The organism is Mesorhizobium kamtschaticum (assembly GCF_056174585.1).
This window is the reverse complement of the sequence record NZ_CM149691.1, coordinates 6322481-6378252: the sequence shown is the minus strand read 5'-3', so window position 1 is coordinate 6378252 and position 55772 is coordinate 6322481. Positions and strand designations below refer to the sequence as shown.

General features: G+C 64.5%; 54 protein-coding genes (1 of these 54 cut by a window edge). 27 read left to right on the top strand and 27 right to left on the bottom strand.

Features of this window, described 5'->3' with window-relative positions; genetic code table 11:
• The 5 genes from AC0V7N_RS31680 to AC0V7N_RS31660 form a co-directional block, all read right to left on the bottom strand.
• On the bottom strand, window positions 1-53 hold the 5' end (the start) of the coding sequence (locus tag AC0V7N_RS31680; RefSeq protein ID WP_475452135.1) for a branched-chain amino acid ABC transporter permease. 934 nt of this gene lie to the left of the window's left edge; 53 of the gene's 987 nt are visible here — the first part of the coding sequence; it begins with the start codon at window positions 51-53; its stop codon lies off the left edge, out of view.
• On the bottom strand, window positions 50-907 hold the full coding sequence (urtB, locus tag AC0V7N_RS31675) for an urea ABC transporter permease subunit UrtB (RefSeq protein ID WP_475452133.1): 858 nt from the start codon (window positions 905-907) through the stop codon (window positions 50-52). Before urtB ends, AC0V7N_RS31680 begins: the two co-directional genes overlap by 4 nt.
• A 4-nt stretch (window positions 908-911) precedes the next feature.
• A complete protein-coding gene (locus AC0V7N_RS31670) occupies window positions 912-2033 on the bottom strand; it encodes a histone deacetylase-like amidohydrolase (RefSeq protein WP_496627499.1) in 1122 nt (373 codons plus the stop codon).
• Between the two features lie 83 nt (window positions 2034-2116).
• The gene (locus tag AC0V7N_RS31665) at window positions 2117-4828 is read right to left on the bottom strand and encodes a winged helix-turn-helix domain-containing protein (RefSeq protein WP_475452129.1); all 2712 of its coding nucleotides are present in this window, start codon (window positions 4826-4828) and stop codon (window positions 2117-2119) included.
• The gene (locus tag AC0V7N_RS31660; RefSeq protein ID WP_475452128.1) at window positions 4825-5508 is read right to left on the bottom strand and encodes a GNAT family N-acetyltransferase; all 684 of its coding nucleotides are present in this window, start codon (window positions 5506-5508) and stop codon (window positions 4825-4827) included. The genes AC0V7N_RS31665 and AC0V7N_RS31660 overlap by 4 nt, the downstream gene beginning before the upstream one ends.
• A 140-nt stretch (window positions 5509-5648) precedes the next feature.
• On the opposite strand from AC0V7N_RS31660, the gene AC0V7N_RS31655 reads away from it, so the two are divergent.
• The 4 genes from AC0V7N_RS31655 to AC0V7N_RS31640 are packed head-to-tail and all read left to right on the top strand — an operon-like array spanning window position 5649 to window position 9986.
• Window positions 5649-6950, top strand: coding sequence for an ArgE/DapE family deacylase (locus AC0V7N_RS31655; RefSeq protein ID WP_475452126.1), 1302 nt, complete (start codon window positions 5649-5651; stop codon window positions 6948-6950).
• The gene (locus AC0V7N_RS31650; protein WP_475452124.1) at window positions 6947-8005 is read left to right on the top strand and encodes a phosphotransferase; all 1059 of its coding nucleotides are present in this window, start codon (window positions 6947-6949) and stop codon (window positions 8003-8005) included. The genes AC0V7N_RS31655 and AC0V7N_RS31650 overlap by 4 nt, the downstream gene beginning before the upstream one ends.
• Window positions 8006-9316 carry an aspartate aminotransferase family protein gene (locus tag AC0V7N_RS31645; RefSeq protein ID WP_475452123.1) on the top strand — a complete coding sequence of 437 codons (1311 nt, stop codon included), beginning with the start codon at window positions 8006-8008 and terminating at the stop codon, window positions 9314-9316. It abuts the gene before it with no gap.
• Window positions 9317-9329: 13 nt separating this feature from the next.
• Window positions 9330-9986 carry a GntR family transcriptional regulator gene (locus tag AC0V7N_RS31640; protein WP_475452121.1) on the top strand — a complete coding sequence of 219 codons (657 nt, stop codon included), beginning with the start codon at window positions 9330-9332 and terminating at the stop codon, window positions 9984-9986.
• Window positions 9987-10007: 21 nt separating this feature from the next.
• Here AC0V7N_RS31640 and AC0V7N_RS31635 read toward each other — a convergent pair whose 3' ends face one another.
• Genes AC0V7N_RS31635 through AC0V7N_RS31615 form a run of 5 tightly spaced genes read right to left on the bottom strand, consistent with a single transcriptional unit; the run spans window position 10008 to window position 14740 of the window.
• Window positions 10008-11312: an NAD(P)/FAD-dependent oxidoreductase gene (locus AC0V7N_RS31635; RefSeq protein WP_475452120.1), complete on the bottom strand. Its 1305-nt coding sequence runs from the start codon at window positions 11310-11312 to the stop codon at window positions 10008-10010.
• Window positions 11309-12292 (bottom strand): branched-chain amino acid ABC transporter permease, encoded by a 984-nt coding sequence (locus tag AC0V7N_RS31630; protein ID WP_475460581.1) that lies wholly within the window; start codon window positions 12290-12292, stop codon window positions 11309-11311. The genes AC0V7N_RS31635 and AC0V7N_RS31630 overlap by 4 nt, the downstream gene beginning before the upstream one ends.
• A complete protein-coding gene (locus AC0V7N_RS31625; protein WP_475452118.1) occupies window positions 12289-13197 on the bottom strand; it encodes a branched-chain amino acid ABC transporter permease in 909 nt (302 codons plus the stop codon). The genes AC0V7N_RS31630 and AC0V7N_RS31625 overlap by 4 nt, the downstream gene beginning before the upstream one ends.
• Complete coding sequence (locus AC0V7N_RS31620; RefSeq protein ID WP_475452116.1) at window positions 13194-13943, bottom strand: branched-chain amino acid ABC transporter ATP-binding protein; 750 nt, start codon at window positions 13941-13943, stop codon at window positions 13194-13196. Before AC0V7N_RS31620 ends, AC0V7N_RS31625 begins: the two co-directional genes overlap by 4 nt.
• Window positions 13940-14740, bottom strand: a complete 801-nt coding sequence (locus AC0V7N_RS31615) for an ABC transporter ATP-binding protein (RefSeq protein ID WP_475452114.1) — start codon at window positions 14738-14740, stop codon at window positions 13940-13942. The genes AC0V7N_RS31620 and AC0V7N_RS31615 overlap by 4 nt, the downstream gene beginning before the upstream one ends.
• A 128-nt stretch (window positions 14741-14868) precedes the next feature.
• Between AC0V7N_RS31615 and AC0V7N_RS31610 the strand changes: the two genes are divergently transcribed.
• From AC0V7N_RS31610 to AC0V7N_RS31580, 7 genes are all read left to right on the top strand, one after another.
• Window positions 14869-15600, top strand: coding sequence for an FCD domain-containing protein (locus AC0V7N_RS31610; protein WP_496627498.1), 732 nt, complete (start codon window positions 14869-14871; stop codon window positions 15598-15600).
• On the top strand, window positions 15597-16085 hold the full coding sequence (locus tag AC0V7N_RS31605) for a DUF3830 family protein (protein ID WP_475452111.1): 489 nt from the start codon (window positions 15597-15599) through the stop codon (window positions 16083-16085). Before AC0V7N_RS31610 ends, AC0V7N_RS31605 begins: the two co-directional genes overlap by 4 nt.
• 1 nt (window position 16086) lies before the next feature.
• The gene (locus AC0V7N_RS31600; RefSeq protein ID WP_475435440.1) at window positions 16087-16440 is read left to right on the top strand and encodes a TIGR04076 family protein; all 354 of its coding nucleotides are present in this window, start codon (window positions 16087-16089) and stop codon (window positions 16438-16440) included.
• Entirely contained in the window at window positions 16437-17492 is a 1056-nt protein-coding gene (locus tag AC0V7N_RS31595; protein ID WP_475452109.1) for an aldo/keto reductase, read from the top strand. The genes AC0V7N_RS31600 and AC0V7N_RS31595 overlap by 4 nt, the downstream gene beginning before the upstream one ends.
• On the top strand, window positions 17489-17917 hold the full coding sequence (locus AC0V7N_RS31590; RefSeq protein ID WP_475452107.1) for a nuclear transport factor 2 family protein: 429 nt from the start codon (window positions 17489-17491) through the stop codon (window positions 17915-17917). The genes AC0V7N_RS31595 and AC0V7N_RS31590 overlap by 4 nt, the downstream gene beginning before the upstream one ends.
• 49 nt (window positions 17918-17966) lie before the next feature.
• On the top strand, window positions 17967-19226 hold the full coding sequence (locus AC0V7N_RS31585; RefSeq protein WP_027034008.1) for an ABC transporter substrate-binding protein: 1260 nt from the start codon (window positions 17967-17969) through the stop codon (window positions 19224-19226).
• Between the two features lie 214 nt (window positions 19227-19440).
• Complete coding sequence (locus AC0V7N_RS31580; RefSeq protein ID WP_475452106.1) at window positions 19441-20844, top strand: FAD-binding oxidoreductase; 1404 nt, start codon at window positions 19441-19443, stop codon at window positions 20842-20844.
• Window positions 20845-20859: 15 nt separating this feature from the next.
• On the opposite strand, the gene AC0V7N_RS31575 is transcribed toward AC0V7N_RS31580, so the two are convergent.
• The 8 genes from AC0V7N_RS31575 to AC0V7N_RS31540 form a co-directional block, all read right to left on the bottom strand.
• Window positions 20860-21660 carry an ABC transporter permease gene (locus tag AC0V7N_RS31575; RefSeq protein ID WP_475452105.1) on the bottom strand — a complete coding sequence of 267 codons (801 nt, stop codon included), beginning with the start codon at window positions 21658-21660 and terminating at the stop codon, window positions 20860-20862.
• Window positions 21657-22490: an ABC transporter permease gene (locus AC0V7N_RS31570; RefSeq protein ID WP_475452103.1), complete on the bottom strand. Its 834-nt coding sequence runs from the start codon at window positions 22488-22490 to the stop codon at window positions 21657-21659. Before AC0V7N_RS31570 ends, AC0V7N_RS31575 begins: the two co-directional genes overlap by 4 nt.
• A gap of 32 nt (window positions 22491-22522) precedes the next feature.
• Window positions 22523-23623 carry an ABC transporter ATP-binding protein gene (locus tag AC0V7N_RS31565; RefSeq protein WP_475452101.1) on the bottom strand — a complete coding sequence of 367 codons (1101 nt, stop codon included), beginning with the start codon at window positions 23621-23623 and terminating at the stop codon, window positions 22523-22525.
• Between the two features lie 77 nt (window positions 23624-23700).
• Complete coding sequence (locus AC0V7N_RS31560) at window positions 23701-24726, bottom strand: ABC transporter substrate-binding protein (RefSeq protein WP_475452099.1); 1026 nt, start codon at window positions 24724-24726, stop codon at window positions 23701-23703.
• 52 nt (window positions 24727-24778) lie between these two features.
• Window positions 24779-25777: an AraD1 family protein gene (araD1, locus tag AC0V7N_RS31555; protein ID WP_475452097.1), complete on the bottom strand. Its 999-nt coding sequence runs from the start codon at window positions 25775-25777 to the stop codon at window positions 24779-24781.
• Window positions 25778-25811: 34 nt separating this feature from the next.
• Window positions 25812-26591 carry an SDR family NAD(P)-dependent oxidoreductase gene (locus AC0V7N_RS31550; protein ID WP_475452095.1) on the bottom strand — a complete coding sequence of 260 codons (780 nt, stop codon included), beginning with the start codon at window positions 26589-26591 and terminating at the stop codon, window positions 25812-25814.
• Window positions 26592-26603: 12 nt separating this feature from the next.
• Window positions 26604-28331, bottom strand: coding sequence for an IlvD/Edd family dehydratase (locus AC0V7N_RS31545; RefSeq protein ID WP_475460579.1), 1728 nt, complete (start codon window positions 28329-28331; stop codon window positions 26604-26606).
• Window positions 28328-29119, bottom strand: a complete 792-nt coding sequence (locus tag AC0V7N_RS31540; RefSeq protein WP_496627497.1) for an FCD domain-containing protein — start codon at window positions 29117-29119, stop codon at window positions 28328-28330. The genes AC0V7N_RS31545 and AC0V7N_RS31540 overlap by 4 nt, the downstream gene beginning before the upstream one ends.
• A gap of 61 nt (window positions 29120-29180) precedes the next feature.
• Between AC0V7N_RS31540 and AC0V7N_RS31535 the strand changes: the two genes are divergently transcribed.
• The gene (locus AC0V7N_RS31535; RefSeq protein ID WP_475452094.1) at window positions 29181-30107 is read left to right on the top strand and encodes an aldose 1-epimerase; all 927 of its coding nucleotides are present in this window, start codon (window positions 29181-29183) and stop codon (window positions 30105-30107) included.
• 22 nt (window positions 30108-30129) lie between these two features.
• Here the strand turns inward: AC0V7N_RS31535 and AC0V7N_RS31530 are convergent, their stop codons facing one another.
• The 8 genes from AC0V7N_RS31530 to pcaQ form a co-directional block, all read right to left on the bottom strand.
• Window positions 30130-31575 (bottom strand): aldehyde dehydrogenase, encoded by a 1446-nt coding sequence (locus AC0V7N_RS31530; RefSeq protein WP_475452092.1) that lies wholly within the window; start codon window positions 31573-31575, stop codon window positions 30130-30132.
• 39 nt (window positions 31576-31614) lie between these two features.
• Entirely contained in the window at window positions 31615-32400 is a 786-nt protein-coding gene (locus AC0V7N_RS31525) for a coniferyl-alcohol dehydrogenase (RefSeq protein WP_496628040.1), read from the bottom strand.
• Window positions 32401-32402: 2 nt separating this feature from the next.
• On the bottom strand, window positions 32403-33470 hold the full coding sequence (locus AC0V7N_RS31520) for an ABC transporter permease subunit (protein ID WP_496627496.1): 1068 nt from the start codon (window positions 33468-33470) through the stop codon (window positions 32403-32405).
• Window positions 33467-34363 (bottom strand): branched-chain amino acid ABC transporter permease, encoded by an 897-nt coding sequence (locus tag AC0V7N_RS31515; RefSeq protein WP_475452089.1) that lies wholly within the window; start codon window positions 34361-34363, stop codon window positions 33467-33469. The genes AC0V7N_RS31520 and AC0V7N_RS31515 overlap by 4 nt, the downstream gene beginning before the upstream one ends.
• A complete protein-coding gene (locus tag AC0V7N_RS31510; RefSeq protein WP_475452087.1) occupies window positions 34360-35088 on the bottom strand; it encodes an ABC transporter ATP-binding protein in 729 nt (242 codons plus the stop codon). The genes AC0V7N_RS31515 and AC0V7N_RS31510 overlap by 4 nt, the downstream gene beginning before the upstream one ends.
• Window positions 35085-35732: an ABC transporter ATP-binding protein gene (locus AC0V7N_RS31505; protein ID WP_475460577.1), complete on the bottom strand. Its 648-nt coding sequence runs from the start codon at window positions 35730-35732 to the stop codon at window positions 35085-35087. The genes AC0V7N_RS31510 and AC0V7N_RS31505 overlap by 4 nt, the downstream gene beginning before the upstream one ends.
• Before the next feature lie 117 nt (window positions 35733-35849).
• Window positions 35850-37166 carry an ABC transporter substrate-binding protein gene (locus tag AC0V7N_RS31500; RefSeq protein ID WP_475452085.1) on the bottom strand — a complete coding sequence of 439 codons (1317 nt, stop codon included), beginning with the start codon at window positions 37164-37166 and terminating at the stop codon, window positions 35850-35852.
• Window positions 37167-37307: 141 nt separating this feature from the next.
• Complete coding sequence (pcaQ, locus tag AC0V7N_RS31495; protein ID WP_475452083.1) at window positions 37308-38225, bottom strand: pca operon transcription factor PcaQ; 918 nt, start codon at window positions 38223-38225, stop codon at window positions 37308-37310.
• Between the two features lie 93 nt (window positions 38226-38318).
• Between pcaQ and pcaD the strand changes: the two genes are divergently transcribed.
• Genes pcaD through pobA form a run of 6 tightly spaced genes read left to right on the top strand, consistent with a single transcriptional unit; the run spans window position 38319 to window position 43131 of the window.
• Entirely contained in the window at window positions 38319-39128 is an 810-nt protein-coding gene (pcaD, locus tag AC0V7N_RS31490; protein ID WP_475452081.1) for a 3-oxoadipate enol-lactonase, read from the top strand.
• A complete protein-coding gene (gene pcaC / locus AC0V7N_RS31485) occupies window positions 39121-39528 on the top strand; it encodes a 4-carboxymuconolactone decarboxylase (protein WP_475452079.1) in 408 nt (135 codons plus the stop codon). The genes pcaD and pcaC overlap by 8 nt, the downstream gene beginning before the upstream one ends.
• Complete coding sequence (gene pcaH / locus AC0V7N_RS31480) at window positions 39518-40273, top strand: protocatechuate 3,4-dioxygenase subunit beta (protein WP_475452077.1); 756 nt, start codon at window positions 39518-39520, stop codon at window positions 40271-40273. The genes pcaC and pcaH overlap by 11 nt, the downstream gene beginning before the upstream one ends.
• Window positions 40273-40887 carry a protocatechuate 3,4-dioxygenase subunit alpha gene (pcaG, locus tag AC0V7N_RS31475; RefSeq protein ID WP_475452076.1) on the top strand — a complete coding sequence of 205 codons (615 nt, stop codon included), beginning with the start codon at window positions 40273-40275 and terminating at the stop codon, window positions 40885-40887. The genes pcaH and pcaG overlap by 1 nt, the downstream gene beginning before the upstream one ends.
• Before the next feature lie 19 nt (window positions 40888-40906).
• Entirely contained in the window at window positions 40907-41959 is a 1053-nt protein-coding gene (locus AC0V7N_RS31470; protein ID WP_475452075.1) for a 3-carboxy-cis,cis-muconate cycloisomerase, read from the top strand.
• Window positions 41959-43131 (top strand): 4-hydroxybenzoate 3-monooxygenase, encoded by a 1173-nt coding sequence (gene pobA, locus AC0V7N_RS31465; RefSeq protein WP_475452074.1) that lies wholly within the window; start codon window positions 41959-41961, stop codon window positions 43129-43131. The genes AC0V7N_RS31470 and pobA overlap by 1 nt, the downstream gene beginning before the upstream one ends.
• 22 nt (window positions 43132-43153) lie before the next feature.
• Here pobA and AC0V7N_RS31460 read toward each other — a convergent pair whose 3' ends face one another.
• Entirely contained in the window at window positions 43154-43825 is a 672-nt protein-coding gene (locus AC0V7N_RS31460; RefSeq protein WP_027041222.1) for a FadR/GntR family transcriptional regulator, read from the bottom strand.
• A gap of 224 nt (window positions 43826-44049) precedes the next feature.
• Between AC0V7N_RS31460 and AC0V7N_RS31455 the strand changes: the two genes are divergently transcribed.
• From AC0V7N_RS31455 to AC0V7N_RS31415, 9 genes are all read left to right on the top strand, one after another.
• Window positions 44050-44928, top strand: coding sequence for a fumarylacetoacetate hydrolase family protein (locus AC0V7N_RS31455; RefSeq protein ID WP_475452073.1), 879 nt, complete (start codon window positions 44050-44052; stop codon window positions 44926-44928).
• Window positions 44925-45704: an alpha/beta fold hydrolase gene (locus AC0V7N_RS31450; protein WP_475452072.1), complete on the top strand. Its 780-nt coding sequence runs from the start codon at window positions 44925-44927 to the stop codon at window positions 45702-45704. Before AC0V7N_RS31455 ends, AC0V7N_RS31450 begins: the two co-directional genes overlap by 4 nt.
• A gap of 52 nt (window positions 45705-45756) precedes the next feature.
• Entirely contained in the window at window positions 45757-47085 is a 1329-nt protein-coding gene (locus AC0V7N_RS31445; RefSeq protein ID WP_475452071.1) for a metal-dependent hydrolase family protein, read from the top strand.
• A complete protein-coding gene (locus AC0V7N_RS31440; protein ID WP_475452070.1) occupies window positions 47082-48131 on the top strand; it encodes a branched-chain amino acid ABC transporter permease in 1050 nt (349 codons plus the stop codon). The genes AC0V7N_RS31445 and AC0V7N_RS31440 overlap by 4 nt, the downstream gene beginning before the upstream one ends.
• Complete coding sequence (locus tag AC0V7N_RS31435; RefSeq protein WP_475452069.1) at window positions 48128-49153, top strand: branched-chain amino acid ABC transporter permease; 1026 nt, start codon at window positions 48128-48130, stop codon at window positions 49151-49153. Before AC0V7N_RS31440 ends, AC0V7N_RS31435 begins: the two co-directional genes overlap by 4 nt.
• 51 nt (window positions 49154-49204) lie before the next feature.
• Window positions 49205-50452, top strand: coding sequence for an ABC transporter substrate-binding protein (locus AC0V7N_RS31430; protein WP_475452068.1), 1248 nt, complete (start codon window positions 49205-49207; stop codon window positions 50450-50452).
• A 25-nt stretch (window positions 50453-50477) separates the two neighbouring features.
• Window positions 50478-51263, top strand: coding sequence for an ABC transporter ATP-binding protein (locus AC0V7N_RS31425; RefSeq protein ID WP_475452067.1), 786 nt, complete (start codon window positions 50478-50480; stop codon window positions 51261-51263).
• The gene (locus tag AC0V7N_RS31420; protein WP_475452066.1) at window positions 51256-53472 is read left to right on the top strand and encodes an ABC transporter permease; all 2217 of its coding nucleotides are present in this window, start codon (window positions 51256-51258) and stop codon (window positions 53470-53472) included. The genes AC0V7N_RS31425 and AC0V7N_RS31420 overlap by 8 nt, the downstream gene beginning before the upstream one ends.
• An 83-nt stretch (window positions 53473-53555) precedes the next feature.
• Entirely contained in the window at window positions 53556-55742 is a 2187-nt protein-coding gene (locus AC0V7N_RS31415; RefSeq protein WP_496627495.1) for a flotillin domain-containing protein, read from the top strand.
• Window positions 55743-55772: the final 30 nt, after the last annotated feature.

Sequence of the window (55772 nt, the reverse complement as noted above, 5' to 3'; positions counted from 1 at the left end):
AGTGCCGCGCAGACGGCGAAGATCAGCAGCCAGTTGCGGTCGCGGGCGATCATCGCGACGCTCCGTTGAACAGGCCGTTGGGCCGAAGCCGGACAGCGACGATGGCCGCGAGCAGCACGATCGCCTGCGCCAGCGAAGGCGAGATCTGGTAGTTGAGCACACTGGTCAGCCCGCCGACGAAGACGCTGCCGGCGACGAGGCCGCCGATCGAGCCGACGCCGCCGACAATGACGACGAAGAAGGCATTGGCGAGGTAGTTCACCCCCATCTGCGGCAGCACGATCGCCAGCGGTGCGACCAGTCCGCCGGCGAGCCCGGCGATGGCCGCGCCGAAGGTGAAGGCGATGGCGTAGGTGCGCCGCGTGTTGATGCCGACGCCTTCGGCCATCTCGCGGTTCTGGATGACGGTGCGGATGTCGAGCCCGAACGATGTCCGGCTGATCAGCAGGATGACGCCGAGCAAGGCAAGCATGGCAATGGCGATCAGGATCAGCCGGTAAGCCGGATAGACGGTGAAGAACAGGTCGAGCGTGCCTTCGATCGGTGGCGTCACCGGCTTGGCGCCGAGACCGAAGGTCAGTTCCAGCCCTTGCTGCAGGATCAGGCTGACACCCCAGGTGGCAAGCACCGTCGACACCGGTCGCGAATAGAGGTGGCGGATGATGGCGAATTCCAGGATGCAGCCGACCACCGCGCCGGCGATGGGCGCGGCGGCGAGCCCCAGCCAGAACGAGCCGCCGATGCTCTGGACGAAATAGACCGCGAAGGCGCCGACGGTGACGAACTCGCCATGCGCCAAATTGGTGACGTTCATCAGGCCGAAGCTGATCGCCAGCCCGAGCCCAACCAGCATCAGGATGCTGATCAGCGTCAGCGCATTGAGGAGCGTGGTGATCAGAAAATCCATCGCGTCAGGCAGCACTTGCGAGGCGTTGGCGCAGGCCGGCGAGCAGGCCTTCGGCGGCGTCGATCACCGCAGCCTGGTGCGGCTGCAAGTCCTGCCCGGCCCATTCGTCGATATGGTCCGACAACGGGTCGACCACTTCGGTGCGATGGTTGGCCAAGGTCTCGATCACGGCATGGCCGCAGAACGGCACGTACCCCTCGGAGTAGCCGCCTTCATGGCTCATCATCAGGCGCCCGTTCGATGTCTCGGCGGCGAGCGCCACCATGCGCGCGGCAAGGCGCCGGAAGCATTCGCTGTTGAGCATCATGCGGCCGAGCGGATCGAAGCCCGACGCATCGAAGCCGGAGGCGACAATGACGAGGTCGGGCTTGAAGGCGCGCAGCGCCGGGGCGACGACGCGGTCGAAGGTCGCTTCATAAGCGCCGGTGCCACTGCCCGCCGGCAGCGGGATATTGATGTTGTAGCCTTCGCCTTCGCCCTTGCCTTTGTCGGCCAGCGCGCCGCGACCGGTCGGATAGAGATTGTCCTGGTGCAGGGAAATCGTCAGCACCGACGGGTCGGAATAAAACACCGTCTCGCTGCCGTTGCCGTGATGCACGTCCCAGTCGACCACCGCCGCGCGGCCGAGCAGGCCTTCATACTGCAGCCGGCGCACGGCGACGCCGATGTTGGAGAACAGGCAATTGCCCATTGCTTGGTCGGGCTCGGCATGGTGCCCCGGCGGGCGCGCCAGCGCATAGGCGTTGTCGACGCGGCCGGTCAGCACGGCGCGCATCGCCGCATAGGTGGTGCCGGCTGACAACAGCGCGATGTCGAAACTGTTGAGGCCGATCGGCGCCTGCGGCCCGGCAAAACCGGAACCGCGTTCGCTCAGCATCTTGATGTCGTCGACATGGCGTTGTGTGTGCACGCGCAGCAAGTCTTCGACAGTCACCGGCTCGGCGACGATCGGCACCAGATGGCGCGCCAGGCCGCTAACCTGGATAAGGTTGTTCAGCCGGCGCTTCGATCCCGGCGATTCCAGGTGCCGTCCGGGTTCCACGAAACGGCCGGGAGGCATCATGTCGGCGCTGGAGCCGGTGTCATGCCACATCAGCTGTTCGTGAAAAACGTAACCTGTCGCCATCCGCAACGTCCTCTACAATCCGGAGGAGGCTAGCAGGCTAACGATACGATGGCCCGACCCGAAAGAGGGGTCGCGCCAGATGTCTATGCCCCTCCTTTCGGAGGGGGACGGAGGTTTGCGGCGGCCTGCGCGGCGCGCACGGCCTGGACGCGGTTCGATACCGAGAGCTTGCCGTAAATGTTCTTCAAATGCCACTTCACCGTGGTCTCGCTCACCGACAGCGCAACCGCGATATCCCTATTGGATAGGCCTTCCGACAGGCAGCGCAGCAGTTCGGTTTCGCGCTGGGTGAGCTGTTCCTTCTCGGTTGGTGCGGCGGGCTTGCGTGTCGCTGGGGGCATTGTCTGCGCCGCATCGATGATGCGCGTTGCATAGGCCGACAGGGCGGGGTCGGTCTTTGCCTGAGCGGCGCGCAGCCGCATCAACGCTTCGATCACAAGCCTGCCCTCGTCGACGAAGGAGCGGATGAAGCCGGAAGGCTGGGCAAGACGCAGCGCCTCGAGGAGATAGCGATCGGCTTCGCGCTGGTCATGGCCGGCATTCTTGGCGCGCAGGATCAGCGCCAGTATGTGGCGGCGCATGCGCCCGCTACTTTTGGTTCGCTCCAGCAACGCGTCGAAAAGTGCTGCGGCGGCGGCGTAGGATTTCTCCGCCGTCAGCAGCCTGCCCTCGGCAAAGAACTCGAATTCGTTGGCGACAGTCGGGGCGGTTTCAGCGCTTTCGCGGCGATGCTCGCTCAGCAGGGCGCGTGCCTCGGCGACGCGGTTCTGGTCGATGAGCAGCCGGATGCGGTCATGCACCAGCACTGAGGCGAGGCGGCGGTAGACGGAGCCGCGCACGCGCTGGTAGACGCGCTCCAGCATGTCGAGTGCCGCGTCGCCGCGACCGGTCAGCTGCAACACGCGGGCATAGGTCGGAACGCTGGCCAGGGGATAGACGATGACCGCGGCGCCCTCGATCAGTGGCCCGAGATTCTCGACCAGCGTCAGCGCCTCGCCGGATGCGTTGGTCTCGTAGGCCAGTTCGGCAAGCAGCGTTCCGGCCAGCGCCTCGGCATAGGAGTTCGCCCCGATCCGCGTCCTGGCCTCGATGATCGTGTTGCGCAGCAGCCTTTCGGCGGCGGGCAGGCGGCCGGCCGAGCGTTCGATGACCGCCATGTAGCAATTGGCGATGGTGACGCCGAGCAGGCTGCCGCTTCGCTCATGCGCCTTGCGTGCTGCGTCCGCCGCCGCGCGTGCGCCCTCGAGGTCGCCCAGCGCATAGAGATTGTAACCGATGACATTGGCGGTCGCGCCTTCCATGAACCAGGCATCGGGGGCGATGATGCGCAGCGCGGCCAATGCGGTGTCGCGCGCGTCCTCGAACTGCTCCAGCGTGCTGTGCACGGCGGCTTCGAGGACCACGATTTCGGCCTCGATCGTGGTGCCGGTCAGTGTGCCCGGATCCTTGCCGTCGGCCGGCCCGGTCTCGACCAGCTTGCGCGCATTGGCGAGCGTCTGCTGAGCAATCTCGGGCTGGCTTGAGTGCACCGCCAGCCACAACACGACGAGTTGCAGCCGGATGCGCTGCTCGACCAGTTTCCTCGGCAGCAGTGCCAGCAACTGGCGCACATAAAGCAGCTGGCACTGGGCGATGAGTTCGAGTGCGTTGTTCTCGACGAACACCGCCGCGCGGGCCTGGTCGCCAGCGGCAAGCGCATGTCCGATCGCCTCGGTCAGCATCTTGCGTTCGCCGAACCATTCGGCCGCTGCCAGATGCAGGGGTGCGATCATCTCCGGCTCGCGCCGTTCCATCTCACGGCTGAGGAAGTCGTGGAACAGATGATGATAGCGGAACCAGCGCCGCTCCTCGTCGAGCGGCACCAGGAACAGGTTTCGGGTCTCGATTTCGGTGATATCAGCCTCGGCGTCCGCCGCGCGCATCACCGCCCGGCAGGCCTCGGCGCTGAAGCGCTCGAAGATCGAACTGTGGAGCAGGAATTTCGCCAGGGCCGGCGGCAGCCCCAGGAAAACTTCGCCCATCAGGAAATCGGCGACGTTGCGGTTGGCGCCGGTGAAATTGCCGATGACGGTTTCGGGCGCATGCGCGGCACTGAGCGACAGCGAGGCGAGTTGCAGGCCGGCGGCCCAGCCTTCGGTCCGTGAGCACAAGGTCTCGACCGTGCCGCTGCTGACGCTGAGGCCCAGTTTGTCGTTGAAGAAAGCTTCGGCTTCCGACGAGGCGAAGCGCAGATCGTCCGGACCGATTTCGAAAACGTCGCCAAGCACCCTGAGCTTGCCGAGCTGCAGGTCAGGCAGGTTGCGCGAGCCAATGACGAAGGCGACGTTGGCGGGCGCCTGCCGGGTCAGCCGCTCCATGAACCGCTTCACCGCCGGCGCTTCGATGGCGTGGTAGTCGTCGAAGAACAGAGTGATGTCGGCGTCGCGCGCCGCAAAACCTGCCACCAGTGCTGCCAGCACCACGTCGAGCTGCGGGATAGGGCTCGACTGGAAGGCAAGGTCGAGTTCGGCCGGGTTCTGGACGAGATGGCGCAGCGCCCCCACCAAATGCGACAGGAAAGCACCTTCGTCATTGTCCGTCGCCTCGCAGGACAGCCATGCGGTCAACCGGCCGTGGCGCGCAACTTCCGCGGCCCACTGCGCCATCGTCGTCGACTTGCCGAAGCCGGCGGGCGCGGCGAACAGCACGATGCGCGTGTCGACATGCCGCTCCAGCCTCGACAGGATGCTTTCGCGCCGTACCCACCGGCGATGGTGCGGCGATGAAAGGCCGGCAGGTTGCGAAGACGGTCTCATCTGGCGCCGGGCACCCATTCGGTTTCGATCAGCGGGATTTGCGGGGCCGCATCGCGCGGCAGGGTTCCCTTGATCCGGGGATCGTCGGTGAGTTCGAAACCGGCCGCAAAGGGTTCAAACCCGCAAGCCCGGTAGAAACCGATGACGCTGTGATGGTCGATGCTGCTGGTGTGCAGCCAGATGCGGCCGGGGCCGAGGCGCCATGCCTGGTCGAGCGCGCCGGCCATCAGCCGCTTGCCGAGGCCGCGGCCGGTCAAGGTGGGGAACAGGCCGAAATAGGTGATCTCGATCTCTGTGTCGTCGGCCACGGAGAATTCGACCATCCCGACATGGTCGCCGCTTTCATCATGGCCGTAATAGACATGCTGGCGCGGGTCGGCGAAATGCGCTGATACTTCGGCATCCGACATTTCGGCGGCGCGATCCCACAGCCAGGGCGCGCCGATCTCGAGGAAGATCGCGCGGTAGGCGGCGCTGTCGGGCTGGGTGATCCGGGTCATGGTCAGCGGTCGGGCGAGGCCCGGCATCGGGGCGCGTGCCTCCATCCACGTCACCGCATTGACGATCTTGCCGGCCGGCACGCGCCGGTAGCCGGACGCGAGATCGGTGATTTCATCCGGCAATGCGCCTTCGGTGACCAGCATCTGTCCTCGATCTTCGCCATGCAGCTTCGCTGGCATGCAAGAGCTGATGCCAACTCTGCGCCCGCCTGCCAAGAGGTTCCCGGGTTGGGCCATAGTTTTGGTCCAACCTGTCTCTGTGCCTTTCCCTGGAATGGCATATGAGATATGATACACCATTCATGGGAAAGCGGAATATCATGCCTCAGCGAATTGCCGACGAAGCCATTTTGCGCGCGGTCGATGACGGCTTCGCGCGGCAAGTCGCATTCCTGGCGGACCTTGTGCGCTTTCCCTCCCAGCGTGGCGAGGAACACGCCGCGCAATCCTTCATGGCGGCTGCCTATCAGGCCGATGGCTATGCAGTCGATATGTGGCGTGTCGATGTCGATGCGATCCGCGACCTGCCGGGGTTTTCGCCCGTGGCCGTGTCCTACGACGATGCCTTCAACGTCGTTGCCACGCACACGCCGCGAAACGCCGCCGGCCGATCGCTGATCCTCAACGGCCATATCGACGTGGTGCCAACCGGGCCGCTCGACCGTTGGGTGCGTGACCCCTACGATCCGGCCATCGAGGATGGCTGGATGCACGGTCGCGGTGCCGGCGACATGAAGGCCGGCCTGTCCGCCTGTCTCTACGCGCTGGCCGCCTTGCGCAGCCTCGGCTACCAGCCGGCCGCGAACGTCTACCTGCAGTCAGTGGTCGAGGAAGAATGCACCGGCAATGGCGCGCTCGCCTGCCTGCAGCGCGGCTACCGCGCCGATGCCGCCTTCATCCCCGAGCCGCTGGAACCGCGTTTGATGCGGGCGCAGGTCGGGCCGATCTGGTTCAGGGTCGAGGTCGACGGCGATCCGCAGCATGCGTCCGGGGCTTTCTCGGCCGGCGCCAATGCCATCGAAAAGGCTTTTCTCATCATCCAGGGGCTGAAGCAGCTCGAAATCGTCTGGAATGCGCGCAAGGTCGACGACAAGCATTTCTGCGATCATCCGCATCCGATCCGCTTCAACCTCGGCAAGATCGAAGGTGGCGAGTGGACATCGAGCGTGCCGGCGCGCTGCGTCTTCGAGATGCGCGTCGCTACCTATCCCGGCCAGAAGCTCGAAGACGCCAGGGCCGAACTCGAAGCCTGCATCGCCGATGCGGCCCGTGCCGATCCGTTCCTTGCCAATCGTCCACCCACAATGACCTATAATGGCTTCATGGCCGAGGGCTATGTGCTGGAGGATGCCGACGAGATGGAAGCCGTGCTGCGCAGCAGCCACACCGCCGTATGGGGCGAGCCGCTGACGGAACACGTCACCTCGGCGACCACGGATGCACGCTTCTTCGGCCTCTATGCCGACACGCCGGCGATCGTCTATGGCCCGATCTGCCGCATGCCGCATGGCTATGACGAGGCCGTCGATCTGGATTCGGTGCGCAAGGTCACGCAGACCATCGCGCTGTTCATCGCCGACTGGTGCGGCCTCGAGCCGATCGATCCGGAGGTGAGCTCATGAATGCGGCTGTGCCTGACGGTTTCGGCGAAACGCTCGCCGAGGATGCGCCTGATGTCTCGATCGCCGACGCGCTGGCCATCTTGCGCCGGCACTACGGCCTCACCGGCAGCGCGCGTCCGCTGCCGGGCGAACGCGACCACAATTTCCACATCCAGACCGAAGGCGAGGGCGAGTTCGTCCTCAAGGTCTCCCACCCGGCGGAAGAGGCCGGCTTCACCGATTTCCAGAACAAGGCGCTGGCCCATATCCTTGCGGTCGACCCGACCTTGCCGGTTCCCTCGGTGCGCAAGAGCCTTGCGGGCGAAGCACAGTTCACGGTCAGTGTCGGCGGATCGGCGCCGCGCATCATTCGGCTGGTGACCTATCTGCCCGGGCAACTGCTGTCGCGTTCGCCCACCTCGGCGGCGCAGGATCGCAATCTCGGCATCTTCCTCGCCCAGCTTGGGCGGGCACTGCGCGGCTTCTTCCATCCGGCGGCCGGCAGCGACCTGCTTTGGGATATCCGCAAGGTCGCCAAGACGCGGCCGATGCTGGCGCATATCGCCGATGCCGGCCACCGGGCCATGGTCGAACGTGTGATGGACTCCTTCGAAGAGCATGCGGCGCCGGTCATCCCGACCCTGCGCGCCCAGATCGTCCACAACGACATGAACTCCTACAATGTGGTGATGGATGTTTCGCGGCCGGAGGTCGTGACCGGCATCCTCGATTTCGGCGACATGATCCATTCTCCGCTGATCTGCGACCTCGCCATCGGCGCCGTCTACCGCTGGCCTGCGCAAGGTCATCCACTGGCATCGGCCGCGCGCTTCGTCGCCGGCTACCAGTCGGTACAGCCGCTGGAACCCGAAGAGATCGGCATCCTGTTCGATCTGATCCGCGCCCGCCTTGCGCTCATCGCCAACATCGCCAGCTGGCAGGCCGAGCGGTTTCCGGCCAAACGCGACTATGTGCTGCGCCTCATCACCGAGGTGTGGGCCTCGCTCGAACGGCTGGACGAGCTGTCGTCCGATGAGGCCCGCCGCTATTTCCTTGATCATTTCAATCCGGAGTAGATGCTCGTGTCCCAGTCCTCGCCATATCCTGCAAATGCTGACCCGACGCCATCCGAGCAAGCCCTGCTTGAGCGCCGCGCCAGGCTGCTTGGGCCGACCTACCGCGCCTTCTACCGCAACGCGATCCATCTGGTGCGCGGCAGCGGCGTCTGGCTCTACGATGCCCAGGGCCGGAAATTCCTCGATGCCTACAACAATGTCGCCTCGGTCGGGCACTGCCATCCGCGCGTCGTCGAGGCATTGTCGGGGCAGGCCGCCACGCTCAACACGCACACGCGCTACTTGAGCGAGATCATCCTCGACTACGCGGAAAAACTGCTCGGCACGGTTCCGGCCCATCTCGGCCATGCCATGTTCACCTGCACCGGCAGCGAGGCCAACGACCTCGCCATCCGCATCGCCCAGCATTCGAGCGGCGGCACCGGAGTGATCATCACCGACTTCGCCTATCACGGCGCCACGATCGCCACCGCGCAGCTGTCGCCGGCGGCGGTCGGCGCCAAGGGCGTGCCCGCGCACCATCGGACCGTGGCAGCGCCGGACACGTTCCGCGACCATGGCCGCGCCGCGCATGATTTCGCCAAAAATGTCGCCGCCGCCATTGAGGACATGCGTGCGCAGAATATCCGCCCGGCGGCGCTGCTGCTCGACTCGGCCTTTTCCAGCGACGGCATTTTCTTCCCCGATGCGGCCGACATGCGCGAGGCGGCGGATCACGTCAGGAAGGCGGGCGGCATCGTCATTGCTGACGAGGTCCAGTCCGGCTTCGGCCGGCTTGGCCAGGGCATGTGGGGTTTTGCCAATTATGGCATCGAGCCGGATATCGTCACCATGGGCAAGCCGATCGGCGACGGGCATCCGATGGGCGCGGTGCTCGTGCGGCCGCAGCTTGTTTCGTCCTTCGGCTCCAACACCGGCTACTTCAACACTTTTGGCGGCAATCCGGTCGCGGCCGCCGTCGGCATCGCCGTGATCGAGGTGATCGAAGGCGAGGGGCTGATCGAGAACGCACGCAATGTCGGCGCCTATACGGCTGAGTTGCTGCGCGCGCTGCAGAACCGTCACGGCATGGTCGGTGACGTCAGGCACAACGGCCTCTATTTCGGCGTCGAACTGACGGCCGATGGCGACGAGGCGCTGGCCGCCAGCAAGACCTCAGCGGTCGTCGAAGCCATTCGCGAGGATGGCGTGCTGATCTCGTCCTGCGGTCCGCGCGGCAATGTGCTGAAGATCAGGCCGCCTCTGCCCTTTGCCAGGGACAATGCCGAGCAGCTGGCCGAGACGCTCGATCGCGCTTTGTCGAACTGGTGATCGGGGTGGGCGCATGCTGAAGCTCGAACATCAAACCCTCAACGACCGCGCCTATGGCGCGCTCAAGCAGGAATTGATTTCAGGCGGCTTCAGCCCCGGCCAGACGCTGGTTATCCGCAAGCTCGCCGAGACGTTCGGCATCTCGACGACTCCGATCCGCGAGGCGCTGCAAAGGTTGGTCGCCGAGCGGCTGCTCGAGATGCAGAACAACCGCTCGATCATTGTGCCGCTGCTGTCGGCCCAAGCCTTCGAGGAATTGACTCATATCCGCATCGCTGTTGAAGGGTTGGCGGGTGAGATGGCGGCATCACGGATGAGCGAAACCGGACTGATAGAGATACAGGCGACGCTGGCCGGCATGCAGCGCGCCATCGAGGCCGGCGACGCCAGGGCCTACCTTGCCCTCAATGAGGCCTTTCATTTCGCCATCTACCAGCATGCCGGCGCGCCGATCCTTTTGAACATGATCCGCGATCTCTGGGGTCGCGTCGGGCCCTACCTGAAACTGCTGATGCAGGCCGATTGCTACATTCCCCAGTCCAACGACGCGCATCGCAGGATTGTTGCCGCGCTGGAGCAGCGCAATGGCCCTGCTGTCCGGGCTTCTCTTGAACAGGACATCGCCGTGGCGGCCGCTGTTCTCTCCGAAAATCTTCGCATGACGGCCTGATCGGAAGGCAGCTGGGTCGGCCTACGCTTTTTCGTCCATCCGATCGCGCAGCATGCTCCAGCCGAGCAGCATGTTGGGCGCGTGCCGCAGCAGCGCATGGAAGGGGATTGGTGCCGGCGGCGCGAACGGCAGTGGCAAGTCACGCGCTTCGGTTCCGGCGGCCCAGTCGGCCAGCACCTTGCCCATCGCCGTCGTCATGGCGATGCCGCGCCCGTTGCAGGCGCGGCCGGCGATCAGGCCTGGCCCGAGGTTCAGAAGATGCGGCAGGAAATCCGGTTCGACCGCGGCCATTCCCGACCAGCCATAGGCAAGCGGTGGCAGGTCAGGCAGGTCGAGATGTTGGGCAAGCCGCCGCCAGATCGTTTGCGGCACGCGCGTGTCCGCACCGGCGCTCAGAATATGCATGCCGCCGCTGATCAGCCGGTTGTCGGCATCGAAGCGAAAGGTGAAGAGATTGCGCCTGGTATCACCGGCGCCTTGGCCGCTGGGAAGTAAACGCGTGCGGATTTCGCGCGGCAGCGGCTCGGTCGCAATCTGAAAAACCTTCAGCGGAATATAGGTTCGCTGCAGCAGCGGATTGAGCGACCCGCCATAGGCGTTGGTGGCGATCAGCACCTTGCCGGCACGCACCGAGCCCGATGGTGTTTTCAGTGTCCAGCCATCGGCCACGCGATCGATCGAGGTTACCGGTGTGCGCTCGAAAATCTCAGCGCCAGCCTGCTCCGCCGCATCGGCCAGTCCGTGCGCATAGGCGACCGGATTGAGCACGCCGCCCGAACGATCCATCCAGCCGCCGGCATAACCGCGCACGCCCGTCAGCGCTTCGACGTCCTGCCGATCCAGCGTGACAGCCGGCCGGCCGCGCCGCGCCCATTGTCCGGCGCGCGATTTGACCTTCTCGAAGGCGGCGGGCGAGTGCGCCGGCTGGATCCATCCGTTCTGCACGGCGTCGCAGTCGATGCCGTGCCGTTTGATAAGGCCGAAGACCAGATCTGCGCTGCCGGCGGCGAAATCGATCAGTCTCTCGCCGCGCTCGGGGCCGAGATGCGCAAGGATGCTGTCCGGGTCCATCTTGGCAAAGTTGGGCACGACGAAACCGGCATTCCTGCCGGTCGCGCCCCAGGCGATGATCTCGGCTTCGAGGACGGCGACGGAAAGTCCTTTCCCGGCGGCGTGCAGCGCGGTCGACAGGCCGGAAAAACCACCGCCGACAATGGCGAGGTCGACATTGAGCTCCTCGTGCAGCGCAGGCCGGTCGCGGCGGTTGCGGCTGACGGCATGCCAAAGTGAAGCGCCATGCGCTTCCTGCCGGATCGCAGTGTTCATGAGCCGGAACTGCTCTTGATCGCGGCCGCTTTCGCTCGCTTGCCCAGACGTGGCCGCCGCGGTCTGTCACCGATCAAACCATTCGGCCGGACCAACAGGATGACGCAGAGCATGACGCCGATGGCGACGATCTGCAGCGAGGCCGCGCGTGCCTGCTGCTCGGGCGCAAACAGTACGCTGGTCAGCGTGCCTGACCCCGCCCATATTCCCCAGACGAGGATGCTGCCGATGACGGCACCGAGATTGCTGCCGGAGCCGCCGACGATCAGCATCACCCACACCTGGAAGGTCAGGATCGGCAAATAATTATCCGGCGCGATGAAGCCGGTGAAATGCGCCTGCAATGCGCCGGCCAGCGCCATGATGGCGCCACCGACGGCAAAGGCCTGGACGCGGTAGAAACGCGCGCTCTTGCCCAGTGAGATGGCGGCTCGCTCATCTTCGCGTAGCGCCTTCAAGACACGTCCCCACGGGCTGCGCGACAGGTGCTCTAGCGCGAGATAGACGATCAGCGTGACCGCCGCGACCACGGCAAGGTTCGACAGGTTGAACAACAGCGGCGTCTCGGCAAGGCTGCCGAAGGGGCGCGGGATGAAGCCGATGCCGAACGGGCCGCCGGTCAGCTTCTGCGCGTTGAGCGCGACGAGTTGCACGACCACGGCGACGCCGAAGGTGGTGATCGCAAGATAGTCCGATCTCAGCCGCAGTGTCGCCATGCCGGTGAGGGCAGCAGCAATGCCGCCGACGATCATGGCGCCTAGCCAGCCGACAAGAATCGGCAGGCCGAAGCCGCCGAGCCGCGCCGCATCGTCAGGCGTGGTCAGCAGCGCCGAGGTGTAGGCGCCGATGGCGACGAAGCCGGCGAGGCCGACATTGAACAGGCCGGTCAGGCCCCACTGCAGATTGAGCCCCAGCGTGACCAGCGAAAAGATCAGCGCGGTGGTCAGGAAGAAGGCGCCGTAGCCGAGCAGGTCCATCAGCGTTCCCTCACACCAAAAAGGCCGATCGGCCGCACGAACAGCACCGCCATCAGAATGATGAAGGAGACGGCCGCGCGCCATTCGGCGCCGATAAGCTGCACCGCGCCGGCTTCGGCCAGCCCGATGATCAGGCCGCCGAGCACCGCGCCCGGAATGCTGCCGATACCGCCCAGGATGGCGGCGGCGAACATCGGCAGCAGCATGTCGAAGCCCATGAACGGGCGGATCTGCACCAGAATGCCGATCATCACGCCGGCGACGCAAGCCAGCGCTCCGCCGATGACCCAGGCGACGCGCACCACGCTGGCGACGTCGATGCCGACGATGCGGGCCAGTGCCGCGTTCTGGCTCAGCGCCTGCATGGAACGGCCGGTCTGCGTGCGTGTCATCAACAGATGCACGCCGAGCACCAGCACGGCGGTCAGCAGCAGAAGCGCGATCTGGTCGGGTGTGATGCGGATGCCGAAGCCGACCGGCATGGCGATCTGGATCGCCCGGCTGAAATAGGTCGGCCGCGAGGTGAAGGTGAATTCGAGCAGGCTGCGCAGCGCCATCGAGGCGCCGAAGCTCGCCATCACCACGATGATGGCTTGCCCCTGCGAGCGCAGCCGCGAAAACAACACTCTGTCGAGCAGCAGCGCCAGCACTGCGGTAAAGGCCATGCCGATAACCAGGGCGACAAGCAGCGGCCAGCCGAAGGACAACGGCGCGATGGGTGCTACCTTGCCGACCATCGCGCCGATGGCGCTGACCACGGCCAGCGTCGCATAGGTGCCCCAGGCCATGAAGTCGCCATGGGCAAAATTCGAGAAGCGCAGGATCGAATAGGTCAGCGTCACGCCGATGGCGCCGAGGCCGATCATGGAGCCGGTCAGCAATCCATCGACGACAAATTGCAAGCTCATGCCGCGCCTCCTTTGCCGGCGTGAGAAGGGCGTTGGCCGAGATAGAGTTCGGCGACGACCGGATCGTTCCACAGTTCGGAGGCGACGCCCTCGTGCCGGTCCTTGCCCTCGACCAGCACATAGGCGCGATCGCCGATGGCAAGGGCAGCCTTGGCATTCTGTTCGACCAGCAGGATGGTGACGCCGGATTTGCGGATGCCGGCCAGCATCTCGAACACCATCGAGACGAATTTCGGCGACAGGCCGGCCGACGGCTCGTCGAGCACCAGCACCTTGGGATGGACGATCAGGGCGCGTGCGACGGCGAGCATCTGCCGCTGTCCGCCCGAGAGGTTTCCAGCGGCGGTGCGGCGCTGGCGCACGAGATCGGGAAAAGCGGCATACATTTCCTCGATGCGGCCAGGGATGTCGCGCCGTTCGAGAATGCCACAGGCGACTTTGAGATTATCCTCGACCGACATCAGCGGAAAGATGTTTTCGGTCTGCGGCACGAAGGCCAGACCGAGCCGCACCATGGTGTGGGCGGGCGCTGCGGTGATGTCCTTGCCGTCTAGAAACACCGTGCCGCCGGTGATCGGGACAAGGCCGGCGATCGCCTTGATGAAGCTCGACTTGCCGGCGCCGTTGGGGCCGAGGACGACGACGATTTCGCCCTTGCTGACGGTGATCGAGGCGCCGCGCACGATCGGCACGCCAGGTTCGTAGCCGGCTTCGAGGTCGCGGACATCGAGGACGATCTCGCTCATGCGGTGCCCCCGAGATAGGCCTCGATGACGCGCGGGTCGCGGGCGACTTCTTCCGCCGTGCCTTCGCTGAGCAACTGGCCGCTCGCCATGACCAGAACGCGATGGCAGAGCCGCGTCACCATGTCGATGTTGTGCTCGATCAAGAGGAAGGTGATGCCGCGCGCATTGATGTCGCGGATGCGGTCGATGATGACTTCGAGCAGCGTCGCGTTGACGCCGGCCGCCGGCTCGTCGAGCAGGATGATCGCCGGGTCGGCCATCATGACGCGGGCAAGTTCCAGCAGCTTGCGCTGGCCGCCGGACAGCACGCGCGCCGGCTCCTGCGCGAGGTGGGTGAGGGTGACGAGCTCCAACAGGTCGAGCGCCTTTGCCCTGGCCGCTTTTTCCTGTGCCGCCACCCGCCACGGCGTGACGAAGTTGGCGAGCAGCTTTTCCCCGGCCTGGCCCTGCGCCGCCAGCATGATGTTTTCGATCAGCGTCAGATTGGGCAGTGGGCGCGGGATCTGAAAGGTGCGGCCAAGACCACGGCCGATGCGCAGATGCGCGGCTTCGCCCGAAACCCGCGTGCCGTTGAGAAGGATATCGCCGCTGGTCGGCAATATGCTGCCGGCAAGCAGGTCGAACATGGTCGTCTTGCCGGCACCGTTCGGACCGATCAGGCCGAGGATTTCGCCCGCTCTGACATCGAACGAGACATCATTGACGGCGACAAGGCCGCCGAACCGCCTGACGACATGGCTTGCCGTCAGAACCGGTGCCCGGGTCTCCTGCCCTTGGCGCTCCGCTGCCTCGCTCATCAAACCCTCTGGCCGAAGACGATCGTTGTCGCCTCCTGATTTTTGATTTGTGATCACACTTGCTTTGATCACGCTATTCGGCTTTAATTTCATCCGCAAGCCGAAAACGGGCCAAGACCGGGAATGCCATGCAAAAGGCTGCCATCGAGCGAAACAATGAAACGATCGCAGCCCAGCTTTCGCCGGTCGGCCGCGAGACTGTGCAGGACCGCGTCTATTCCGAGCTGCGCCGGGCTCTGATCGGCGGCCTGTTCGAGCCGAACCAGGTGCTGACCATCCGTGGCCTGGCCGATGCGCTGGTCACCTCGACCATGCCGGTGCGCGAAGCGCTCGGCCGACTGATCACGGAAAAGGCGCTGGAGGCACTGCCCAACCGCTCGGTGCGCGTGCCGCCGATCACGCTGGAGCGCATCGACGATCTTCTGCGCGCCCGCTCACTCATCGAAGGCGAAGCGATTGCACTTGCCGCCACGCGCATGAACCCGCGCCAGATCGCTTCGATCGAAGCCATGCTCGGCGAATGGGACGAGATACGGGCCCTGAAGCACAAGAAGGATATCGACCGCGAAGCGACGCTCAACCAGAGCTTCCATTTCGAGATCTACCGCTGCTGCGGCTCGGCCGTGCTGATCCCGATGATCGAAAGCCTGTGGCTGCAATCGGGCCCTTGCATCCGCGTCGCCATCTACGCCTTTTCCGAGGCCGGCGAGGTCGACACCGCGCATTATCACCGCAGCATCGTCGCGGCTCTCGCCAAACAGGATGCGCAAGCGGCGCGCGAGGCACTGGTGGCCGATATCAGCCGGCCCTTTGCCTTCCTGCGCGACAAGCTTCAATCCGCCGGGAAAGACCAGACATGACGAAGCCAGCCATCAGCATCACCGAGCCGCGCTCGAAGCTTTCCGTGACGGCGCTGTTGCTGCCCGAAAAGGCGCCGGAAAATGCCGCCTTTCTCAAGGCGTATCTCGCAACGCCACGTGTCGTTCCCGGCATCCATGCGATGTGGACCGGACCTGAGATTTCCTGCCCGGTTCCATCAGCCGATCTCGATGGCCAGTCCTATGCCCGGCCTCTACCGGCGGAGAACGCGACTTTGACGCCACAGCCGGGAGACATCGTGCTATCCTACGTGCCGCCGCGCATGTGGGGCGGCAATCCCAATGCGATCTTCGACATCGGCCTCTACTATGGGCAAGGGGCGCGGCTCTTGTTCCCGATCGGCTGGCTGGCCGGCAGTGTGGTGGCGCAGGTGCGCGCCGATCAGCGCGACCAGTTCGCCGCTGCCTGCGGCGTCATCCGGCGCAACGGCGCCTGCGACATCACCTTCAGCCTGGTGGAGGCCTGACATGGCGGACGACAGTTTCGAGCTCTTCGATCTTCGCGTCGAGGCGGTCATCCCCGAGGGCAAGCCGATCTATTGCGGCGCCAAATCAGGCGACTATTTCGAGCTCAAGGGCGAGATGCTGTCGATGCCGGCAGGGCAGAGTTTTTCGATCTATTCGCTTGCCTCCGTATTGCCGTTTCTCGCGGCAAAGCAGCGTCCGACAGACCGCAATGACTGGATGACCTCGGACGCCGAGATCGCCTGTCCCGATCCCAACTGCGCCAGTCGGCTGCGGATCGTCAGGCTGGCCAAGCGGCGGTTCAGCCACGCCGAAACCACGGCCGTGCCGCTGCCGAAGGAGAACGACCAGACATGACCGCCAAGACCTTCGAACTCGGTCCCGGCTACACCATCTCGCGCGTCATCCGTGGCGGCTGGCAACTCGCTGGCGGGCATGGCGCCATCGATCGCAGCCAAGCGGTGACCGACCTGATCGCCACTTTCGATGCGGGCATCTGGACCTATGATTGCGCCGACATCTACACCGGCGTCGAGGAGTTGATCGGCGCCGCGCGCTTGCGGCTGGCCAGCGAGCGCGGCCTCGATGTCGCCGCCAGGATGAAGGTGCACACCAAGCTGGTGCCCGACCTCGAACGGCTGGCCGGCATCAGCCGCGACTACATCAGGGGCATCGTCGACCAGTCGCTGCGCAGGCTGAAGACCGAGCGTCTCGATCTCGTGCAGTTTCATTGGTGGGACTATGACCAGCCTCGCTATGTCGAGGCGATGGGCTGGCTCAACGAGCTTCGGCTGGAAGGCAAGGTGCGCAATCTCGGCACCACCAATTTCGACACGCCGCGGCTCGCCGAAATCCTCGCCGCCGGCATCCCGCTGGTCAGCCAGCAACTGCAATATTCGGTGCTCGATCAGCGGCCGGGCAACAGCCTCGCCGCACTCGCCGCGAATAACGGCGTCAGCTTCCTCTGCTATGGCTCCGTCGCCGGCGGCTTCCTCAGCAATAAATGGCTTGGCGTAGCCGAACCCGCCATGCCGCTCGAAAACCGCTCGCTGGTCAAATACAAGCTGATCATCGATGATTTCGGCGGCTGGGACCTGTTCCAGCAACTGCTTCGGGCGCTGAAAGTGGTTGGTGATCGCCACGGCGTCGACATCGCCACCATCGCCAGTGCCTGGGTGCTGGAGCAGCGCCAAGTGGCAGCCGTCATCGTCGGTGCCCGCAACCAGGCGCATGCGCTGGCCAATGCCAAAATCATGGACGTCGCACTCGATGCCGACGACCGCGCGCGCATTGCTGCCGTCATCGCGCAGGGTGCGGGCCTTGAGGGCGATGTCTACACGCTGGAGCGAGACCGCCATGGCCGCCACGGCTCGATCATGCATTACAATCTCAATGCGGGGAAGAAATGAGCGGCGAGCCCTCCCTGTTTTCGCGTGCCAGCGCGGAGGTCATCGACCTACATCGCTTCTTCGTCGACTGGTTCGTCGCCGCGCGCGCCGACACGGCGGATTTCAGCCGCTTCGAGCGCGCCATGGGTGACGGCCTCAGCATGGTCGCCCCGGATGGCAAGGTGCTCGATCGCGCTGCTGTCGTCGATCATGTCCGCTCCAGCCGCGCCACATGCGACGACGGCTTTGCCATCTCGATCGAGGACATCCGGGCAGGCTGGCAGGACGCGGACACGATCGTCGTCTTCTACGTCGAGGCGCAGCAGCGGGCGGGCAAGCACAGCCGCCGCCAGTCGAGCGCCGTCTTCACCACCAGTTCATCGGCGCCCAACGGCGTCGAATGGCGACATCTGCATGAAACCTGGCTGCAGGTGCCGGAACGCTGAACAGGCTCCAGAGATCAAATTAGAGTCGAGTAACGAAAGGGGAACAACAATGACAAAGACGATACTCCAACTCACCACGGCACTTGCCCTCGTGACGATGGCCGGTGCGGCGCAGGCCGCCGATTGCAAGATCACCGTCGGCCTCGTCATGGAACTGACCGGCCCGGCCGGCGAATACGGTCAGGCCGGCGCCAAGTCGGTCGAAATGGCTTTTCGCGATATCAACGCAGCCGGCGGTGTACGCGGCTGTGATCTCGCCACCGACACGCGTGACAGCCAGAGCCAGGGCAACATCGCTGTCGATGCCGCGACCCAGCTGGTTCAGGTCAAGAAGGTGCCGGTCATCATCGGCGGCATCATCTCCTCGGTGTCGATCCCGATCCTGACCTCGGTCACCGCCCCGGCCAAGATCGTCCAGGTCTCGCCGGCTTCATCGTCCCCGACGCTGACCGCGCTCGGCCGCGACGGCAAGACCAACGGCATCTTCTTCCGCACCATCACCTCCGATGCGCTGCAGGGCGTCGCGGCCGCCAAATATGCCATCGACAAGGGTTTCAAGAAGCTGTCGATCATCCACGTCAACAATGACTTCGGCGTCAACATGGTGGCCGAATTCTCGCGCGCCTACAAAGCGCTCGGCGGCACCATCGTCTCCGACACGCCCTACAACGAGAAGCAGTCGAGCTACGCCTCGGAAGTGACGGCGGCGATGGCCGGCGAACCTGACGGGCTCTATCTGGTCAGCACGCCGGTCGATGGCGCAACCGTTGCCCGCACCTGGATTTCGCAAGGCGGTGTGCAGAAATTCCTGCTCAATGACGGCATGAACAGCCCGGACTTCATCGAGTCGGTCGGCGCCGATTATCTGAAGGAAGCCTACGGCACCTCATCGGGCACCAGCCCGACCGCCTCCACCGACTACTTCATGAAGAACTACAAGGAATTCTCCGGCATCGAGCCGTCGAACCCGGCGGCCGACCGTTCCTATGATGCCGGCGCCATCGTTGGGCTTGCCATCGCCATTGCTGGCTCCGAGGATCCGGCCAAGATCAAGGATGCCATGTACAAGGCGGTCGATCCGGCCGGCACGCCGATCTTTGCCGGCAAGGAAGAATTCGCCAAGGCGCTCGGCCTGATCAAGGACGGCAAGCCGATCCGCTACGAAGGCGTCATCGGCCCGGTCGCCTTCGACAAATATGGCGACATCACCGGCCCGTTCCGGCTGTGGAAGATCGTTGACGGCAAGGTGACGACCGACGGTGAAATGACCACTGACGACGTCAACGCGCTGCAGGCCAAGCTTCAGTAAGGCCGCGCAACTCTTCCGGCATCAATCGCGTCACATCGCGATTGATGCCGGCATCGCCTAGGGCAGGCCGATATCGCTTGCACGGCAGGCGATCCCGAATAGGATCGGCCGGCTGCAATTGAGGGATGGCGAGCGTGTTGGACGGAAATACTCATCGGGCCATCCGGTCGGCGGATGCCGACGATGCGCTTCGCCGCACAGGCGCCTGAGCCCGATGTCGCCCGAAACGCAACGACTTCTGTCCGCCCTTGGCGATCGGCTGGGCGCCGGCGGCGTGCTCGCCGGCTCCGATGTCGACCAGCGCTATCGCGACGATCCCGACGGCAAGCTTGGCGTGCTGCCCGAAGTGGTGCTGCGTCCGCGCGATACCGTTGGTGTCGCGGCGGCACTCGCGGGGTGCAATGCTCTCGGCCAGCCGGTCGTGGTCCAGGGTGGACGCACCGGACTGGCCGGCGGCACACGCGTGCAGCCGGGCGAGATCGTGCTGTCGCTGGAGCGCATGACCGACCTGGCCGCGCCGGATCTTCAGGCAGCCACCATCGTCGCCGAAGCCGGTGCGACGCTGCAGTCGGTGCAGGAGGCGGCCGATGGCGCCGGGCTGATGTTCGGCGTCGATATCGGCGCGCGCGGTTCGGCCACGGTCGGCGGCAACATCGCCACCAATGCAGGCGGCATCCGCGTGCTGCGCTACGGCATGTACCGGGCGCAGGTGCTGGGGCTGGAGGCTGTGCTGGCCGACGGCAGCGTGCTGTCCTCGCTCAAGGGCTTGCCCAAGGACAATTCCGGCTACGACCTCAGCCAGCTCTTCATCGGTGCGGAAGGGACGCTTGGCGTCGTCACCCGTGCCGCGCTCCGGCTACATCCGAAACCGGCATCGGAGGTGAACGCCTTCTGTGCGCTCGCTTCGCTCGATGCGGCGATCGCCTTGCTCGGCCTGCTGCGGCAAAAGCTCGGCCCGTTACTGTCTGCCTATGAGGTGAATTTCGCACCGCTCTATGACGTCATGGTTGCCAGCATGGCCATGCCGGCGCCGTTGCCGGCGGGTTCACCCGTCTATGTGCTGGCCGAGATCCAGGGCAGCGAGCCCGAACGCGACGGCGAGCGCTTCGCCGAGGTGCTGATGCAGGCGGTCGAGGACGGCGTGGTCGACGATGTCGTCGTCTCGCAGTCGCCACGCGAATTCCGCGCGCTCTGGGACGTGCGGGAGGACGCCAACCGCATTCTGTTTTCGATAAAGGGTCTGATCGGCGTCGACATCAGCATCCCCTTGGCGCGCATGGGAACATTCCTGCAAGAAGCCGACGCCGCCATCCATGCCGTCGATCCCGCCGCCGACATCTATGTCTTCGGCCATCTCGGCGACGGCAATCTGCATTATCAGGTGCTGACGGCGGATCCGGCGGCGGCCTACGGCATCGTCTATCGTGGCGTGGCGGCGGCGGGAGGCGGCGTTTCCGCCGAGCATGGCATCGGCCTCGACAAGAAGCAGTGGCTGCATCTGGTGCGCAGCGATGCCGAGATCGCCGCGATGCGGCGGCTGAAGACGGCGCTCGACCCGAAGAACATCCTCAATCCAGGACGTGTCTTCGACCTCGATCCAACGGCAGCACCCCGATGACGGGTGTTCGATAACTCAGCTCCGTTCCGTCGCCATCTGCCTGGGGATCAGGAAACGGGCGGCGAGCACGCAGAGCAGCACGGTGAACATCAGGATCAGCGCCACCAGTGCGTTGATGTCGGGCGAAAAGCCAAGCCGCATCATCGCCCATAGCCTGACCGGCAGCGTGCTTTGCGTGCCGGTGACCAGGATGGTGATCATCGTCTCGTCGAACGACAGCGCGAAGGCCAGGATGGCGCCGCCGACCATGGCGCTCGACAGGTTCGGCAGGATGATGCGCCAGAAGGTCTGCCAGCCGGTGGCGCCGAGATCGTAGGACGCTTCGACCAGCGTGCGGCTCATCGACTGCAGCCGCATCAGCACCGTGCGATAGACGATCGCCAGCACGAAGACGGTGTGGCCGATGACGACCGTCAGCAGCGAGCGTTCGAGGTGGATTTCGCGAAAGAAGATCAGCAGCGCCAGGCCGCTGATGATCGGCGGCATCAGGAACGGCAGGAAGATGATGAACTGCAGGAAAGAGCGTCCGGATCGGCGGCCGTGATAGTAGAGCGCCAGCAGCGTTCCGCTGACCACCGAGAGGATGACGGTGCACAGGCCGACGATCAGCGTCGTGCGTAAGGCAGCCAGGATGTCGTGGTTTTCGGCCAGCGCGACATAGGTCGAAAGCGTCGGTGACGACCAGTCGACATTGCCATGCGAAATGGTGAAGAACGACGACACGATCGGCACGAACAGCGGGCTGTAGAGCAGCACCGCGACCAGTGTCGTGAGCGCGGCCAGGAAGATGGTGGAGGGCCGGGGCAGGGCGTTCATATCGACGTCCCCCGATTGCGTCCGAAGCGTTCGCCGACGAGGATGGCGCAGATCACCACGATCGCCAGCGCCACCGAAAGTGCGGCGCCGAACGGCCAGTTATAGGCCGTGCCGAACTGGCTGTAGAGGATGCGGCCGAAGGTGAAGCCGCTTATCCCGCCGACCATCTGCGGCGTCAGGAAATCGCCGATCGCCAGCACGAAGACGAAGCTCGCCGCCGAGGCAACGCCTGGCAGGCTGAGCGGCAGAGTGATGCGCAGGAATGTCTGCCAGCCGCTGGCGCCAAGGTCATCCGAAGCGCGCAGCAAGGTCTGCGGGATGCGCTCCAGCGACAGGAAGATCGGCAGGATGGCGAAGGGGATCAATAGCAGGCTCAGCGTCAACAGGATGGCGTTCATGTTGAAGACGAAAAGCGTCGACGGCTGATCCAGGATGCCGAGCGCCACCAGCGCCTTGTTGAGGAAGCCGTTGAGGCCGAGGATGCTGCGGATCGCATAGATCTTGATGACGTAGCTCATCAGCAGCGGCACCAGAAGCAGCATCAGCAAGGCATAGCGCCAGCGCCCCTTGAGCGTCGTCAGGAAATAGGCGGCGGGATAGGCGAGCAGGATGCAGATGATGGCCACCGACACGCACAGCACGATGGTGTTCCAGAACACCGGGAGGAAGATCGGATCGGTGAAGAACCTGATATAATTGCCCAGCGACAGTCCGTAGACGATCGTGCCCTGGTCGACGCTGAAGAAGCTGTAGCCGAGGAAGATCGCCAGCGGCACCAAGACAAAGATCACCGGCAGCGCGAAAGCCAGCACCGTCACCAGCAGCGACAATCGCCTTTCCGCGGGATGTATCGAGCCGGCGCTCATGCCAGCACCAGATGGCCTTCATGCGGCGCAAACGAAAGCGAGACCGTGTCGCCTGACTTGAGTGCGCTGCCGTCGATCCGGCTCGGCATGCGCAGCCGCAGCCGTTGCGCGGCATCGCCGCCAGCCGTGATGGTGGCGACGGTCGACGAACCGGCAAAGGCCAGATCGGCGATGGTGCCGGAAAAGCGGTTGCCGCTGTCCGTTGCATCCGCAAGACGCAACGCCTCTGGACGGAACGCCGCGAAGGCGCTCGCACCATCCGCTGCAGCCTTCAGATGCGGCTGGTCGATGATTGAGCAAACCAGACGCCCGAGTGCCGTCTCGATCGATCGCTGCTCGCCCTGGACCGGCCCAAGCTTTCCGGCCACCAGATTGTTCTCGCCGAAGAAGCGCGCGACGAACTCGCAATTCGGCTTGTAGTAGAGGTCGTGCGGCGTGCCGAGCTGGCGGATATGGCCGGCCTGCATGACGCAGATCCGGTCGGCCATGCCGATCGCTTCTTCCTGGTCGTGGGTGACAAACAGGAAGGTGGTCTTGATCTCGCGCTGGATGGATTTCAGGAACTCCTGCATCTGCCGGCGCAACTCCAGGTCGAGTGCCGCGAGCGGCTCGTCGAGCAGGATCAGGCGCGGCTGGCAGATCAGCGCCCGGGCGAGCGCGACGCGCTGGCGCTGGCCGCCGGAAAGTTGCGCCGGAAAACGGTCGGCGAAACGCCCGAGCTGCACCAGCTCCAGCGCTTCCGCGACACGGCGCGCGATCTCCTTGCGCTGGATATGGCGCACCGAAAGTCCATAGCCGACATTGCCGGAAACGGTCATATGCGGGAACAGCGCATAGTCCTGGAACACGGTGTTGAACGGCCGCTTGTTGATCGGCATGCGGCTGATGTCCTGACCGTCCAGCCGGATCTCGCCCGCGGTCAGCGGTTCCAGCCCGCCGATCAGCCGCAGCACCGTGGTTTTGCCCGAGCCCGACGGTCCAAGCACGGTCAGGAACTCGCCGTCCTTGATCGACAGGTCGATGTCGTGCAGCACGGGAACCGTGCCGTAGGATTTCGAGACGGACCGCAGCGTCAGCAGGTCGGCGTTCTGGTTCATAAGCTATTCTCGCATACGCTGCGGCGGTCCGGAACGTCCGGACCGCCGGATCCTTCGAAGTCAGGGTGCGGAAAGGATCAGGGAGTCGCCTTGATCTCGTTCCACAGATCCGAACGCTTGAGCGGATCCTCGACATTGTTGAGCCAGACCAGCTTGTCATTGCCGCCGGCGCTGCTCGACTCGACCACGGTGTTGCCGAAGCCGGTGCGCTCGGAGAGCTCGCCGCTGACCTTTTTCGTCAGCATGAAGTCGATCCACTTCTCGGCCGCCGCATTGTCGCGGACGCCCTTGGAGATGACCCAGTTGTCGAGCCAGGCCAGCGCGCCTTCGCTTGGATTGACGTAGGCGACATGGGCGCCGATCTTCTGCAGCGCCTTGACCTGCTGCTGGCCGTAATTGGCCCAGATCAGGGCAACGTCATTGTTCTGATAGATCTGCTGTGCCTCGTCGGCGGTGGTGTAGAAGCTCAGCACGTTGCGCTTGAGCTCGACCAGCTTGGCCTTTACCGCCGCCATCTGCTCCGCGTCGAGGTTGAACGGATCCTTGTAGCCGAGCGTCAGTGCGGTGAACGAGAAATTGTGCTCGCCATTGTCATAGGCCAGGATCTTGCCCTTGTAGGCCGGGTCCCACAGCACCGACATCGATGTCGGCGCCGGCTTGACCTTGTCGGTGTCGTAGATCAGGCCGATGGAGTCGAAGCAGAATGGAATGCCGTAGACCTTGCCGTCCTTGGTGTCGCCGCTGACCTGTGACAGATCGCGGAAGCGCGGCAGCACCTCTTTCTGGTTGGGCAATTTGGTGACGTCGATCGGCGACACCAGATCGGCCTTGATGTAGCGCTGCAGCTGGGCGGTGTTGACGGCGAAGACGTCGAAGTCCTGCCCTTCGCTGCCCTTGATCTTGGCCCAGATCTCATCATCGCTGCCGATGAAGACGACATCGACGCCGATGCCGGTGGCGGCGGTAAAATCCTTCACCCAGTCCGGGTCGGCGTAGCCGTCCCAGGCCAGCACGCGAAGGTTCGCGGCCAGCGCCGCCGAAGTCATCAGGCCGATGCCGAGTCCGATTGTCGCTAATCTCAGAAACGCTTTCTTCAGTCCCATTTTCAATCTCCCATTGTCGTTCTGGTGGACCGTAATTTTCGGGCCTGCGCCGTCACAGCGGGGTGACGGTGACCAGTCCCTCGTCCGGCACCGAGACCATCCGGTTGCGCAGCGGCTTGCCGAATGTCTGTGCCTGGATTTCATACTCGTCGCCGGACGCCGTCTTGACGCCGGAGGCGTAGCTCATCACCGCCGCGCCGAAGAAATAGGCATGCAAATCGCCCGCCCTGCGGTGCATCGGGTAGCGGAAATGGAAATGTTCGAGATTGGCGATCGAGTGCGACATGTGCGTCTCGCCCGACAGGAACTCCTGTTCCCAGACCACGGCACCGTCGCGCAGGATGCGGGAATGGCCGCGCACTTCTTCGGGCAACTCGCCGACCAGAAGCTCCGGCCCGATCGAGCAGGAGCGAAGCTTGGAATGGGCGAGATAGAGATAGTTTTCGCCTTCGGTCACATGGTCGGAATATTCGTTGCCGAGCGCGTAGCCGATGCGGTAAGGGCGGCCATCCGGCCCATTGAGGTAAAGCCCGACGATCTCGGCTTCCTCGGCGCCGGCACGTGCGAAGGCCGGCATGGGCAGATCGGCACCGGGCGGCACGACGCAGGTGCCGACGCCCTTGAAGAACCATTCCGGCTGGATTCCGATCTTGCCGACGCCTGGCTTGCCGCCTTCCAGGCCCATCTTGAAGATCTTCAGCGAATCCGATTCTTCGGCGTCCTCGCCATGTGTCAGCAAGTGCATCTGGTTGCGCGCAGCGGCACTTCCGGTGTGGGTGAGGCCGGTGCCGGTGACCAGGAAGCGCGCCGGCTCGGGGTGATCGACAGGAGCCAGCACGCGGCCATCGCGCAACAGCTCGTCATAGTCGACTGACGCGGTGCCCGTCCGCTTCTCGACCAGTGATGCGATGTACACGCCCTCGGCGATCGCCGCCTCGGCGAGTTCCAGCACGCTGCCGGTCTTGTCGAGCGGATGCAGGTGATTGCCGTCATCGGAGACGCGGCCGACCCGCCTGCTGCCATCCGGCATTCTGTACTGAACAAGACGCATGAAACTAACCTTCTTCCTTTTGGTACGGTGCGGGTCACACCCAGCCCGCATCGACGATGAACTGCTGGCTCGTGCACATCAGGCTGTCGTCGGCGGCGAGGAACAGCGCCATGCGCGCGATATCGGAGGGCTGCAGCCGGTCGGGCAGGCACTGCCGTTCCGCGATCTGGCGCTCGCCGGCCGGGTTCAGCCACAGCCGCATCTGGCGCTCGGTCATTACCCAGCCCGGCACCATGCAGTTGACGCGGATGCGCTCGGGGCCGAGTTCGCGGGCCAGCGCCCGCGTCATGCCGTAGACAGCGGCTTTCGCGGTGACATAGGCCGGGCAATCGGGATCGCCGACCATCCAGGTGATGGAGCCGAAATTGATGATCGAGCCGCCGCCCAGCGAGCCCATCTGTGGGCGCACCGCCTGGGCGGCGAAGAACTGGTGGCGCAGATTGACCGCCATGCGGTCGTCCCAGTATGCGACCGTCACGTCCTTGGTCTGGTGACGGTCGTCATTGCCGGCATTGTTGCACAGCACCTGGATCGGGCCGTTGTGCCGCATCGCTTGCACGGTCGCAGCCTGCAGCGCCTCGACATCGCGCAGGTCGCAGGGAATGAACCGCGGCGCCGAATGTCCTTCGGCCGTGATCGCATCGACCAGGCGCCTTGAAGGCTCTTCAGCCAGATCGACGAAGGCGACACGGCTGCCTTGCGCACAGAAATGCCGCACCAGGCTTTCGCCGATGCCGCTGCCGCCGCCGGTTATGAAGACGCTACGGCCCTCGAGGCTCGGGTAGGTCGCGTAGCTGCCGATCTGATCCGTCATTACGCGCCTCTCCTAATGGGAATGCCGGGGAATGCCGGCGTCGCGCCGGCCGACGAGAAAGTCGAAATCACAGCCTTGATCCGCTTGCAGCACGCGCTCGACATAGAGGCTCTGATAGCCGCCTTCGGGCGGCGCCGGTGGCTTCCAGTCGCGGCGGCGGATCGCCAGTTCTTCGTCCGACAACAGCAACTCCAGTCGCCTGCCGGCGACATCGAGCTCGATGAGATCGCCGTCGCGCACCAGCGCCAGCGCGCCACCTGCCGCGGCCTCAGGTGCCACATGCAGCACCACCGTGCCATAGGCGGTGCCGCTCATGCGCGCGTCCGAGATGCGTACCATGTCGGAGACACCCTGCTTGAGCAGCTTCGCCGGCAGCGGCATGTTGCCGACCTCGGCCATCCCGGGATAGCCGCGCGGTCCGCAATTCTTCAGCACCATCACCGAGGAGGCGTCGATATCCAGCTCCGGATCGTCGATGCGGGCGTAGTAGTGCTCGATGTTCTCGAACACGACGGCCTTGCCGCGATGCTGCATCAATTCGGGCGTTGCCGCCGACGGCTTGATGACCGCCCCGTTGGGCGCCAGATTGCCACGCAGGATCGAGATGCCGCCTTGCTCGGTCAGCGGCGCGCTCATCGGCCGGATGACCTCGCTGTTGTAGTTGGGCGCGCCATCGATCAGTTCACCAATGGTCTTGTCGCTGACGGTCATGACGTCGCGATGAAGAAGCCCCACTTCATCAAGCGACGCCATGACCGCAGCTAGCCCCCCGGCATAGTAGAAATCTTCCATCAGGAACCGGCCCGACGGCATCAGGTCGACAATGGTAGGCACGTCGCGGCCAAGCCGGTCCCAATCCTCGAGGCTGAGATCGACGCCGATCCGATTGGCGATGGCGATCAGGTGCAGCACCGCATTGGTCGAGCCGCCGATCGCCCCATTGACGCGAATGGCATTCTCGAATGCCTCCCTAGTCAGGATCTGCGCAATCGTCACGTCCCTGCGGACCAGCTCGACGATCTGGCGTCCGGCCATCTGGGCGAGCACGCCACGGCGCGAATCCACCGCCGGGATCGCTGCATTGTCCGGCATGCCGATGCCGAGTGCTTCCACCATGCTGGCCATGGTCGAAGCCGTGCCCATCGTCATGCAACTGCCTGCCGATCGGCTCTGGCCCTGTTCGGCGGCGAGGAAGTCGGCGACCGGCATACGGCCGGCCTTCACCTCTTCGGCGAATTTCCAGACATGGGTGCCGGAACCGATATCCTGTCCGCGGAACTTGCCGTTCAGCATCGGTCCGCCGGAGACGGTGATGGTCGGCAGGTTGCACGAGGCAGCCCCCATCAGCAGCGCCGGTGTGGTCTTGTCGCAGCCGACCAGCAGGATGACGCCGTCGATCGGATTGCCGCGGATGGATTCCTCGACATCCATGCTGACCAAATTGCGAAACAGCATGGCCGTCGGGCGCATGTTGCTTTCGCCCAGAGACATCACCGGGAACTCCAGCGGCAGGCCGCCGGCCTCGTAGACGCCGCGCTTGACGTGATCGGCGAGCGCCCGCAAATGGGCATTGCACGGCGTCAGTTCCGACCAGGTGTTGCAGATGCCGATCACCGGGCGGCCGTCGAAAGCGTCGGCGGGGATGCCCTGGTTCTTCATCCAGCTGCGGTGCATGAAGGCGTTCTTGCCTTCACCGCCGAACCAGGCTTCGGACCGCAGTTTGCGTCTGGTCTCGGTCACGATGTCTGTTCCCGATCCTGGCGGCGCTTGTTGCGGTTCTCGACGCTGCGGCGCACGTCTTCCTCGGCATTGTCGATGAGCACCAGCAGCGCCTTTTGCGCACCGAATGCGTCCCCGGCGGCGATCTTCTCGGCCACCTCGCGATGCAGCGGCAAGGAGTGGCGCTGCCCCTCCGGATTGTCGTTGGAGAGGCGAAAGCTCATCACCAGCGCGGTTTCGACCAGCGCCGCCAGCGAGCCGATCAGCTCGTTGCCGGTCATGCGCAGGATGGTCTGGTGGAAGACCAGATCGGGCTTGGCGAAACGGTCGCCGTCATCGCTCAGCGCTTCCATTTCAGCGAGTGCCACATGGATCTCGGCGATCTGTGCCGGCGTGGCGCGCTGGGCGGCAAGTGCTGCCGACATCGGCTCGATGGCGCGGCGCAGTTCGAACAGCGCGCGGACATCGTCGGCGCTGACACCGCCGGCGTAGCGCCAGGACAGCACGTCCGGATCGAGGAAATTCCAGTCGGCGCGCGGACGCACCTTTGTGCCGGTCTTGGGCCGCGATTCGACCAGCCCCTTGCCCGCCAGCACCTTGATCGCCTCGCGCAGCACCGTGCGGCTGACCCCCAGCATCTCGCTGGAATCGTCGGCGTTGGGCAGGGCCTCGCCGGGCAGGAAGTCGCCCTGCACGATGCGCAAACCGATCTGCTCGACGACGGTCGCGTGCAGCGCGGTGGAGCCGCTGGAAACCGCCACGGCAACCCGCGAGGTGCGCGCCGTGCTGAAAGATTTCTTATTCTTCATACTATTCATATGATATGTCTTATAGCCGTGGCGATTGGAGTCAAGGGATAGGGGAGCGCCGATGACAAAGAATTCCGCTGCCGTTGCCGCGCAGCACACGGAGCTGGTCTCGATCAGTGACGGCTTGGCGACGGTCGAGCTTGCTCCGGCCGCCGGTGGCGCCCTGGCGTCGTACCGCTGGTGGCACAATGGCTCTGCGGTGGATTGGCTACGGACGGCCGATCCGGCGGCGGTCGATCGCCGCGATGCCGGTGCCATGGCCTGCTTTCCGCTCGTTCCCTATTCCAACCGCATAAGGGAGGGCCGGTTCGAATTCGCAGGTCGCACCATCCAGCTTCCCACGGCCGCCGATGATCCGCATCACGAGCACGGCCATGGCTGGCGTCACCCCTGGACGGTCGTCAGGCATGAAGCCAGCACGATCGTCCTGCGCTATCGCCACGCCGCCGATTCCTGGCCATGGAGCTATGAGGCCGAGCAGGAGATTTCCTTGGCTGACGGCACACTTTGCATGACCATTAAGGTGCGCAACCTGTCGGACGCGCCGATGCCGGTTGGCTTCGGCCTCCATCCCTATTTTCCGTCAACGCCGTGGACGCATGTCCAGGCGCCGGTGTCCGGCATGTGGGAGACGGATACGGAGGTTCTGCCCGTCCGGCATGTCCTGCCGCCGGCAGGCGCCGATCCATCCATCGGTTTTGACGTATCGGAGGTGGATTTCGACACGGTTTTCACCGGATGGGCGCGCCGCGCCCGGATCACTTGGCCGGAGCAGGGGCGGCAGCTGGACATCGAGGCCGAGGCGCCGCTCGATTTCCTCGTCCTCTACACGCCGCCGGGTGAGCCGTTCTTTTGCGCCGAGCCGGTCAGCAACATCACCGATGCCTTCAGCCGGATGGGCGAGGACATCAACACCGGATGCATTGTGCTGGCGCCCGGGCAGATGCGATCCGCCAGCGTTCGCTTCACGCCGTCATTGGCTGTTTGACCCGCCGCAAGGTGAGGCCGGATCAGAACGGATAGTGCTGGCCCGGATCCTCGATCGTCACCCAGCGCAAATCGGTGAATTCGGCGATCGAGGCCTTGCCGCCGAAGCGGCCGTAGCCGGAGCCCTTGACGCCGCCGAACGGCATCTGTGCCTCGTCGCCAACGGTCGGACCATTGATATGGCAGATGCCGGCCTCGATGCGCGCGGCGACTGCCATCGCTCGCTTGATGTCGCGACTGAACACGGCCGACGACAGGCCATACTCGGTGTCGTTGGCAACCCGCACGGCCTCATCCTCGCCTTTCACCCGGATCACCGGCTTGACCGGCCCGAAGGATTCTTCGGCGTAGACGCGCATCGCCGGCGTGACATGGTCGAGCAGCGTTGCTTCAACCACAGTGCCGGTGCGCTTGCCACCGGCAACCAGCTTCGCGCCCTTGGCGACGGCATCAGCGACGAGCTCTTCCATCTTGTCGGCCGCCTGGCTGCTGATCAGCGAGCCCAGCACCACATGACCGCGCGGGTCTCCGGCCGGCAGCTGCGACGCACGGGCGGCCAGCTTGGAAACGAATTCGTCGGCGACCTTGTCATCGACGATCAGCCGCTCGGTCGACATGCAGATCTGGCCCTGATGCATGAAGGCGCCGAAGATGGCGGCGTTGACCGCTGCATCGATGTCGGCATCGTCCAGCACCAGCAGCGGCGCCTTGCCGCCGAGTTCGAGCAGCGCCGGCTTCAAGTGCCGGCCAGCGAGTTCGGCGATGATCCTGCCGACTTTTGTCGAGCCGGTGAAGTTGACGCGCTTGACAGAGGGATGCGCGACCAGCGCCTCGACGATTGCAGCGGCATCCCTGGGGTCATTGGTGACGACATTGATGACGCCCTTGGGCAGGCCGGCCTCGACCAGCACCTGGCCAATCAGCCGGTGTGTGCCGGGGCACATTTCGGATGCCTTCAGCACCACCGTGTTGCCGCAGGCGATCGGCATGGCGATGGCGCGGGTGCCGAGAATGACCGGCGCATTCCATGGCGCGATGCCGAGGCAGACGCCGGCTGGCTGGCGGATCGCCATGGCCAGCGTGCCCGGCTTGTCGGAGGGGATGATCTCGCCCGAAATCTGCGTCGTCATCGCCGCTGCCTCACGCAGCATGTTGGCGGCCAGCATGACGTTGAAACCGGCCCAGGGACCGGTGGCACCTGTCTCTTCCATCATCAGCTTGGTGAATTCGCCGACCTTCGAGGCCATCACATCAGCTGCCTTGGACAGCAGAGCGCGGCGTTCGCCCGGACCGGTCTTCGACCATGCTGGAAAGGCGGCCGCGGCGGCTTCGACCGCGGCATTGGCGTCGGCCACGCTGGCCGCTGCGGCGCGTGTCGCCAGCTTCCCGGTGAACGGATCCATGCGCTCGTAGGAAGCCGAACCGGACGCATCCCTTTTGTCGCCGTCGATCAGAAGTCCGATATCCATGACTGTCTCCCTCGCTCCATTGGGAGCGTGCTCATTGAATTAGAAGCCGAACATTTCGGCATTGATCGATGCTTCGAGGCCACCGTCAACCGGCACGTTGGCGCCGTTGATCCAGCGCGCGCCGTCCGAGCACAGGAACAGCACGACCGGGGCGATATCGCCCGACGTGCCGGCGCGGCCGACCCTTGCGATGTCGCTGTCGACGCGGGCGTCGCCAAGCACGGTGCGGAACTGTTTCAGGATCGGCGTCTCGACCGGGCCGGGGCTGACCGCATTGACGCGGATGCCACGGCGTTTGAACAGATCCTGGTGCGCCGCGCGGAAGGTCCACAACAGCAGCAGTTCCTTGGAAACGGGATAGCCTTCCTCGTTCCTGACCGCGTGCGTGCAGACCACGTCGGTGACATCGGGAAAGCCCTCGATGGCGACCATCGAGGCGGCGCGGCTCAGGTTGGCGCGCCAGCCATAGCCGGCGATCGAGGCGACGTTGATGATGGCGCCGCCTTCGCGAAGTCTTGGCGCGAGGCCTTCCGAAAGTGCCCTGAGGCCAAAGAAATTGACGGCCAGTGTCGATGCCGCGCCGGTACTGCCGGAAAGGCCGGCGACATTGCAGAGCGCGTCGATGCGCTGCGGCAGGCGCGCGATGAGATCGTCGACACCGGCTTTCGAGGAGATGTCGGCCTTGACGAAACTGCCAACCACTGCCGCCGGCTCGCGCACATCGACGCCGATGACGTCGGCGCCGAGCTGGCCGGCGAGCTCCGCCGTGCGGGCGCCGATGCCGGAAGCGACGCCGGTGATGAGGATGGTCTTGCCGAAAAGCATGGTCATGCCTTCTCCTGATGCTGTGTGGTTCGCTCCGGCGAAGGCGCGGTGCTGTCATCGGCCGGAGCATTTCCCGGAAGCCTGACACGGTAGCCGACTGGCAGCAGGCGTAGGCCGAAGCGCTCCTCGATCGTTCCCCACAGGCCGCGCGGCAGGAAAAGCGAGAACAGCACGGCCGTGGCGCCGAGGCCGACCAGGTACCAGACGCCGGTGCCGCCGAACCAGGTCTCGATGAGGAAGAACACCAGCGCGCCCAAAATGGCGCCCTCGAACGTGCCGATGCCGCCGACCAGCACCATGAAGATCATGTAGGCCGTCCACTGCACGTTGAAGTAGGTTTTCGGCTGGAAGGTGATGGAGGTCGCCAGCCACAGCGCGCCGGCGATGCCGATGCCGAAAGCGGCAAGCACGAACAGCAGCCGCTTGGTGCCGGTGACGCGCACACCGACCGAGGCGGCGGCATCCTCATTGTCGCGGATGGCGCGGATCGCGGCACCGGTGTTGCCGCGCAGCAGGCCGAACAGGACGGCGAGCAGGGCGGTCATCGAGGCCAGCGCCAGCCAGTAGATCGTTACCCGTCTGGTGCCGGCGTCGTAGACGTTGAGCGAGATCAGCGAGGTGCCGGTTTCGCCCTGCACCAGCCGGTCGAGATTGACCAGCAGATGCGTCAGCGCCGCGATCACCCACATGCCGATAGCGAACTCGCCGTTCCTCAGCCGCAGCATGAACAGCGAGAGCGGCCAGGAGATGGCGCCGACGACAACAGCCGAAACGAAAAGCGAGGCGAAAGGGTTGAGCCCGGCATCGGCCAGTCGGATGGCGAAATAGGCGCCGAGTCCGAAGAACACCTGCTGGCCGACCGAGACCAGGCCGCCGAAGCCGGCCAGCGCGTTCCACATCGCCGCCAGGATCACATAGATGAACAGCGCGGTCATACGGTCGACCGCGCCGGCCGACAGGAACTGCGGTGCGATCGCAAGCAGTGCGATGATGATCGCCACCGCAATGGCGGCGAGCCGCGACGTCGCCGTGCCGCGCTCGATGACCGGCGAGGTCGAGACGGCGCTCATGACGCGCTCCGGGAAGGCAGGCGCAACAGGCCGCGCAGGCCAAGGCCGGATGTCGAAAGCCGCACGAACAGCACGACGAGGAACACGGCATGGCCGCCGATCAGAAAACCTTGCGGGTGCACCTGGGCACCGAGCGTCTGGGCGAGCGCCAGCACGATGCCACCGATCAGCGTTCCCCACAGCGAACCAGCACCGCCGATCACCGCCGCCTCGAAAGCAAACAGCAATTGCGGCGCGCCGGCATAGGGATCGAAGGTGGCGCGCATGCCGAGGAAGGCGCCGGCAAGGCCGACCGTGACCATGGCGATGGCTGCGGCTATCGCATTGGCGCGGCGCGCATCGACGCCGACCAGGCCGGCCGTATCAGGGTCTTCGGAAGTGGCGCGGATCGAACGGCCAAGCCTTGTGCGGGTGAGGAACAGTTGCAGCCCGCCAAGCAGGATCACGGCGGTGGCGAACATGATGACGGCGAGCTTGCCGACGTAGATGCTGCCCGGCCATTCCCAGGAATCATAGGACAGGCTGCCGATATAGGGCGCCAGCGAACGGGTGTCGGCGCCGAATTGCTCGAACAGCATGTTGTCAATGACGATGGCGAGGCCAAACGTGGTCAGGATCGGCAGCAGCGCCCCGCCGCGCGCACTGCGCTCGAGCAGGAAGCGCTGCAGCGCCCAGCCGATCAGAGCCATCAGCGGCAGCACGATGAGCAGGCCGACAAAGGGCGAGACATGGAACCGGGAGGCGAGCCACCACAGTGCAAAGGCGGCGAACACGGCGAGGCTGCCATGGGCGAGGTTGATGATCCGCATCACCGAAAACATGAAGGACAGGCCGCAGGCGATCAGCGCGTAATAGCCGCCAAGCAGAATGCCCTGAATGATCTGGTTGCTCATGCCGGAACGCTCCCAGGGCTTTTCCGGTGCAGGCCGAAATAGGCCTTGGTCACATCGTCGCGCGAAACCGTCTTGCTCGGGCCTTCCAGCGCGACCCGCCCTTCGAGCATGCAGATGACCCTGTCGGATACCGAAAGCGCGCGGTTGAGGTCCTGTTCGACGAGGATGATCGTCGTGCCGGAAGCGATCAGCCCCTGAAGGGCCGCATAGACACGGTCGACGATCAGCGGCGACAGGCCGAGCGAAACCTCGTCGAGCAGCAGCACGTCGGGATTGCTCATCAGCGCCCGGCCGATCGCCGTCGCCTGCTGTTCACCGCCCGACAGGTGACCTGTCTTTGCGTGGCGGCGCGGCTTCAGATTGGGAAACATCTCCAGCACTTTGTCGACGCTCCAGTCGCCTGGGCGGCCGGCGGTCTTGCCGAGCAGAAGGTTTTCTTCCACCGTCATCTGCACGAACAGTTTTCGTCCCTCCGGCACCAGCGCGATGCCCATGCCGACGCGCCTGTGCGATGGCACGCTGGTGAGGTCGGCGCCGTCAAGCAGCACGCGGCCGGCCGCCGGCTGGTGCGCGCCGGCGATCGCCCTGAGCAGCGTCGTCTTGCCAGCGCCATTGGCGCCGACCAGCGCCAGCGTTTCGCCACGCTCGACAGAGAAGCTGACGCCACGCACCGCCTGCAGCAAGCCATGCCGGACAACCAGGTTCTCGACCGACAGCAGGCTCATTTTGGGCCTCCGCCGAGATAGGCGCGCACGACCTCGGGGTCGGCCATGACCGCTTGCGGCTCGCCGTCGGCGATGATTTTTCCCGCATCCATGCAGATCAGCCGCTCGGCCACCTGCAGCAGGATGTGGACGATGTGCTCGATCCAGACGATGCCGATCTTGCGCCGGCGCAACTCCTTGATCGTGTCGACAAGTTCGCTGGCCTCGCCGTCGGTCAGCCCGCCGCCGATCTCGTCCAGAAGCAGCAGCGTCGGTCGCGCGGCAAGCGCCCGCGCCAGTTCCAGCCGCTTGCGGTCGAGCAGGCCGAGCGTCTCGGCTCGCCGGTTGGCAACGCCCAGCATGCCGCACAATTTCAGCGAACCGAGCGCTTCCTCATAGGCCTCGTCACGGCCGAGGCCGGCGCCATGCGAGGCGGCGACGAAGACATTCTCGAAAGTGGTCATGCCGCTGAACGGTTTCGGCAACTGATGCGTGCGCACCAGACCGAGTCGGCAGCGCTGCGTCGCCGGCAGGGACGTCACGTCGCCGCCTTTGAAGCTGACCGTCCCCGCACTCGGCGGAAAGGCGCCCGAAAGCACGCTGAGCAGCGTCGTCTTGCCGGCGCCGTTCGGGCCGACAATGCCGACCGCCTCGTCGGCACCCATCGTAAAGTCGACGGCATCCAGCACCACGAGCGCACCGAAGCGCTTGTGGATGCCGACGGCAGTGAGAACAGCCTGTTGTTGCGGATGGGTCACCAGGCGGCCCTCGTCAGCGATCCATCAGCCGTTGTATGGCAGAAGCTTGGCTTCGACAGGCACTTTCGGATCGGTGGCGTTCTCGGTCACCACGTAATCGAGCGGGAATTTGCTGCCTTCCTTGGCCGCCACCCACTGCGTGCCGATGATCGGGCCGGGCGACACATTGGCCACCGGGCCGCTGGTGAAGTCGACCTTACCGATCATGGTCTCGGTCTTCAGCGTGCTCAGCGCCTTGGCCACCGCCGCCTTGTCCTTGGCGTCGGTGCTGGCCTTCAGCGCTTCGAAGCCGGCATCGAGCAGCGACATCGAGGCGCCGAGCTGCTGCGTCCACTGCTTGCCGCTTGCCGCCTCATAGCCGTCGGCCAATTCGGTTCCCGAAGCGCCGGTCAACGGCGACTTGTAGGGGAAGGCCTTGTGCCAGTAGGCGGCGCTCGAAATCTTGATGCCGAGGTCACCGAGAGCCTCGATGTCGGACGGGAACAGCCCGGTCTTGGCGACCTGACAGATCTTGATCTGCTTGATCAGCCCCTGCTGCGCCGCCTGGCGCCAGAAGGCGGCGAAGTCCGGCGGGATCGGGAACGAGTTGAAGATCTCCACGCCTTCCTGCTTGAACAGCGCGATCTGCGAGGAATAGTCGGTGGTGCCGGTTTCGTAGGCGCCCGGATCGACTATGGTGAAACCTTGTTTCGCCAAAAGAGGCGCCAGATTGGCGCGGATGGCGTTGCCGTCGGCGTCGTTGGGATACATGACGCCGACCTTCTTGTTGGTCTCGATCAGGTTCCATTGCGAGATGTAGGTCTTGAAGAACTCGCCGACGCCGAAGCCGAAATGATAGGTCCATTTGAACGGCGAGGGCGCGCCCGGCTTGGCGCCACGGCCGAAATACCAGGCTTCCCAGGGCATAACCGTCGACAGGCACGGCACGCCGGCGGCCTCGCAGGCATCGGCCACCGGGTTGATCACCTCCGGCGTCGACACCGCCAGCATCAGGTCGATGGCCTGGTTGTTGATCAGGTCCTTGGCGAGCTGGCCCGCGCGTGACGGATCCGATTGCGTGTCCTGGTCGAGGATTTCCACACTGTATTTCTTGCCGCCGATCTCGAGACCGCCGGCCAGCGCCTTGCGCGCCAGATCGAGCACGTAGCCGTCTGTCTGGCCAAAGCCTGCCAGCGGCCCGGTGCGCGGACTGACGAAGCCGACCTTGAGCGTGTCGCCTGCCTGGGCGAAGGCCTTGCGGCCGCCAAACGTCAGCGCAGCACCTCCGGCGATCGAGGTGGCGATGAACTGGCGCCGCGAAATGCCGCGAATGCTGGATTTGCTGCCGATAGAATGGGTCATGCGTTCCTCCCTCTGTGGCTCCTCCATCGGTACAGTGCACCAGCGTTTTGGTTCGGTAAAATGATATTTTGCGGTGTTTCATTAACCCCAGGGTTAGGAGATTCGCGATCAGGAACTGAGCCGGTTTGAATGGCCTAACACTCATTTGCCCGGTCTGGCCGCCTCGCGAATGGTTTGCAGCAAGATGGTGAAAGCTGGCGAGGGGGCAGTGTCGGTGCGCATCGTCAGGCCGACCGGTCCTTTGGTTTCGTCGGTGTCGACCGGCAAGGCGACGAAGGCGCCGCTGGCGATTTCGTTGGCGACGACGCCCGCCGAAATGATCCACACCGCATTGCTCTGCCGCATGAAGGAGCGGCCGAAGGAGTCCGAGACGGTTTCGATCTCGGTTGCCGGCGCGGTCATGCCGTTGGTGATGAAGAGGCGATCGACAAAGGGGCGGATGACGGATTCCCGGGTTGGCATCAGCACCGGGAATTCGTCGAGCCTGGCGAAAATGTCCGCCTCCGGTTCCAGCAGCGGATGTCCGGCCCGCACCACGAACAGCACCTGCTCGGAATAGAGGTGCTCGAAGAAGAAGCCGGTCATGTTTTCGGGCGCCGCCAGCCGACCGACGACGAGATCGAGTGCGCCGGTACGCAATTGTTCGAGCAGCACGGCGTTCTCGCCGGTGACGATCTTGATCGCGGCGCCGGTGTTTTCCCCGAGGAACAGGCTCATGGCCCGCGGCATGACCTTGGCCGACACTGTCGGCAGCGCGCCGATGCGGATCGGATGGCGATTGATGGCGCCGTCCTGGCGCACGGAATCGACGCCGCGCTTCAACGCCGTGATCGCCGAGCCGGCATGGCCAAGGAATATCTCACCAAGCCTCGTGACGCGGATGCCGCGCCCGTCACGTTCGACAACGGCGACACCGAGCGCCTCTTCCAGTTCACGCAGGGTCTTGGTCACCGCCGGCGCGCTGACATGCAGGAAGTCGGCGGCGCGGGCCACACTTCCTTGCCGCGCGACCTCCAGGAATGCCTGTAGGTGACGGAAGCGGATGCGGCTCTCGGCCATGGATTTGATAACCCCTGAGTTAATGAAACGGCGCAAAATATCATTTTACCGAACCAAATGCCTTGTGCAATGTGGGGGTGGAGGATCGAAATCGTGCCATTCGTTACCATCGGCGGCATCACGCTGCATCATCGCCACGTCAAGGCGACCGGCAATGCGCGCACGATCATATTCATCAATTCGCTGGGCACCGACTTCCGCATCTGGGACGACATTGTCGCCGCACTTGATGGCGAAATGCCCTTGCTGGTCTATGACAAGCGCGGCCACGGGCTGTCCGATATCGGCGACATCAGGTCGATCGACGATCATGTCGACGACCTCTCGGCGCTCATCGATCATTTCGGGCTGGAGAAGGTCGTGCTGTGCGGCCTGTCGGTCGGCGGCATGATCGCGCAAGGGCTCTATGCCAGGCGGCCGGAGCTCGTCGAGGCGATGATCCTGTGCGACACGGCCCACAAGATAGGCACCAACGAGAGCTGGAACACTCGCATCGCAACGGTCGAAAGCAAGGGCATCCAGGCCATTGCCGATGGCGTGCTCAAAGTGTGGTTCACCCCCGCCTTCCACACCGCACGGGTGGCCGAGCTGGATGGCTATTGGAACATGATGACCCGGCAGGCTGTCGCCGGTTATCTCGGGACTTGCGCGGCCGTTCGCGACGCGGATTTCACCGAAGCGGCACGTCGCATCGCGGTGCCGACGCTTTGCATTGCCGGCGACCAGGATGGCTCGACACCTCCCGATCTCGTCCGTTCGCTGGCCGATCTGATTCCCGGCGCGCGTTTCGAAATCATCCGCGACGCCGGACATATTCCTTGCGTCGAACAGCCCAAGGCGCTGGTCGCGCTGATCCGCGATTTTGTCGTATCGCTTGCCTCTGGAGCACAAACCCATGGATGAAGTCCCCGGCAACGCCGCCAGATATCGCACCGGCCTCGCGGTGCGGCGCTCCGTTCTTGGCGACCGGCATGTCGATCGGGCCGAGATCACCGCCACCGATTTCGACCAGCCTTTCCAGGAACTGATCACCGAGGCCGCCTGGGGAACGGTGTGGGCACGGCCAGGCCTCAGCAAGCGCGAGCGCTCGATCGTCACCCTGGCGCTGCTCGCCGCACTCGGCCATGATGAGGAGGTCGCCCTGCATGTGCGCGCCACCGCCAACACCGGTGCGACGCGCGACGATATCTGCGAGGCGTTCCTGCATGTCGCCATCTATGCCGGCGTGCCGGCCGCCAACCGTGCCTTCAGAATAGCCAAGGACGTGTTTTCGGAAATGGACGGAGCCGACAATGCCAGCTGAGTCCGGCTCGAACCGGAGGCCCGAGACCGGCGCCTTCTTCCAGCGCGATCGGACATGGCATCCGCCGGCGCTGACGCCGGGCTACAAGAGTTCGGTGCTGCGCTCGCCGCAGAAGGCGCTTTTGTCCTTCGACAACACGCTGTCGGAAATAGCGGGACCGGTCTTCGGCCACGCCATGCTCGGCGAACTCGACAACGATCTGATCCATAATTTCGCCAGGCCGGGCGAGAGCGCCATCGGCGAGCGCATCATCGTCCATGGGCGCGTGCTTGATGAGCGCGGCATTGGTGTTCCCGGCGTGCTGCTCGAATTCTGGCAGGCCAATGCCGGTGGCCGCTACCGCCACAAGAAGGACGGCTATCTGGCGCCGCTCGACCCGAATTTCGGCGGCTGCGGCCGCACCATTTCAGGCGAGGATGGTGGCTACGCCTTTCGCACCGTCAAGCCCGGTCCCTATCCCTGGCCGAACGGTCCCAATGACTGGCGCCCGGCGCACATCCATTTCTCGGTTTTCGGCCATGGCTTTGCCCAGCGCCTGATCACGCAGATGTATTTCGAGGGCGACCCGCTGATCTGGAAATGTCCGATCGTGCGCGGTATCGCCGACAAGGCGGCCATCGAGGCGCTGACGGCCATCCTCGACACGCAGGCGACGATCCCGATGGATGCGCTCGCCTACAAATTCGACATTGTGCTGCGCGGCCGCCGTTCGTCGCTGTTCGAAAACCGGCTGGAGGGCAATTGATGGCCCAGTCGCTCGACCGGCTCAGGGAGAGCCCCTCGCAGACCGCGGGCCCTTACGTCCATATCGGGCTGACGCCGAATTTCTGCGGCATCGGCGGCGTCTATGCGACCGACCTCGGCGCGACCATGGTCAACGACAAGACCAAAGGCGAGCGCATCGGTCTCAAGATCCGGGTGCTCGACGGCACCGGCACGCCGCTCAAGGATGCGCTGATCGAGATCTGGCAGGCGGATGCGGCCGGGTTTTACAATTCGCCGGCCGAATTGCGCGGTGCCGCCGATCCGAATTTCCAGGGCTGGGGCCGTTGCCCGACCGATATGGAAACAGGCGTCTGTGCGTTTGAGACGATCAAGCCGGGCCGCGTGCCATTCCGGGATGGTCGCCTGATGGCGCCGCATATCACGCTGTGGATCGTCGCCCGCGGCATCAATCTCGGCCTGCACACGCGGCTCTATTTTTCCGACGAGGAAAAGGCCAATGCTGAGGATCCGATCCTGGCGCGCATCGAGCACCGCATCCGCGTGCCGACGCTGATCGCCGAGCGCCAGGGCGACACCTACGTCTTCGACGTCCATCTCCAGGGGGAGAAGGAAACGGTCTTCTTCGACAGCTGATGGTCAGGAGGAGCAGGACATGACCGTATCGCCCTTCGATCATCCATTGCTTTCCGCCCTCCTTGGTGACGAGGAAGCGAGCCGTCATTTTTCCGTCGACGCGGAAATCGAGGCGATGCTGGCCTTCGAACACGCGTTGGCCGAAGCGGAGGCCGAAAACGGAATCATCGCCAGGGATGCGGCGGCAGCGATCGTGGCGACACTGGCCTCGTTCCGGCCGGACACAACCTTGCTGCGGGCCGGTGTCGCCAGGGATGGCGTCATGGTTCCGGAACTGGTGCGCCAGATCAGGGCTGTGGTCGGTGAACCGCATGGCGACAAGGTGCATTTCGGCGCGACCAGCCAGGACGTCATCGATACCGGCCTGATGCTCCGGCTGAAATCCGTCGCCGAGCATCTCGGCCTGCTGCTGACCGAGACCATCATACGGCTCACCTCGCTTGAAGAACGCTTCGGGGGCAGGGCGCTGGCCGGCATGACGCGCATGCAACCAGCGATCCCTGTTCATGTGGCGGATCGCGTGACGGCGTGGCGGGCTCCGCTGCAACGGCATCAGGAAAGATTGTCGGAACAATCGCGGCGCCTGCTCGTGGTGCAGTTCGGCGGCGCCGCCGGCACGCTGGAAAAGCTTGGTGGCAAGGGGCCGGCGGTGCGCGCCGCACTTGCCGAAAAACTCGGTCTTGCCGACGCGCCGCAATGGCATAGCCAGCGCGACGCGGTTGTCGACTTCTCCGGCTGGCTGTCACTGGTAACGGGAAGTCTTGGCAAGTTCGGTCAGGACATCGCGCTGATGGCGATGGCTGGGACGGACATCGCGCTGTCGGGCGGTGGCGGCTCGTCAGCCATGCCTCACAAGCAGAACCCCGTGAAGGCGGAAGCGCTGGTGGCGCTCGCCCGCTTCAACGCTACGCAGCTTTCCGGCATGCATCAGGCACTGGTACATGAGCAGGAGCGCTCGGGCACGGCCTGGACGCTGGAATGGCTGCTGCTGCCGCAGATGACCGTCGCCACCGCCGCGTCGCTGCGGCTCGCCGCCGAATTGGCCGCACAGATCGAAAGCCTCGGCCACTGATGCGCACCCAGGTCGCCATCATCGGGTCCGGACCGTCCGGCCTGCTGCTCGGGCAGCTTCTGGCCGGCATCGGTGTCGAGACCGTCATTCTGGAACGCTCGAGCCGCGAGCATGTGCTCGGCCGCGTGCGGGCAGGGGTGCTCGAACAGGGCACGGTCGAATTGCTGGAAGAAGCGGGTGCTGCCGCAAGACTACATGCCGAAGGCTTGCCGCATTCCGGCATTTCGCTCGCTTTCGACGGGCGCCTGCACCGCATCGATCTCGCCGCGCTCACCGGCGGCAAGCATGTTACCGTCTACGGCCAGACCGAAGTGACGCATGATTTGATGGACAAGCGCGAGGCGGCAGGGCTCGTCACCGTCTACGAGGCCGCCAATGTCGCGCTGCATGATTTCGACGGCGCCGCGCCTTTCGTCACCTACGACAAGGACGGCATCACTCATCGTGTCGACTGCGACTTCATCGCCGGCTGTGATGGCTATCACGGCGTCAGCCGCAAATCGGTGCCGGAGCGTGCGCTGAAAACCTTCGAGCGTCAGTATCCGTTCGGCTGGCTCGGTGTGCTGGCCGAGGTGCCGCCGGCCGATCACGAACTGGTCTATGCCAACCACGAGCGTGGTTTTGCGCTGTGCTCGATGCGCTCGACGCACCGCAGCCGCTACTATGTGCAGTGCCCGCAGGACGACCATGTCGAGGCATGGTCCGACGACCGCTTCTGGGACGAGTTGCGCCGCCGCTTGCCCGAACAGACGGCGGCAAGCGTCACCACCGGGCCATCCTTCGAAAAGTCGATCGCGCCGTTGCGCTCCTTCGTCGCCGAGCCGATGCGCTTCGGCCGGCTGTTCCTGGTCGGCGACGCCGCCCACATTGTGCCGCCGACCGGCGCCAAGGGCCTCAACCTCGCCGCCAGCGACGTACGCTATCTCTTTGCCGGTTTTCGCGATTACTACCGCGACAAATCCATGGTTGGCATCGACGCCTATTCAGCCAAGGCGCTGGCGCGGGTCTGGAAGGCGGTGCGCTTTTCCTGGTGGATGACGACGATGCTGCACCGCTTTCCCGACACCGGCGACTTCGGCCAGCGCATCCAGGAAGCCGAACTCGACTATCTCGTGCATTCGCGGGCGGCATCGACCGCGCTCGCCGAGAACTATGTCGGGTTGCCTTACTGACCGGCGGCAAGCAATCCGGCTGCTACCGTCCCAGCAGATTGCGCTCGACGGTTCTCAGATGCGCCAGCATGGCCTGGCTGGCGCTTTCGGGGTCGCGCCGCAGCAGCGCGTCGAGAACGGTCTGATGTTCGCTGCAATAGATGCCGCGGCGCTCCTCGGAAAAGGAGCGCTTCTTCATCTCGAACCATGGCGCCTGATTGCGCAGGATGCGCATCAGATTGTGGATCTCCTTGAGAAAATCGTTGCGCGAGCAAGCGAAGATGCGGTGGTGGAATTCCGCATCCCAATGCTCGAAGGTCGGCATGTCCTGCGACTCCGAAGCGATCTTGTGTGCCTCGCGCACCGCGTTGAGTTCCATGGCGCTGGCGTTGGTGGCGGCGAAGGCGGCCGCCGCCGGCTCCAGCAACTGCCGGATCTCCATCATGTCGGCCGGGCTGGTGCCTTCCATCCTGCCGACAACCGCCGCCATCGAACTGGGATTGGTGGCGGTCAGGAAGGTGCCGCGTCCGACATGCCGCACCACGGTGCCGTCATCCTCAAGGAAGGAGACGGCGCGCCGCACCGTGTTGCGCGCCACGCCGAATTCGCTCGCCAGGTCGCGCTCCGGCGGCATGCGGCCATTCTCGATCCATTCGCCTGATGAAATGCGTTTCTTCAGCGCGGTGGCGATATCGTTGGCGACGAGCTTTGGCATGTCTGGCAACTTTTATCTGATCCGATACTGAACCATTGATAGCAGCTTCCGCTACCTCCGTCCATCGCACGGCGCTCTTCAACATCGTATGAAGCGGCAGGGATGGCGATTGAATCCTTTTTGGTATGACCAGCCTAAATTCCTCTTGCGGGCTAAACCAATCGGCGATAGCGTGTAACAAAAGAGCGAATAATTGGCTCAATATTGGTTCAGGGAGGAACTGGATGCGGGTCGCGACTTTTTCGATCGCCGGTGAACGTCGTGTCGGCCTTGTCGATCTCGATGCCCAGACCATCGCCCCTTTCGATTTTACCGTCGACCAGGCCAAATCAGGCATTCTGGCTTTGATCGAGCGCAACGGCTCAGGTCTGCCACGTACCCTGTCGTCGATCCCCTTGGCGCAGGTCGAGATCGAGGCGCCGATCCCGCAGCCGCGTCGCAACATCTTCTGCGTCGGCAAGAACTATCACGAACACGCCCACGAATTCGCCCGCAGCGGTTTTGATTCCAGCGCCGGCGCCGGCGCGATCCCCAAGCACCCGATCATCTTTTCCAAAGTGCCTGAATCGGTCGTCGCCAACCACGCCAGCGTGCTGATCGACCCGTCGGTCTCGACGGCCATCGACTACGAGGCGGAGCTCGCCGTCATCATCGGCAAGGGCGGGCGTGGCATCTCCAGGGAGAATGCGCTCGATCATGTCTGGGGCTACACCATCGTCAACGATGTCACGGCGCGCGACCTGCAAGGCAAATACAGCCAGTGGCTGATCGGCAAATCGCAGGACACGTTCTGTCCGATGGGGCCATGGGCGGTGACCAGGGATGAGCTCGACCTGGCGACCGCCGGCATCCGGTGTTTCGTCAACGAGGATCTGCGCCAGAATTCGCAGATATCATTGCTCATCTTCGACATCCCGACCATCATCGCCACGCTGTCGCAAGGCATCACGCTGAAGCCCGGCGACATCATCGCCACCGGCACGCCGGTCGGCGTCGGCATCGGCTTCGATCCGCCGAAATACCTTAAGGCCGGCGACGTCGTGCGCATCGAGATCGACGGCATCGGCACGCTGGAAAACCGCTTCGCGGAGCATGCGCAATGACCACGGTGACGGTTGGCCAGGTGGTTGCCGAAGTCGTCGGCGAGGGCGCTGCCGTGGTGATGATTCACGGTCTCGGCGGCACATCGAACATGTTCCAGCCGCAGATGGCGGCACTGTCCGGCTACCGCGTCATCCGGCTTGACCTGCCGGGCTCCGGCCGTTCGCCGCGCCCGATCGAACCGCTGACCATCGAAGGCATGAGTGAGGCTGTCATTCGTGCCATGGCCGGCATGGGAGTCACGACGGCACATTTTGTCGGCCATTCGATGGGCACCATCGTTTGCCAGCAGATAGTGGCGACGCAGCCCTCGCTGGTTAAATCGCTGACGCTGTTTGGCGCGCTGGCGGAACCGGCCGAAGCAACCAGGCAAGGGCTCGGCAACCGGGCGCGGCTGGCGCGTTCGGGCGGTATCGCCGACATCGCCGACCAGATCGTCGCCAATGCGATTTCGGCACATACGAGGGAGACATCGCCGGCGGCCGTTGCCTTCGTGCGGGAATCGATCACCAGGCAGGATCCTGAATCCTATGCCCGCACCTGCGAGGCGCTGGCCAAGGCGATCGCGGTCGACCCGCGCCGGATCTCGGCGCCGACATTGCTGGTCACGGGCGATGCCGACACGGTCAATCCGCAAGGGGTCGGGCAGGCGCTTGCCGACAAGATCAAGGGCGCCGTATTCTCGTCCCTGGATCGGTGCGGGCACTGGGCCACGGTGGAAAGCCCGCGCGAAAGCAGCCAGAAGCTCGCCGATTTTTTGAGACGGGTTGATAGGTGAGAATTTCAGATCGGGCGTAGAACTACGCGCTCGGCAAGTTGGGAGGCTTGTGATGGCAGACGACAGCTGGAACGGCAACGGCTCGAACGGCACGCTCTTCACCAATGTGCGCGTGCTCGACGCGACCGGTGAATATCCATACACCGGCGAGGTTCTGGTGCAGGGCAACCGCATCAAGCAGATCACCAAGGGCTCGTCGCGCTTCGGCTCGTCCTCGTCGTCTTCCTATAGCGGCGGGGCAACCGTGATCGACGGCATGGGCGCGACGCTGATGCCGGGCATGATCGACGCGCATCTGCATCTGTCCTGGAACAACGCCCCCGGCATCGATCCCATCCAGATGATGGAAATCGAGGAGCATATGCTGGTCACCATGGAGATGGCCAAGCTGGTGCTCGATGCCGGCTTCACCGCCGGCCGGGGCGCTGCCGCCGCCAAGCCGCGCCTCGATGTCGTCGCCAAGAAATTCATCAACCAGGGCCGTTTCCCCGGACCGCGCTATCTCGCTGCGGGACCGGAGATCACCACGGTCGGCGGCCTCGGCGATTCCTCGCCGTCGCACATACCGCATGAAGGTCTCAATCTCGGCATCGTCGTTTCCGGTCCTGAGGAAATTCGCCGCACCGTGCGCCAGCTGATCAAATACGGCGTCGATTCCATCAAGCTGAATTTGTCGGGCGAAAGCATCACCGGCATGGGCGCCGAGGAGACGCCGATGTCGGAGGAAGAGGTCGCCATGGCCGCCTCCGAGGCGCGCTGCCGCAACAAGGTGCTGTCGGCGCATGCGCGTTCGTCCGGCTCGGTCAAGCAGTGCGTTCGCCACGGCATCCAGAACATCTACCATGCCTCCTTCGCCGACGAGGAGGCGCTCGACATGCTCGAGGCGGTCAAGGACAAGCATTTTGTGGCGCCCGGCATCGCCTGGCTGATCAACACTGCGCGCCATGCCGAGCAATGGGGCATCAAGCCGGGCTCGCCGCTGTCGCTCGAATATGAGCGCGAACTCGAAATGTGCATCGACACGATGAAGAAGATGCACCGGCGCGGCATCCGTGTCTGCATCGGCGGCGACTATGGCTTTGCCTGGACGCCGCAAGGCACCAACGCCAAGGACATCCAGACCTTCGTCGAGATGCTCGGCTTCTCGCCGATGGAGGCGATCCAGGCCGGCACGAAGTATGGCGGCCAGATCATGAACATGGGCGACGAACTCGGCATGATCAAGGAAGGTTACCTCGCCGACATGCTGCTGATCGACGGCGATCCTATCGCCGACGTGCGCATCCTGCAGGACAAGAACCGCATCCTCGCCATCATGAAGGACGGCAAGTTCCACAAGGCGCCGCGCATGAACGAACAGCGCCGGCGGCTGACGGCATGAGTCTGCTCGACCAGCCAACTTCGTCGTCGCTCACAAGCGGCGGCGTGACACGCCGGCAGGCCTGGAGCCTCGTCGGCCTGCTTGCCGCCGCCGTCGTGGCATGGCTGGTCTTCGCCGTCTGGCCGGATTGGCTGAACGCGATCCTGATTTCCAAGAAGGCCTTCGTCAGCGCCATCCTCAACGGCATCACGCTGGCCGGCCTCTATTTCCTCGTCGCCAGTGGCTTCACGCTGATCTTCGGCCTGATGCGCAACGTCAATCTCGCGCATGGCTCGCTCTATCTGCTCGGCGCCTATATTGGCTACGAGGTCACCAGCCGCACCGGCTATTGGCTGCTCGGCGTCGCCGCCGGTTTTGCGGTACTGGCCATCGTCGGCGTCGTCATGCAGGTCTTCGTCTTCCGCCGCCTCGAAGGCGACGACCTTCGCCAGACCCTGGTCTCGATCGGCATCTCGATCGTCGCCGCCGATTTGATGCTGGCGGTGTGGGCCGGCGGCACCTATCAGATCACCACGCCGGAATGGCTTGACGGTGCCTTGACGCTGCCGATCATCACCGCGGTGCGCTCCAACGGCGCCTCGGTCTTCCTCACCTATCCGCTCTACCGCGTCGTCGTGCTGGCGGCGGCGATCGTCATCGGTGTCGGCCTCTGGCTGATGCTGCACAAGACCCGCGTCGGCATGATGATCCGCGCCGGCGTCGACGACCGCGCCATGCTGCAGGCGTCCGGCGTCAATGTGCATGCGGTGTTCGCCATCGTCTTTGCCGTCGGCGCCGGCCTTGCCGGCTTTGCCGGCGTCGTCGGTGGCTCCGCACTGTCGGTCGCGCCGGGCGAGGACGTCCGCTACCTCCTCGCCTCGCTGGTCGTCGTCATCGTCGGCGGCATGGGCTCGATCACCGGTGCCGCCATCGGCGCGCTGCTGATCGGCCTCGCCGAACAGATCGGCCTCGTCTACTTCCCGACCTACGGCATCGTGCTGACCTTCGTCATCATGGTGGTGACGCTGGCGGTCCGGCCGCAAGGCATTATGGGGAAGGCGAGATGAGCCTGGCCATCGCCACCACCGGCGCAACGCAGCAGAACTGGCTGGAGAAGCTCGGCGCCGGCCACATCATCCTTGGTGTCGCGCTGGTGCTCTATCCCCTGGTGGCCTCGGATTTCTTCCTGACGCAGATCGGCGGTTACTCGCTGATCTTCGGCATGCTCGGCCTGTCACTGATGCTGCTCGCCGGCTATGGCGGCATGGTCAGCCTGGCGCAGATCACGGTCGCCGGCATAGCGGCCTATGCCATCGCCATTCTCGGCAACAACAATTCCAACGTCCTCGGCTTTGGCTGGCCGTGGTGGCTCACAGTGCCGTTCGCCCTCCTTGCGGCGGCATTGGCGTCGGCGCTGATCGGCTGGATCTCGGTGCGCACCGAAGGCATCTACACCATCATGATCACGCTGGCGATCGCCACCGCGATCTACTATTTCGCGCAGCAGAACTACGCCATCTTCAACGGCCATTCCGGCTATGCCGGCATCCGCGCCCCGGTGTTCTGGGGCGTCAACTGGCGCGACCCCAGGCCTTTCTATTATCTCTGTCTTGGACTGGCGGTGCTGTCCTACGCCGCCGTGCTCTACGGCTCGCGCTCGACCTTCGGCATGACCTTGCAAGCGATCCGCGACAACCCGCGCCGCATGCGCGCGCTGGGTTACCACGTCACCGCGCACAAGGTGTTCGCCTGGCTGCTGGCCGGCTTCATCGCCGGACTGGCGGGCGTGCTGCTGGTCTGGTTCAACGGCCGCGTCTCGCCCGGCACCATCGGCGTCGATGCGGCGATTGACGTGCTGATCATTGCCGTCATCGGCGGCCTGCGCCATCCGATCGGGCCATTTCTCGGCGCGGTCGTCGTTATCCTGATGCAGACCTTCGCCATCGACATCGTCGGCGCCGAGCGGTTCAACACGCTGATCGGCATGGTGTTTCTGGTGATCGTCTTCGTTTCACCGGATGGAATTCTTGGGTTGTGGGGGAGGATCAAGCCACATCTTGTCCAGGAGTCCTTGCGTCCCGGACCGTAGCAACCGGGATGGAATGAACCACTGCAAAATGAAATCAACGGGAGGAAAATCATGAGGATGCATAGACGTACTTTACTGGCGCTCGCGGTGTTCACCGGGCTGACGGCGCCTTCGATGGCGCTGGCTGCCGACGACACCATCAAGATCGGCCTGCTCGCCACTTTCGAGGGACCGTTCACGGTGCTGGGCGAAGACGGTGAGCGCGGCGCCATGACCGCGGTCGCCGAGATGAACGGCACCGTCGCCGGCAAGAAGATCGAGATCGTCAAGGGTTCGTCCGATGCCTCGCCCGACAGTGCGGTGCGCGCGGCGCGCAAGCTGGTCGAACAGGATGGCGTCAAGGTGCTGGTCGGCCCGCTCTCGGGTGACGAAGGCCTTGCCGTCAAGGACTATGCCAAGACGCAGCCGAACGTGACCTTCATCAACGGCACCTCGGCCGCGCAGGACACTACGCTGCGCGATCCAGCGGAGAATTTCTTCCGCTTCTCGACTGATGGCGCGCAATGGATGGCCGGCCTCGGCAGCTATGCCTTCAAGGACAAGGGCTACAAGAAGGTCGCCACCGTCGCCGAGGATTATTCCTTCCCCTACACGCAGGTGTTCGGCTTCATGGCCGAGTTCTGCAAGGCTGGCGGCCATGTGCCGTCGAAATCCTGGGTGCCGATCGGCAACAAGGATTTTTCGTCGGTCATCGCCGCCATCCCTGAAGGCGTCGACGCGATCTATGTCGCACTCGGCGGCGCCGATGCCGTCAACTTCCTGACCCAGTACCAGCAAAGCGGCGGCACCGCGCCGCTGATCGGCGGCTCGATCACCGTCGACCAGACGGTGCTGACCTCGAAAGGCAAGCTGAAGGATGTGCTGAAAGGCACGCCCTCGGCCGGCCCGACCGCCGACACCAATGACGCGCCGGCCTGGAAGACCTTCGTCGAAGCCTACAAGAAGCAGCCGGGCGCGTTTCCGTCGCCCTCGCTCTTCGCCCATGGCTACTATGTCGACATGAAGGCGACGCTGCTTGGCCTCGACCAGGTCGGCGGCGATGTCTCCGACGGTGGCAAGAAGCTGCGCGATGCGCTGTCGAAACTGTCCTTCGACACGCCGACCGGCAAGGTGTCGCTCGACAAGAACCGCAACGCCATCGCCGACATCTTCCTGACCGAGGTCACCGAAGGTGCCGACGGCAGTCTCATGAACAAGCTGGTCAAGGTCGTGCCGCAGGTCAACCAGACGCTCGGCATTCCCGAAGACGAGTTCATGAAGCTCGGCGCGGTCAACCGCGACAATCCGAGCTGCCCGTAACACCTGATTTCGAGTGCAGCCGCCAGTGACCGAAAGCTTCGCAGCAAACCACCTCCAGAGCACCGGCGCCTACGCGCTGGAGCTCGATGGCGTGGCGCGGCATTTCGGGGCGCTGGTGGCGCTCTCGGGCATCACCATGAGGATCGCGGCCGGCGAACGGCGCGCGGTCCTCGGTTCCGACGGCGCCGGCAAGACCACATTGTTCAACGCCGTGACCGGCGACTTCCTGCCGACGGCGGGGCGCATCCGTTTCTTCGGCGAGGACATCACCGACCTGCCGCCGCATGAACGCATCCGGCGCGGCCTGCGTCGCACCTATCAGATATCGCAATTGTTCAAGGGCCTGTCGGTTCTCGATTCCATCTTTCTCGCGTGCCGCGGTGTCTCTCGCCGCAGGTTCTCGCTGCTGCGCCCAGCGGCAAACGACGTCAACATGGTGCAGGCGGAATCGATCCTCAACGCCGTGCATCTCGAAGCCTATCGCGACACGCTGGTGGCGACGCTGAGCCATGGCCAGCAGCGCCAGCTGGAGATTGCGCTGGCATTGGCCGGCGCCCCCCGCTTTATCCTGTTCGACGAGCCGGCGGCTGGCCTGTCACCGACCGAACGACGCGACCTCGTCGCCATCCTCAATGCGCTGCCCAAGCACATCGGCTACATCATCATCGAGCATGATCTGGACGTCGCGCTGCGCGTCTCCGAATATGTCTCGATGATGCACAATGGCCGCCTGTTCAAGGAAGGCACGCCGCAGGAGATCGAGGCCGATCCCGAAGTGCAGGAAATCTATCTCGGGGGCAAGCATGGCTGAGCGTCCCGGGAAGGTGGCCAAGGCAATGCTGCGGATAGACGATCTGCAGGTCTTCTATGGTGAAAGCCATGCCCTGCAGGGCGTTTCGCTGATGCTGGAAAGCGGCGTGCTGTCGGTGGTCGGCCGCAACGGCATGGGCAAGTCGACGCTCTGCAACACCATTGTCGGGCTGAAGCGGGCGAAGTCCGGTTCGATCCGCGTCGACGGTCGCGAGATCACGTCCCTCGAACCGCACGAAATCCACCGCCTCGGCGTCGGCTATGTGCCGCAAGGCCGCCGTGTCTGGCCGAGCCTGACGGTCGACGAGCATCTGCGCCTTGCCGCCGGCAACAGGCGCGATGCCAGCTGGACGGTCGAGCGCGTCTACCAGACCTTCCCGCGCCTGGCCGAGCGCCGCGGCAATGGCGGCTCGCAGCTGTCGGGCGGCGAACAGCAGATGCTGGCCATTTCGCGCGCGCTGCTCAGCGACCCGAAGCTGCTGGTCATGGACGAGCCGACCGAGGGGCTGGCGCCGGTCATCGTCGACCAGGTCGAGAAGATGCTGGTCGATCTCGCCGCCGAAGGCGAGATGGCGGTGCTGGTCATCGAGCAGAATATCGGTGTGGCGACTGCTGTGTCGAACCAGGTCGCCATCATGGTCAATGGCCGCATCAACCGGCTGATGGACGCCAAGGCACTCGCCGCCGACCGTGAATTGCAGCAACGCCTGCTCGGCGTCGGCCGCCATGCCGAGGAAGCACAGGTCACGCCGGCGGAAGTGGCGCAGGCCAGGGAACAACTGGCGGAAGTGTATCGCGTCGACCGGGCTGGCGCCGGTTCGGCCGAGCCGACGCCGCAAAATGGCGTCTATCGTCCGGTCACCGAACTGCCCAACCGCTGGAATGTGCCGGTCACTGAACTGCGCCAGGCAGCGGTCGACAAGGTAGCACCGCAAGACGATGCGAAAAAAATCTTCGCCATCCCGTTTGCCGAACGCATCGGCAGAACCGTGCTGGTCGTCGGCACTTTCGACACCAAGGGCAAGGAATTGCGCTTCGTCGCCGACCGGCTGAAGTCATTGGGTCTGCCCGTGCGCACCGTCGACCTGTCGACATCGGGAAAACCGACGAGCGCCGATGTGCCCGCCATGCAGGTGGCGGGGATGCACGCGCGCGGATCATCCGCCGTTTTCACCAACGACCGCGGCGGCTCGGTCAGCGCCATGGCGGAGGCCTTCGCGCGCTGGATCGAGCGCGAGCCGCGCATCGGTGGTATCATCTCAGCCGGCGGCTCCGGCGGCACCACGCTGGCGACGGCAGGCATGCGCGTGCTGCCGGTCGGCATCCCCAAGCTGATGGTCTCGACGGTGGCGGCCGGCGATGTCGCCCAATATGTCGGCGGCGTCGACATCATGATGTTCCATTCGGTCGCCGATGTGCAGGGGCTGAATTCGATCACTGAAGCCGTGCTGTCCAACGCCGCGCACGCCATGGCCGGCATGGTCGCGCAATTGCCCAATGCCGAGGCTTGGGAAGCAAAACGCAAGCTGGCGCGGCCGGCCGTCGGCATCACCATGTTCGGCGTCACCACGCCTCTGGTGCAAGCGGTCACCAAACGCCTCGAAGCCGACTATGACTGTCTCGTCTTCCATGCCACCGGCATTGGCGGGCGGGCGATGGAAAACCTCGGCGACTCCCGCCTGCTGTCGGCCTTCCTCGATCTCACCACCACTGAGGTGGCCGACATGATCGTCGGCGGCGTCTTCCCGGCGACCGAGGATCGCTTTGGCGCGGCGATCCGCACCGGACTGCCCTATGTCGGCTCGACCGGGGCGCTCGACATGGTCAATTTCGGCCCGCGCGACAGCGTGCCGGAGAAATTCCGCAGTCGCAAATTCGTCATCCACAATCCCAACGTCACGCTGATGCGCACCACGCGCGACGAGAACCGCGCATTCGGCGAATGGATCGGCGCGCGGCTCAACGCGATGAACGGCCCGGTGCGCTTCCTGCTGCCCGAGGGCGGCGTCTCGATGCTCGACGCACCAGGCCAGCCGTTTCATGATCCGGAAGCCGACAACGCTCTGTTCGAGGCGATCGAGAAGACGGTGCGCCGCACACCTTTGCGCCATGTCGAGCGGGTGCGGGCCAACATCAATGACACGCCTTTCGTCGATGCGGCGATCGCTGCGTTCCACGCGATCACGCCGAAGCTGCAGAGGCGGGCATGAAGAATTGGACTTCACCACCCTATGGGTGGATGTTTGAAATCGGTCGTCTTGCGCCGACCGCATTGTCTTGGGGAGGATAGATCATGGACGCGCAGACCTTTGGCGCTTTCCTGTTGTGGCTGATCATCGCCGCGGTCGTCGTGGTGATCGCCGTCTATATCTTGCGCTGGCTCTATCGCCGCTCGACCAAGGAGACGGCGTTCGTGCGCACCGGCTTCATGGGCGAGAAGGTGGTGGTCAATGGCGGCGCCTTCGTCATTCCGGTGCTGCATGAAATTACCCCGGTCAACATGAACGTGCTGCGCATCGAGGTGCGCCGCGAAGACGGCCATGCTCTGATCACCAGGAATCGCATGCGGGTCGACCTGATCGCCGAGTTCTTCGTCCGTGTCGGCGCCAGTCGCGAGCTGGTCGCCGCAGCCGCGCAGACGCTCGGCCGCCGCACGCTGCAGCCCGACAGCTTGCGCGAATTGCTCGAAGGCAAGTTTGCCGGCGCCTTGCGCACCGTCGCCGCCCAGATGACGCTGGAAGAAATGCATGAATTGCGTGGCGACTACGCCGCCAAGGTGCGCAGGCTGGCCGAAGAGTCGCTCGCAGCCAACGGGCTCGAATTGGAAAGCGTCGCCATCGTCGACCTCGACCAGACAAGCCTCGAATATTTCGACCCGTCCAACGCCTTCGACGCCGAAGGCCTGACCCAACTGACGGAATCGATCGAGACCAGGCGCCGGATGCGCAACGAGATCGAGCAGCGCACGCTGGTCGACATCCGCAACCAGAATCTCGACACCCAGCGCAAGGTGCTGGAGATCGACCGCGACAGCGAATATGCGCGCCTCGAACAGGAGCGCGAGGTCGAGATCCGCCGCGCCGCGCAGCGCTCGGAACTGGCCATCGATCGCGCGCTGCGCGACCAGGAATCCGAGCAGGCACAACTTTCGTCACGCGAGGCGGTCGAGAAATCGCGGCTCAACCAGGAGCGCAACATCACCGAGGAGCGCATCAAGAGCGAGGAAGACACGCAGCGCCGCGAGATCGCGCGCCGCCGTTCGCTCGACGAAACCGAGATGAAGATGCGCGAACTGACCGAGCGCGAGCAGATCGCGCTCGAACTGTCGCTGGAGAAGGCGCGCATCGAGCGCGAAGGCACGCAGAGCCAGCTCGAGATCGAGCGCAAGAAATTGCTCGAGGTCGCCGAACTGGAACGCCAGATCGCGCTGGCCGAAAAGGCGCTGGAGGTGACGAAGGCCGAGGCAGAAAAGCGTCGCGCCGAGATCGTCGAGAACCAGGCGACCGAGACGGCGCGTATCGCGCAGGATCGCGCCATAGACGAGGTCAGGATCGCAAGGGAGCGCCACCTCGAGGCGCTGCAGATCGCCAAGCGTCAGGCCTTCGAGGAGGCCGAGATTTCGGCCGGCGAAGAGGTCGAACGCGCCCGCATCACCACCGAGCGCGGCATCGAGGAAGCGCGGCTGATCAAGGATCGCGACATCAGGCAGATGGGTGTCGAGCGCGACCAGAAGATCGAGATCGCCGAGATCCAGAAGGCGATCGACATCGCCAAGAAGACGCAGGAGCGTTCCTCCGCGATCGCCGCTTCCGAAGCCGTGCGCGCCAAGGCCGTCCAGGCCGAGGAGCAGGCCTTCACCGCCCGCGAGCGTGAGATCGCCGAGCGCCGCAAGCTGACCGATCTGATCGGTGCACAGCGCGAGGCCGAGCGCGAGGCGCTGCGCATCACATCCGCGGCCGACGCCGAGATGAAGGCGGCGAAGAGCCTGGCGGAGGCGCAGAAGATCGCCGCCGTCGCTTCGGCCGAGTCGGAGAAGATCCACGCCCTTGCCGCCGCCCAGCGTTACGAGGTCGACGCCGCCGGCCACCGCCAGCTCAACGAGGCCGAGAACATCCTTTCCGAAGGCGCGCGGGCCGGGCGCCTGCGCGGAAAACTGCTCGACCACATGGAAGGCATCATCCGCGAGAGCGTCAAGCCGATGGAGAAGATCGACGGCATCAAGATCCTGCATGTCGACGGCCTCAACGGTGGCACCGGCGGCAACCGCAACGTCACCGACGAGGTCATCGATTCCGCCCTGCGCTACCGGGTGCAGGCGCCGATGATCGACAATCTGATGAAGGAGATCGGCATCGAAGGCGGCTCGCTCGGCCGCATGACCGACGTGCTGCGCGACGCCAAGGACATTGCGAGCCTGACCCGCGACAAGAAGGGCAAGGGCAAACCCGCCAAGGACGACGATGACGACCGCGATCACTGAGACGATCGTGTTCCGTCGCGCGCCCCTCTG

Excerpts from the sequence above, each read along its gene's own strand:
- urtB (WP_475452133.1), bottom strand. The coding sequence starts at position 907 with ATGGATTTTCTGATCACCACGCTCCTCAATGCGCTGACGCTGATCAGC.
- AC0V7N_RS31670 (WP_496627499.1), bottom strand. The coding sequence starts at position 2,033 with ATGGCGACAGGTTACGTTTTTCACGAACAGCTGATGTGGCATGACACC.
- AC0V7N_RS31665 (WP_475452129.1), bottom strand. The coding sequence starts at position 4,828 with ATGAGACCGTCTTCGCAACCTGCCGGCCTTTCATCGCCGCACCATCGC.
- AC0V7N_RS31660 (WP_475452128.1), bottom strand. The coding sequence starts at position 5,508 with ATGCCAGCGAAGCTGCATGGCGAAGATCGAGGACAGATGCTGGTCACC.
- AC0V7N_RS31655 (WP_475452126.1), top strand. The coding sequence starts at position 5,649 with ATGCCTCAGCGAATTGCCGACGAAGCCATTTTGCGCGCGGTCGATGAC.
- AC0V7N_RS31650 (WP_475452124.1), top strand. The coding sequence starts at position 6,947 with ATGAATGCGGCTGTGCCTGACGGTTTCGGCGAAACGCTCGCCGAGGAT.
- AC0V7N_RS31645 (WP_475452123.1), top strand. The coding sequence starts at position 8,006 with ATGCTCGTGTCCCAGTCCTCGCCATATCCTGCAAATGCTGACCCGACG.
- AC0V7N_RS31640 (WP_475452121.1), top strand. The coding sequence starts at position 9,330 with ATGCTGAAGCTCGAACATCAAACCCTCAACGACCGCGCCTATGGCGCG.
- AC0V7N_RS31635 (WP_475452120.1), bottom strand. The coding sequence starts at position 11,312 with ATGAACACTGCGATCCGGCAGGAAGCGCATGGCGCTTCACTTTGGCAT.
- AC0V7N_RS31625 (WP_475452118.1), bottom strand. The coding sequence starts at position 13,197 with ATGAGCTTGCAATTTGTCGTCGATGGATTGCTGACCGGCTCCATGATC.
- AC0V7N_RS31620 (WP_475452116.1), bottom strand. The coding sequence starts at position 13,943 with ATGAGCGAGATCGTCCTCGATGTCCGCGACCTCGAAGCCGGCTACGAA.
- AC0V7N_RS31615 (WP_475452114.1), bottom strand. The coding sequence starts at position 14,740 with ATGAGCGAGGCAGCGGAGCGCCAAGGGCAGGAGACCCGGGCACCGGTT.
- AC0V7N_RS31610 (WP_496627498.1), top strand. The coding sequence starts at position 14,869 with ATGCAAAAGGCTGCCATCGAGCGAAACAATGAAACGATCGCAGCCCAG.
- AC0V7N_RS31605 (WP_475452111.1), top strand. The coding sequence starts at position 15,597 with ATGACGAAGCCAGCCATCAGCATCACCGAGCCGCGCTCGAAGCTTTCC.
- AC0V7N_RS31600 (WP_475435440.1), top strand. The coding sequence starts at position 16,087 with ATGGCGGACGACAGTTTCGAGCTCTTCGATCTTCGCGTCGAGGCGGTC.
- AC0V7N_RS31595 (WP_475452109.1), top strand. The coding sequence starts at position 16,437 with ATGACCGCCAAGACCTTCGAACTCGGTCCCGGCTACACCATCTCGCGC.
- AC0V7N_RS31590 (WP_475452107.1), top strand. The coding sequence starts at position 17,489 with ATGAGCGGCGAGCCCTCCCTGTTTTCGCGTGCCAGCGCGGAGGTCATC.
- AC0V7N_RS31585 (WP_027034008.1), top strand. The coding sequence starts at position 17,967 with ATGACAAAGACGATACTCCAACTCACCACGGCACTTGCCCTCGTGACG.
- AC0V7N_RS31580 (WP_475452106.1), top strand. The coding sequence starts at position 19,441 with ATGTCGCCCGAAACGCAACGACTTCTGTCCGCCCTTGGCGATCGGCTG.
- AC0V7N_RS31575 (WP_475452105.1), bottom strand. The coding sequence starts at position 21,660 with ATGAACGCCCTGCCCCGGCCCTCCACCATCTTCCTGGCCGCGCTCACG.
- AC0V7N_RS31565 (WP_475452101.1), bottom strand. The coding sequence starts at position 23,623 with ATGAACCAGAACGCCGACCTGCTGACGCTGCGGTCCGTCTCGAAATCC.
- AC0V7N_RS31560 (WP_475452099.1), bottom strand. The coding sequence starts at position 24,726 with ATGGGACTGAAGAAAGCGTTTCTGAGATTAGCGACAATCGGACTCGGC.
- araD1 (WP_475452097.1), bottom strand. The coding sequence starts at position 25,777 with ATGCGTCTTGTTCAGTACAGAATGCCGGATGGCAGCAGGCGGGTCGGC.
- AC0V7N_RS31550 (WP_475452095.1), bottom strand. The coding sequence starts at position 26,591 with ATGACGGATCAGATCGGCAGCTACGCGACCTACCCGAGCCTCGAGGGC.
- AC0V7N_RS31540 (WP_496627497.1), bottom strand. The coding sequence starts at position 29,119 with ATGAAGAATAAGAAATCTTTCAGCACGGCGCGCACCTCGCGGGTTGCC.
- AC0V7N_RS31535 (WP_475452094.1), top strand. The coding sequence starts at position 29,181 with ATGACAAAGAATTCCGCTGCCGTTGCCGCGCAGCACACGGAGCTGGTC.
- AC0V7N_RS31530 (WP_475452092.1), bottom strand. The coding sequence starts at position 31,575 with ATGGATATCGGACTTCTGATCGACGGCGACAAAAGGGATGCGTCCGGT.
- AC0V7N_RS31525 (WP_496628040.1), bottom strand. The coding sequence starts at position 32,400 with ATGCTTTTCGGCAAGACCATCCTCATCACCGGCGTCGCTTCCGGCATC.
- AC0V7N_RS31520 (WP_496627496.1), bottom strand. The coding sequence starts at position 33,470 with ATGAGCGCCGTCTCGACCTCGCCGGTCATCGAGCGCGGCACGGCGACG.
- AC0V7N_RS31515 (WP_475452089.1), bottom strand. The coding sequence starts at position 34,363 with ATGAGCAACCAGATCATTCAGGGCATTCTGCTTGGCGGCTATTACGCG.
- AC0V7N_RS31510 (WP_475452087.1), bottom strand. The coding sequence starts at position 35,088 with ATGAGCCTGCTGTCGGTCGAGAACCTGGTTGTCCGGCATGGCTTGCTG.
- AC0V7N_RS31505 (WP_475460577.1), bottom strand. The coding sequence starts at position 35,732 with ATGGGTGCCGACGAGGCGGTCGGCATTGTCGGCCCGAACGGCGCCGGC.
- AC0V7N_RS31500 (WP_475452085.1), bottom strand. The coding sequence starts at position 37,166 with ATGACCCATTCTATCGGCAGCAAATCCAGCATTCGCGGCATTTCGCGG.
- pcaQ (WP_475452083.1), bottom strand. The coding sequence starts at position 38,225 with ATGGCCGAGAGCCGCATCCGCTTCCGTCACCTACAGGCATTCCTGGAG.
- pcaC (WP_475452079.1), top strand. The coding sequence starts at position 39,121 with ATGGATGAAGTCCCCGGCAACGCCGCCAGATATCGCACCGGCCTCGCG.
- pcaH (WP_475452077.1), top strand. The coding sequence starts at position 39,518 with ATGCCAGCTGAGTCCGGCTCGAACCGGAGGCCCGAGACCGGCGCCTTC.
- pcaG (WP_475452076.1), top strand. The coding sequence starts at position 40,273 with ATGGCCCAGTCGCTCGACCGGCTCAGGGAGAGCCCCTCGCAGACCGCG.
- AC0V7N_RS31470 (WP_475452075.1), top strand. The coding sequence starts at position 40,907 with ATGACCGTATCGCCCTTCGATCATCCATTGCTTTCCGCCCTCCTTGGT.
- pobA (WP_475452074.1), top strand. The coding sequence starts at position 41,959 with ATGCGCACCCAGGTCGCCATCATCGGGTCCGGACCGTCCGGCCTGCTG.
- AC0V7N_RS31460 (WP_027041222.1), bottom strand. The coding sequence starts at position 43,825 with ATGCCAAAGCTCGTCGCCAACGATATCGCCACCGCGCTGAAGAAACGC.
- AC0V7N_RS31455 (WP_475452073.1), top strand. The coding sequence starts at position 44,050 with ATGCGGGTCGCGACTTTTTCGATCGCCGGTGAACGTCGTGTCGGCCTT.
- AC0V7N_RS31450 (WP_475452072.1), top strand. The coding sequence starts at position 44,925 with ATGACCACGGTGACGGTTGGCCAGGTGGTTGCCGAAGTCGTCGGCGAG.
- AC0V7N_RS31445 (WP_475452071.1), top strand. The coding sequence starts at position 45,757 with ATGGCAGACGACAGCTGGAACGGCAACGGCTCGAACGGCACGCTCTTC.
- AC0V7N_RS31440 (WP_475452070.1), top strand. The coding sequence starts at position 47,082 with ATGAGTCTGCTCGACCAGCCAACTTCGTCGTCGCTCACAAGCGGCGGC.
- AC0V7N_RS31435 (WP_475452069.1), top strand. The coding sequence starts at position 48,128 with ATGAGCCTGGCCATCGCCACCACCGGCGCAACGCAGCAGAACTGGCTG.
- AC0V7N_RS31430 (WP_475452068.1), top strand. The coding sequence starts at position 49,205 with ATGAGGATGCATAGACGTACTTTACTGGCGCTCGCGGTGTTCACCGGG.
- AC0V7N_RS31420 (WP_475452066.1), top strand. The coding sequence starts at position 51,256 with ATGGCTGAGCGTCCCGGGAAGGTGGCCAAGGCAATGCTGCGGATAGAC.
- AC0V7N_RS31415 (WP_496627495.1), top strand. The coding sequence starts at position 53,556 with ATGGACGCGCAGACCTTTGGCGCTTTCCTGTTGTGGCTGATCATCGCC.